Consider the following 57,671-nt stretch of genomic DNA (forward strand, 5'->3'; position numbering starts at 1 on the left):
GGTATGCGTACCGGTCGCACAGTTACTAAGCAGCTAAAAATAGAGACCCGGCAGCACGAAATGTTGGGGCTTGACTTGGGGGAAGGGCCACGGCGTAAAGACCTGTTACTATCCCTTTTCATTATCCCGGCGTGGGTGTTAATCATGTTTCTACTGATAGGGACACCAACTAAGGGAAACATGCTGGCGTATATGCTGCCTCCCGTTCTCTTTCTTAAGTATGGAGTTAGTGAGAGCGAGAAAAATCCCCGGCGGATGAATTTTACTCAGTGGATTTTAGCTATTCGTTATGTTCTGGTGGGGCACCGTCCGATTGTTCGAGCCGGTGCCCGCAGGGCATCAAAAGCCGAGTACATCCCTTGGGTGCAGCGTTCCAACCTTGGCAAGTTGGCAAGTGCGCTACGGCTAAATTTTTTGGTCAAGCGTAATGGGCAACTGGATTGGGTAGAAGTCGCTAAAATTCCTGGGTTTGGGTTCACCGCACGATACGCCCAAGAAGCAAGAACAACAGCCTATAAACAGTCCTCTGGAAAGCTGATTGAAATTGCCCCTACTGCCTACCTGATGGGCACTGATTATCTAGTGTCAGTTGGTCAGCGGATGCAGCAGAAGAAGAGTAAGAAATGAAAATATTTTCAAAGGTCAAAAGTGCTTTTGGGTTCGATGATGCCCGTAGCGCACCGGCGCCGGCTTATCACACTATTGCAGATGGTTTGCTCGTTACTGCTCTTCATGCCGAAGCCTGGTTTGAGCTGGGTATCTCTAACCTTGATACGGCTAGTAATGAGGCATGGGAATCAGAGCTAGATAAGGTTATTCGCGCCTCGTCTAAGGCTTTAGGGCAGTCACCTTGCCACCTAAAAATTATGTGGTCAAAAATCGATGGCAGCCAGTATTACGAGTCAGTACGTGACTTATACGATGCTGATTATGCAGACGGTGATAAGTGGGCACAGGACTACGCAGCGCGTATTGATGCCTTAGGGCTGCCGCAGCGCCATGTGATGCTGGGAGTTCTACTGGAAGAACGCGACACCGCAACAGCTCAGGCGATTAAGCGCGGTGCTAACGCTGCAACCGGTCTACATGCAGACCCTTTGAGCGATGAAGAGCTAACCCACTACATGAGCAGCGCCCGCCGTATTTTGAAGACCTTAGGCGGCTCACCGCTTAAGGCTAAGTTGGCAGATGCTGAAAAAATTGCCTGGATGCTCTCACGGGAAACCGGGCGAACTAAAGCTCCTGTACCGCCTAAGGGCAAGATTACCGGGGCAGGGTTGCAGCATCTTCTTTCATCAAAGGTCATTCCCTATTCAGACCATTTAGAGCTGCTGAATGAGGCAGGGGAGCCGGTGATGTACCAGGCTATCTTGCCCATGATTGATATGCCCGAAGAAGTCACCGCGCCGGGTAATTCAGAGTGGGCAACATTGCTTTCATACATCACCCGTATGGAGCAAGACGATGCCGGGGAGCCGGTACAAGTACCTGTTTATGCTGATGTGTCGATTCGTTTCCAGAACGTGCCTAAAAAGGACGCTATTAAGCAGGTGAACGAGGCGCGGCGTACTGCTAAAGAACAGCGTCAAAGTGCATCTAAAACTTCTGCTGGTGAGACCAGTGAAGAGATTGAGGATGCGGAGCTGGCAAACGAGGCGCTGCTGAAAGATATTCGCCGTGGTGGTACTTACCTTGTAGAGCACAATAGCCGCTTGATTATCTCAGCGCCTACCCGTGAGGAGCTTGAGGACAATATTCAGGCGGTGACTGACTTCTTTATGCAGGAGGAAATCTTGCTCTCGCGCGGTGAAGATGAACAGCGTGATCTCTGGCTTGAGAACATGCCGGGGGATTCGGTGCGAGTTACTGATATGGGGCACGTTCAAACGGATGTTGCCTTTTATGGGTCTTTCTTCTGGGCAGGTTCTAAAGTCGGTGACAGCGCCGGGGGAGCGGTTGGCTACACCTCAGGAACGACTACCGAAGTTTTCCGTTCTGCTATTGCATCATCTGGTGAACGAGGTGATACGACTTCAACAGCTTATGCAGGACGAAGCGGACGCGGTAAGACAACTGCAATGGGCCTTGAGATGGTTTCTCAGGCACTAGAACAGTCTTCTTGGTTCTGTATGCTCGACCCCAAAGGAGACTGCGGCGGTATCTCTCTAGTGGCGGCACATTATGGCGTTCCTTCTGGCGTGATTGAGCTGGACGAGACCCACAGCGGGGCAGCTGATATGTTCCGCGCTTTGGGCAGGGCAGAAGCCCCTATTGCCGTTCAGTCCATTTTGATGATGCAAGCGAAAGACCGCCGACAGGTAGATGTGGCAACCTCAGCATCTTTGCGCTACGCCACCGAAGAATCCGAAGAAGCTGAGGACCCTTCAACCTATGGAGTTATTGAGCGCATGGCTCAGGCTGAGGATAAGGACGTTCGTTCTTTTGCTGAGTACCTCAAAGACCTAGCAAAAACGCCGGTGGGCAAGATTGTCTTGGGCAAGCCGACCGGTGATATAGCTCTGACGGATAAGCCCGGTTTGTGGATTATTCAGGTTCAGAACCTTTCTTTGCCTAATGAAAACCTTGATTTTGCTGACTGGGACGCGCAAAACCGCCTATCAGTGGCACTCATTCAGGGCATTACTAATTTTGCGCTGCATGTTTCCTCAGCAAAGAGCTTGCGAGCTATGCGTAAGTTGGTGGCTGTTCCTGAGGTTCACATTATGATGCGGGCAACCAACGGGGCGGCATTCCTTGACCAAGTGGCGCGTATGGGACGTGCGTTTAACACTGGTCTGGCGTATGACACCCAGGACTGCACATCTATTGCATCTATGCCGGGTTTGGTTGAGCAGCTATCGGGGGTTCGGATTTTTCAGTTCACCTCAGAAGAGCAGCAGGACGCGGCGGCGAAGCTCCTAGGTTTGCCGGTTAATGCTGAGACCCGTGAGCGTATTCGTTCGTTGGCGACTGACCCGGAGAGTGACCAGCTCATTAAGGGGCGGGCGCTGGTGAGGGACTGGCGCGAGCGTGTGGCCGTTGTTCAGTTTGATTTCCCGTCTGGTGAGGTAGCGCGGTTGATGTCTACTGACCCTAAAGATTTTGCAATGAATGTTGATGTAGAGAATGTGGAGGTTGCAGCGTGAAACGTGTAGCAGGAATGGTTGTAGTTGCTGGTTTGGGTTTGGTTTTGACGGGTTGTTCGTCTGCTGAGTCTGAGGCTGTGAAGGTTGCTCAAGCATATGTTGTTGGCACCGAGAAAGAGCGTTGTGAAATGACCTTAGGAAGGTCGGACTGTAACAACCAAACTGACCAAGTTGTTTGGTCAGGGCACCCCACAGAGGTTGAGTCAGTTACTACTTGGAAAGAAGACGGTTACGCCGTAGTTATTCCTGATGAAAAAGGGAATAAAGATGTATTCGGTCTGAGAAAAGTCAATGATGAATGGAAAGTCGAAGAATACGACGTTATTACTGAAGAACACCTTGCAGAAAAAGACCCTGCTTGTTGGGCACTGAGTGAAGATACCGGCGTTGGGTGTTAATCATGAAGACCCTCGACCCAACAACAACAGCCCGCCTCTTAGAGACCAGTAAAAAAGCCTGGCGGTGGGTTCCTCTCGTAGCCCTATACCGGGGCATTAGAGCCATGGATAAGCGCCGCTGGAAAATCTTTCTTACCACCTTTTTTGTCACCTTCTGGCTAGGCACCGCCCTAGCCCAGGCAGCAGACGGCGGTACCGGTATCAGCTCACTTATCCCCCTAGAAGACTGGTCAAACGGTGGAGCTAAAACCCTCGTGGAAGATGTACCTACTAGCGCCTATTCTGTCGAGTCCACCAAAGGCGGTATCACTAACCCGGTTATTGCCACTATGACCGGGCTAGCCTCAACTGTAATGCTCACCGTAGCGGAGATTGGTTACATCATTGTTGCCATTATGAGCTGGCTTCTAGGGTCAGCCATAGCCTTTGAAGATACCTTAGACATTTCACCGTTCTTAAGCGCAGCCGCTACAGAATCCCTTGGCTGGCTCTTTCCCTCCTGCTTGGCATTGGGAGCAATTTTTACCTACTTTGACTACCTCAGAGAAAAAGCGGTGCTAAATGGTCTTCTGACATTGGTCATTACAGCAGTAGCAGCTATTTCACTTGCACTGTTTCCCAATGTCTGGGTTTCTGGTCTTGAGACTGCCCGCGCAGCCGGTAACACGGTAGTAACCGCTATTAGTACAAGTAGTGGCGGGTCAGCGACCGCGCCGTTTGAATATCAGGACGTGAGCTTTAGCGGTAATACCGATTCTCAGGGGTTCGCCCGTCAGGCTACCGATGCTGTGTGGCGGCAAATGGTGGTTACTCCTTGGTGTGTAGCTCAGTTCGGGTCAGTAGAGACATGCAAGACCTACGGCAAAGAGCTTCTAACAAAAGAAACCAGCAAAGATAAAAAAACTTTCTTAGAAGACACCGTTCTTAAAGAGGTAGGGGAGGACTCAGCAGCCGGTCAAATCATCACCGGAGATGCGTGGTCTCACAAACTAGGCTCAACCATCATTGCCTGTCTACTCGTTATTATCATGGGTTTTTTGATTGCTTCCCTCGTCTTTAGCGCGGTGATTGCCTTCTTCCAAGCTCTCTTGCTTCTTCTGCTCGGTGTATTTTTCCTACCGCTCGGCATGATTCCAGGCGTTACCCGCTCGTGGCTTATTACCTGGGCAATGATGCTCGGCGGGGCAGTTATGGCAAACATTATTGCAATGCTGATGCTCTCAGTATCTATCGGTGTTGTTACCCAAATCAGCATGTCAGATATGACGTGGGGGCGGCAGTTCTTTGTTTCTCTAGTTGTTCTGTTGGCAGCTTTTGGACTTAAGCACACCGTGGCAACTATTACCGGCAGTGCTAGCACTAGCGGCGGCGGTTTTGGGCGTTCGCTCTCGCGCATGGTTCAGGCTGTCACGATGCGGAAGATGTTTAACAGTGCTATGAGCTACCGCAGTGCCCGCAGCAACAACAGCACTATGAGTAATACCAACCGCACTCAGGGGGCAGAAGGTAGGACAAACGGGCTAAACCGCAATATGCACCGCCAGGACGCAACAACCCGCCAACTCACCAACCACAACCGTTTACACAGTTCATCACACCCAGTAAATCCACAAACCCACCGACCGAATACCCCAACTATTATTAACCCCCCAATGGGGATGAATAAGACAGGGAAAAATGCCGGTAACTTCCACCAGAGCGCGCCTGCTAGCGGTGTCGTACGTCAGGGAAGTTACTCCCCTAGAACTGGTTATCGAGAAACTGTTAGCCCATCGTCTAACAGGGCACCGAGTACAGCAGGTGCTCCCTCTTTTGCGCCTTCATCGTCAGGGACAAAGCCCGTGCGCGAGAACTATCCGGCATCGGCAGCCGGCCGTCCCGCCAGTAGTAGGGGTAGCATGCACCAACCAGCACATGAAACCCACCCCGCTACAAGCGCAGCATCAAACGGTCAGCGCAACCACCAGCCACGGGCACTGCGACCGGCACCCATCCAAAACGGGCTACGCACAACGCCCCCGCCCTCACGCAGGGCTAACCCCACAGCCCCGCGACAGATGAAGCCCAAAGCAATCAAAGTCCGTCAGGCAGCTATGAGAGCTAGAGGAACAGGAAACTGAGATGAACAACGGCAAAGACGAGCTAGAAATCTTTGACCACCTCGAAGACGAGCAAGAAGCACCCCAACAGTTCCGCCGTATCAACGAAGCACCAGCACCCAGCGGGAAACCTCGAAACGGTAAACGCTTGATTATCGCGGTTATCCTGCTGCTTCTGCTAGCCCTTGGTGTCTGGCGCTTTATCCAATGGAATAACAGCACCAGCCAGACCTCGGAGCAAATAACGGCACCAGTCACCACTAGCCCGAGCTCAGAGGCGAACACCCCCAGCACCTCAGCAAGCTATCTCAACGGTGATAAACCCCAGGCAGTAGAAGGACGTCCGGCAGCTGACCCCAGCGCGGTCACTATTGCCCCAGCGAGTAAACCAGAGGTGGACACCAAAGACGCTGAAAGCGTCATGCGTGGATTTATCACCATCACCAACAGCCGCGACTCAGCAGAACCCAACGACTTTGAGCGAGTCAAAGAGTGGGTAACACCTTATTCAGCCATTGAGGATATGAGCGGTTTTGATGCCTACGGGAACGACACTGCCGATGTACTACCGGCACCGGTGGCAGTAGAAAAGATTGAGGTCAAAGACCCTACCGGCGACCAGCCCCGCGATACCTCAATACGCCGTTCACGGGTACTAGAGACCACCGTTCTAGCTTCAACCGGTCAGAAGCTACGCCTCCAATGGGAAGTAACCACCATGATGGACGAGGGCGAGAACTGGAAAGTAACCGATGCGCAGCTAAAGAACTGGCAGGGTGTCAGTGAATGAGCGCACTAACTGATGTAACAAAAACCGGGCTGAGAATAGCGACCTTTGCCCTGCTCAGGAAGTTTTTTTTGCCCCTGCTTCTTATTATGGCGCTGTTCTTAGGTGCTCTGATTCTTCTGGGCAGCATCACCGGGGGAGTAACAGGCGGTGGGACTACAACTAATGTTTCTGCTTGCCGTCCAACTACCGGGGGCAGCGGCGAAGACTCAAATCTACGAGGTAGTGCCGAGTTCCGCGCTCACCAGATAGAGAACGCAAAACTGATTGATGAAGGCGTGGCAGAACTTGGTTATTCCGGTAAAACAAGCCGCCTTATCATCATTGCAGCCTTTGGAGAATCAACCCTAGAGAACATCGGTTACGGCGATGATATTCACGGGGTAAGAAACCCTGACGGCAGCCTCACCAGCTCTATCGGCGTACTGCAACAACAAGAGTGGTGGGGCACCCGTGAAGAGCGCATGAACCCCAAGATAGCCGCCCAGCTCTTTATCCTTGGTGCTAAACGCCAAGGCGGAGGGCTAGCAGATGTAGCAGGGTGGGAAAATCTGCCAGAGTCTCACGCTATTAACCGGGTACAGAAAAACTCAAACCCTGACCACTACACCTCCAGCATTTCTTATGCTGATGCCATTATTGCCGAGGCAGGGATAGATGTAGAACGAGAAGGTAAAACCAGGTCAGATAACGCCCAGGACGCAGCCGAATCTACACCGGCGAACGCTGATAGCTGCAAGGGCAACCCCGGAGGCAATGCCGATGCCAATAACACCTACCCCTGGGGTGAATACGGAGACGGCGGCGTAGTGACTCCTCCTAACTCTTGGGCACCTGACCCTATGGGATTTTTCTATGGCGAATGTACCTCATACGCCATGTGGAAGGTAAACGAGTACCTAGGCGGGGATATAAACAACCTCAAGTACACCAACGGCTCAGGCTCACGCCTAGGTAACGGCTACCAATGGCGCGAAGGGTGGCAAGCAAGAGGCTGGAAAGTCTCGACCACCCCCACCGCTAACAGCGTGGCGTGGTGGGGGGCTAATGGAGCTTCTGGCATTGGAGAGTACGGGCATGTTGCTTGGATTGACTCAGTAGCCGAAGACGGCAGCTTCATCATTTCCGAATACAACAACAACTACCTAGCCCCACCCGGACACAAGTATTCAAAGCGCGACCCTATCAGCATGGACGACCCCAGCGCACCTAACGCATTTCTTATCCCCCCAGACCCCTCAGACAAATAGAAAGACTAAACCCATGAATACCGCACATATCACCACAAAGACTCTCACCCTAGAACTAGAGGGAACCACCTACACCGAGAACATCACCGATAAAGAGACCGGGCGCAAAAGGCTCTTAGGTCTTATCCAGGAGAAAGCAGCAGCCACAGGCAGCACAGATATAGCTGTTCACGTCCAGGGTGAAGAACCCATTGGGCTACGGTATGCCTCAGGTAAGGTCTCAAAAATTGATGTGCCACAACAGGCAGCACAGCCAGCAGTCAAAGAACCCCAGGCTGAACCGGTGGAGCCTATCGCCCCCATTGATTTAGACGAGATGGACGATGACGCTTTAGATATGCCTGTTCTTGAGGGTAGGACCATGCGCGAAGAGGCAGCAGAGACTAAAGCCAGTGAGCCGGTCAGCCCCGCCCCGGTAGCAGCACCTCAGCCCACAGCAGTTAGCCGCCCGTCCGTGGCCGCCCATGCTGCAACCAACACGAGCAAGCCCACCGCCGAGCAGTTTTACACTGCCAAGCCGACCACAGCAGAAGAACCAGCGCGTCAAGGGTGGCGCGGGATGCTGAACTCTTTTGGTCTATCCCTAGCACCTAGCAATGAAGAATTATCCGAGCGAAAAGCACGCCGTGAAATTCAACGAGGACTTAAATCTCACAAAACAATTATGGTTGCAAACCTCAAAGGCGGAGCAGGTAAAACCACCGTTGCCTATCTTCTATCCTCCGTCTTAGGGCGTGTTAGAGGCGGAACAGTTTTAGCATGGGACAATAATGAAAACAGAGGTACTTTAGCCTACCGTTCACCGGTTGAAGCTAATACAACTAACACCGCTATTGATTTGCTGCACGAAATGAGTTTCTTTGAAAATTCAGGTCAAACAGCAGAACTAATTAACTTTGTGCGTCCCCAGGGTGAAAATAAGTTTGACCTTTTAGCATCACAACACCAGGGCAGCGACAAACCCGTTATTAACGGTGAAGGTTTTATCTCTCTTCATAATTTATTGCGCTCTTTTTATCGCATGATGATTATTGATACTGGTAACGCTTCTAATGCCTCAACCTGGCAGGCAGCAGCAGCCACCGCCGATGAAATGGTTATTGTTTGTTCTAATGCTGAGGACTCAGCGCAGACCGCAGCAGAAACTATTGATGCTCTTATTAAAAAGGGCTATCAGGAAAAGGTAGAAAACTCTGTTGCCGTCATTATTGATTCAGCAAAGAATAAAGACCGGACTAAAGCCAAGGTAGATAAGGAACGCCTAGAGCGCATCCAAAACCACCTAGCCCAGCATGTGCGAGCTGTGCATGTTTTGCCCTGGGAAACCTCACTAGAAAACGGTGGGGCGATCGATTGGGACAAGCTCACCCCTAAGACCCACCGGGCACTGATAGAGGTTTCAGCATCAGTTGTTGCAGGACTCTAGGAACAAGGAGATACACAAGAATGTCACGCGGTAAACCTGTAGAAAATCCTGATCTGCCCTACAGCCCCAACCGGGTACAGCTCACCACGATGGTTAGCCCTAAGGTTCGGGAAATGCTCAAGCGCATCAAGGTCGAAAATGACCTTTCATACGGGCAAGCTATCTGTGAAGCGGTGGAATCCTATTGGGCAGCCTACGCCTCAGAAGGCGATAAAAAACAGGTGTAAAACACCGGCAGCTAGTACCCTCAGGGCCAGCTCTGAGGGTACTGTTTTTAACAACACCACCCGTAAAGAACACCATAAACAAGACCGTAAAGAAATGCTTACCCCCTGCCCCCAGTGCTATCAACGTTCATTCAGCCTCCCTCACCGACACCCCACACCCTCCTCGTCCCTCGTTGTGTGTGGGGTGTCGGTGAGTTCGGCTTTATTCGGTTGGCACTGGGGGCAGGCGGTAAGTAGAGGGACAGGAGGGTTTGTTTATGGTGTTGACCAGGTGGTGTTGGTAGAGAGGTTAAAGGAGTTGAGGCAGTAGATAGTGGTGAGTGATAGAGATCAGTGAAGATTGAAGGTGAAAGGGAAGTGATGGTGAATCAGTGCAGGCTAATGGAGGGTTTGAGTGTGGTTGAAGCAAGAGAGGTCACAGGGATTTTTGAGGTGCGTTTAGTGATGGAAGGTAAGTGCTAATGATGGTTCTTGTGGAGCGAGACCGGCAGATTTTAGAGTTCATGGCTAACTGGGCTTTTGTGGTTTCAGAGCAGGTTCAGGAGTACATGGGTATGTCGGCGCAAATGAGTTGGCGGAGGTTGGCTAGGCTCACGGAGTTGGGGTTAGTGACGTATTCTAAGACCTTGAATTTTCCGCGTAAGTTTTATTTTGTTTCGCGTGAGGGTTTAGAGTATCTAGGTTTTCCTGCTGAGAATAGCCCTAAGGGCGTAAAGCTGGCGCAGCTTGAGCATGATAAAACTTTGGTTGATATTGCGATTGACTTTCACCGGCGGAATCCTGGATATGAGATTTTTGGTGAAACTAAAATGCGGCGGCTTGATATGTCGGCTTTAGCTAATGATGATGCCGCTATTTTTTCATTGAATCGTTTTGTCGGGGGTCGGTCTGTTCAGGTGTTTCCGGATATGGTAGCTAAGAAAGATTCGGCTATGTTTTATATCGAGTATGAGCACAGCCCGAAAGATCGTAAAAGATTACATTCTTTGATGACTGGTTATGCGAACTCGCCGAAGGTTACAGCGGTTAAGTATTATGTTGCCCCGGCTGCTTGGGTTCGTGTTTCTGATGTTTATGATTCTTTGAAAAATGATTTGCCGCTTGTGGGGGGTAAACCAAAAATTCAGGTTGAACTTTATGAAGGTGGGAAATAGAAATGGCACAATCTCCTAGGGTGCGTTTACGCGATACTGAACTAAAGCCTGAAACAAGTACGTTGGTAGCTTACGGGCGCGGTGCAAGGCTTATTCTTGGTGTGCTGAATCCGGTAGTGGCTTTAGCCTCTATTCTTTTTCTTTTTGTTTTGGCGCGGGTCAGGTGGGCTAAGTGGGCGTTGGTTGTCGGGGTGGTGGGCAGTGTTGCCGCTTTTATCGGTGGTGGGTTTAGGTCTTACTTTTTGTGGGTTCGGGATGTGCGGGACTATGTTCAGGGCGCCGGACTCACCGACTTTGGTTCTTTCGCTTCCAGTCACCTGCCGGGGTGGTTGGTTGCTCAACTGTGGTTTGGTCTGCCGGTGGCTGTTGTGGTTGCGGGTCTTATTGCTGTGGTGCGGAGACGGTATCAACCAGAGTGGCGTGAAGAGGTAGCACCTAAGCGCACCGCTAAAGACGTTGCAGCGGCGCAGAAGAAAATGAAGGCATGGGCTAACCCTAAGCCGGTGAAAAATCTTGACCAGCTAGCCGTTCGCCTAGGTGCTACTGAGAGCACCCTGAAACCGTTTGATGTTCCGCTCTCTGCCTTGCGGCTGCATACCGCTATTTTTGGTCCCAGTGGTTACGGTAAGACCACGACCATTCTTGAGATCGTCAAGGGGCTAACCTTGGCACCTGCCGCCAAGCCTTTTAGAATCGGCACGGTGTTTATCACCATGAAGCCGGAGCCAGATATTACCGTAGCCCTAGGAGCTATTGCCGCTGCAACCGGGCGTAAGTTTCACATCATCACCGAAGACGGGCACGGGGCGACGAGCACCTATAGCCCTATTCGGCATGGGTCTGCCACTCACCGGCGAAACATCATGATTCGCGCTGAACAGTATGCCGAGGCGGGCGGGTTTAGCGAGGCGCATTACCAGCGTCCCGGCTCACGGTTTACCCTGCTTGCACTCAGGGCGTTAGAGGCAGCCGTTTACGATGGACTGACCTACACCGAAGCTAGGCAGGTCAAGCCCTGGCGGATGGATATTGAACATGTCGCTAAGATGATGCGCCTGACGGTACTCGCAGCAGTCAAAGACTCCATGAGTAACCGGGACACCGCAGCCAAAATTGAAAATTTCCTCGCTGAGGTAGCCGAAGATAAAGAGGTTGCCACCGCTGCAACCGGTATGCGCTCACGTTTTGCTGTAGTGGCCGAAGGCGCAGCCGGTAACGTCCTGATTGATGAACCGACCGGACTAGACTTGCGGGCAGCTATCGAAGGCGGGGACATCGTTCTCTTCAATATGGACGCAGCCCGTGACCTTGAAGCCTCACAATTTATTGCCAACCTAGCGATTAGTGACTATGTTGCGGCTATGGCTGACCTGGGGGAAAAGAAGTGGCACCTCGATAGCAGCGGGGTACAGAATCGCCTTAATCTGCTGATTGTGGACGAGTTTTCTGCCCTGGGTGGGTCAAACCTGGTCGACGTTGTGGAACGCACCCGCTCACATGGCGGCGCGTCCATGCTCTCGGCTCAGACGCTTACAGCTCTTGAGACCATCGATAACGGGTTTAAAGATCGCCTTATGACCAATACGGCGGTGAAGATTTTTCACCAAATCGACATTAAGGCTGATGAGCTCTCGGACATGCTGGGCACCCGTCAGGCAATGAAAGAGACCCTACAAACCTTTGAAGATAAAGACCTGTTGGGCACTCAGGCGCGGGCAAGTGGTCAGGGCACCGTCCGCGAGGTTGAAGTGTTCACGCTGCATCCTAATGTGTTGCGTAACTTGAACCCTGGCGAAGTCGTAGCAGTGGTGAAAAGCCCGCGTATGGTGGAGAAAGTCAAGGTTCGTAAAACTGATGTGCCTAAGGCTGTACCGGTGAAGCCTGTAGAGCGTATGGCAGCAGCGGGCAGCGTGGTAGCCGAAGAACAACCAGCAGTTTTAGAGCCTGTTGAGGGTGGACCGCAGAAGGAGATACAGTGCAGGGAGCCAGAAAACTTAGAGCCTACGAATCCTTGGGAAGGCTTGTTAGCAGAAGAGTCCGAGCCGGTTGCGATTATTCCATTTGACGATGATGAAGACGATGCAATGAATATGCCGATTCGTTAAATATCTACTTAAGGGGCTTTTGAGGGTCTTGAGCCGCTCAAAAGCCCCAAACAATAGGGATGTTCACTGGTTAGACGAAATTAACAAACCGATGCGCTCAAGGGTATCTATAAAGTCAGTAGAACATGTGGTGGCAGGGGGCTAGCGCCGCCCCCCAACCCCCGGCGCAAGCACCCGCTTGACCAGCTGCCGCACAAACACCGGCAGCCTCTTTGACGCGCAGAGCGCGAGAGAGGCAACAGGGGTTCGCTTGCCTAAGAATCCGTGAGCAGCTCAACCGGGGGTCAAGGAAGGGTTTAGGCCAGGGAAGCAGGCAGCTTGAAGAGATCCAACTATGGCTAAGGCAGAGATGAATGACCATTTAACCGTATATATGGCTAACCGTATAGCCATATATACGGTTATATGGCTATTTGTCTTTACGTAACTGTTCAGAAGAATTTGCGTCAGCTGATTTAAGTCGCGCAATCGTTCGTTTATAAGAGAGAGCTACTTGGATCGCAGATCGGCAATGAACTTGTCAGCTCGCGCCAAATTATGAGCGAGCTTATCCCGCTTAATCACAGCACGCTGAGAATATTCATTCAGCCTAGCTCGTGCTATCTCATCCTCCGGAACCTCTTGAAGCCGATCAATCGCATCTAGCAGCTCTCCCATTTCTTCGAGGGTAAAGCCCAACGGCTTCATCGAACGGATAACCAACATGCGTTGCAAATCGGAGTCGCTATAAAGCCGAAAACCACCCTCACTACGAGTGCTGGCCGGCAGTAATCCAACTTCATCGTAATGCCGGATTGTCCGATGCGACAGGCCCGTCGCATTGACCATGTCACCAATCAGCAAGACCCGCTGATCTGTGCGCTTCACTGCATCATTCACCTGGAAACCCCAATCTCTCAATTTAAACTCTACCCTTACGTTAGGTTAGAGTTTAATTCGGCAGCGCTGAATCAACACATTACAGCGCACCCCTAAGACTTTCACAGCGCAACGACGCGCACCTAAACCACATGAATCCCAGGGATACATCTCTGCCCAACTCGATTGGAGTCATCACCATGAGCACACCCACACTTCAACCCCCAGCACTATCCCCGACAGAACGACAATCCGTCCTTCGCGTCCTCAAATCCCCGCGCCTGCTCAAAACCGAAGTCCTCGCCGGACTGGTCGTCGCGCTGGCCCTCATCCCCGAAGCCATTGCATTTTCCATCATCGCCGGAGTCGACCCCCGCATCGGGCTCTTCGCCTCCTTCACCATGGCGGTGTCCATCGCGTTCCTTGGCGGTCGTCCCGCCATGATCTCGGCCGCCACCGGAGCCATCGCCTTGGTCATCGCGCCTCTGGTCAAAAGCCATGGAGTGGACTACTTCATCGCCGCAGTCATTCTTGCGGGCATTTTCCAAGTAGTTTTGGCGGTGCTTGGCGTAGCCAAACTGATGCGTTTCATCCCGCGCCAGGTCATGGTCGGATTCGTCAATGCTCTTGGCATTTTGATCTTCATGTCCCAAGCGCCTGAACTACTCGGCGTCCCATGGCTGGTTTATCCATTGACAGCACTGGGCTTGCTAATCGTTTTTGGCCTGCCGAAACTCACCACAGTAGTTCCGGCACCACTGGTGGCCATCGTCGTACTGACATTAATTACGGTACTAGCCTCGATTACTGTTCCTACCGTCGGTGACAAGGGTCAGTTGCCAGAAAGCCTTCCAACTCTCTTCTTCCCTGACGTTCCCTTGAACTTTGAAACCCTGCAAATCCTTTTCCCTTATGCTCTGGCTATGGCCTTCGTGGGGCTCTTGGAATCCTTGATGACGGCCAAGCTTGTTGATGATGTCACTGACACCCACTCGAACAAGACCCGCGAATCCTGGGGGCAAGGTGCCGCGAACATCATCACCGGGTTCTTCGGAGGCATGGGCGGCTGCGCCATGATCGGGCAGACCATGATCAATGTCAAAGCCTCCGGTGCCCGCACCCGAATTTCTACGTTCCTGGCGGGAATGTTCTTGCTGATCCTGGTGGTCGCACTCGGTGACGTAGTGGCGTTGATCCCTATGGCTGCCCTGGTCGCAGTCATGATCTTCGTATCCATTGCCACCTTCGACTGGCACAGCATCAAACCATCCACCCTGCGCATGATGCCCAAGAGTGAAACCACCGTCATGCTGATCACCGTGATCTTCACTGTCGCGACCCATAACTTGGCTATCGGCGTCGGTGTCGGCGTGCTGACCGCCATGGTGCTGTTCGCCAACCGCGTGGCACACCTCGTAACCGTGGAACGCAGCATCGAGGAGCACTTTGGGGAGCGAATTGCTAAGTACGTTGTCAACGGTGAACTATTCTTCGCATCTTCCAACGACCTGTACACCCAGTTCCAGTACGTCGAAGACCCTGAGCATGTGGTCATTGACATGTACCAGTCACATACCTGGGATGCCTCAACGATTGCAGCCCTGGATTCAATCACTGAAAAGTACGCCAAGTACGGTAAAACTGTGGAGATTGAAGGGCTGAACCAGGCTAGCCTGAAGATGCGTGAACGCATGGGTGGCAAGCTTGGAGCAGGACATTAGTACTGGATTCCGGATCTCCTAAAATCAGGCGATAGGAATAGCCCGCCGATTTGACGATCGGTGGGCTATTTTGGCAATTTGTCGTCAACGAAACCTGCGAAAACCGCGACAATTAATTTCGCGATTCACAATCACGGTTCGGCATGAAGCTCAACCCCTGTCAAAAACGGTCGTTTATGACACGCTAATCCGCCTGCGTCGACGAGAATCTCCGGCAGTTGAAAAATCAACATAATTCCATGCGAGTTTCGTCGCAAAACTCAGTGCCAGAAACTATGTAGCAAAAATATCTCTGCTTCACGAGTATTGAAGCAACACAGCTTCAAGCGCACCCGAATCTTACCCAGTTCCCGACAAAATCCTCGTTCAGATCAGCACCGGTGAGACTCTCGTCTTCTAGCAATTCGCTCACTATCGTCATAGCGGCTCGGATCGCGATGATGGGGTAAATCGAGATTTGGTACAACGGAACCGCCCGCATACGAGTAATGGCAGGTTTAGCTCTCGGGTGGTTTCGGATTTTTATGAGGAGCGGATTTCGCGAGTTCTTACGGCTTGAGGTTATTTAGGAAAAAATCAAAGATTTTGTCTCAGAAGCTTGACCCGCTCATAGGTCACAACTCAGAATTACTGGTTTCACCAGAAAATGGTTTGGACGATCTATGATCCTATGCTGAGTCGCTTTCCCATTTTTGGAGGTAGCTAACCACAGTAGGTGCACCTTTAACCAAGGTACTTCTCCAGTTCACTTTGCCGGCCTTCTGCAACTGTCCTGTGACAACGATAGGATGAATACCATTTTTGTCGGCAACGCGCGTGACCCAATCATGGCTGATTCGAGCGGGAAGGCTATCCATTTTTTGCTTCTGAATCCAGGAAGAAGCTAATAAGTCAGCTTCTTCCTCTCTAGAATCCGACGGCTCGCCGTCAGCATCATCTACAACTAACCCATTCTCAATATGGCCGAGTACTACATGTGCAGCTTCATGAAGAAGGGTAAATAGTACTTTATCTAGTCTTTGGCCTCGACCCGACAAAGCAATCACTGGTGTGTCGTTCAGAAGGAACGATGCACCGTCAATTTTGCTCCCAGGGAAAGCCTCGACATAAACGAGCCGAACTCCAACATCCGAAAAATCATTGGGCAAGTCAAGAAACCCCTCAGGGCGCTTGACTATCTGGCTCACTCTCGAAGCGAGATCGGTGAAGAATGACTTATTGAATCTACCCACCGTTTTCTGCTCAGCCTGACGATAGGCGCATGCAAGCCACGTGTGCTGGATAGAGGAAACTTCTTCGGTATGGTTACTCCTACGTGCAGCCATGGGAAGACTAGGTTCATCGAACACGCTTTCCATACCAAAGAGTTCGCATAGCTGCTCGGCTTCACCATATGCATCTCGCGCGCTAATAATTCTGCGTTTTCTCAATAAAGCAACAGGTGCGAGTTCGTTGGAACGGGCTCTCAGCTTTACTTCATCTAGCTGTCTCAAAAGGCTAGGGTTTCGCTTTTGCTTCCAAAGATAGTAAGCATCTTGAAGATTGAGCCACATCTCAGGGCTCGTTCCTAATGCTGCGCCTATTTGAGCCGCAGACTCTCGGGTTATTTCCTTTTTGCCGGAAATTATCTCCGAAACGAATTGGGATGGGCGACCTAGAATTTCGGCAAACTCTGCTTGAGTCCAGCCCCGTGCATCAAGTTCATCAGCCAGGTAGCCCCCGGCAGGGAATGCTTCGGCAAGTATGGCAGTCATATCCGGCATCTCCCCTTCATCGATAGTGATTATTTAGTTCTAGAACCACGGCCACTCGATCCCCTCTGGTGACAAAAGAGAGAATGAGCCGAAACTTAATGTTCAATCTGATTGAGCACTGACCATTTCGATCTCCGGAGAGTTGCTCAAGATGCAACGAACGAATTGCTCGAAGGTCTCTTTCATCTACTGCTGCTCTAATAAGCTGGATCTTTTTCCTATAAGCAGTGACTACGTCTGGTCCCCACTTTTTTTGCGCAAAAAAGTGGTCTTCAGCCAGGCGCCGAAGCTCTTCATCTTCATATTCTATACGCAAAACGCCCCCTCGTCATCACCTTAGGGGTGATTGCGCACATACATCATCAGAACACTCTCCTTAAATCCTAGTATGAAAACAGAAGAAATTTAAATGCTAGCCTTCTTCACCCTAAGGGTGATACTATGAAGGCAACCTGACAGGAGATCCACCGTGACCAACCACCAGTCCATTACAGAGCACTTCAAGATCAGTGCGCCCGTCCCCTTTGTTGACGTCAACGCTCATACGGACACAAGACTCTTTGTCGACCCCCGTGCCATACGAATCGAAAAGAACCCGTCCCCTTACAACGCGGACGCCAACCAGTGCACTCGAACCTTTTTCGATACGGTCACGAACTACATAAAGTCGAGTTCCTCAGCGGATAACTACCGTGCCCTCGAACTGCTTCAGCATTTTAGGGAACCGAAACAGACTCGGTTAGGCCTAGCCAAGAGTGGCATTAACGGCCATGGCGGCTCAGAGGAAGTCGGCCAGTGGATCTGGGAGACGTTGTCCACAAATGCCAACGCGTTATTGCGCATAGGGACCTTGAAATGGATCGAAGATATCCCGCTCTTCATTGACGGCGTAGGTAACGACATCACGTCAGACCTCACAACGAGAATTATCTTCAAACCACTGGCTGAGTTCACTTCGGCGATGGTCGCGAAATATCCGGAATTTAGGGCAGCTCCACACAAAATGATCAAGTCTGATCACCAGATCTGGAATCCTCAATCCTGCACATGGGACGAAGGTACGTTCGAGCTACCCTCCGTCAATGGAGTTCCGCTACTGCTGGTACCAAAAAATTGGGTGCGGCCTAACCTACTGATGACAGCAACTAGGTACTACGAAACCCAAATGCTGACTTACGTTCAACGAAAGGACGCTTCTGTGGATACCAAAGGCAAGCTGCTACTGACGTCGAAGGATCGAATCATTGAAAGCGGAAAATACCCGCGAGGTCGCAAAACCATAACCGACGTCACGACAGATGCAGTAATAAACCACGGGGCCGATCCCCTAGCCGATTTCCGATATTTCGTAGACAGCCGCTACGAACCCCGTGGATAGCAAACCGGTCCATCGCAAACATCACCTGATACTTGATCTACCCATCAGACGGTGCTAACAGCACTAGTATCAACGACCGCTGGCATCCCGCGGTCGATCCAAGAAATACTAATAGCCAAGGAGGCCGACATGTCAGTTCAGTGGGTCAATTACGATCTCAACAAGACCGGACAAAATTACGAAGCTCTGATCGCCTACCTGAAATCTCATAACGGGTGGGCCAAGCCACTCAAAAGCAGCTTCTTTGTTAATACTTCTCTAAGCGCAGCCGAATTGCGCACAGAAATCAAAAAATACATTGACACTAATGACGACGTAGTAGTTGTCAATGTCGACGGTCAGAGCTGGGCAACTTACGGCTTGTCCGAGAAACTCAACACCTGGCTCAAGAACAATATCTAATACGGGCGCTCCTCTAATAACTCAGATGACCAGCTCGCGGTTGGTGTTCCAACTCCAAGAATGCACATCCACAAATATAGTGTTGAAGCCCCCCCTCCGCGTGCGTCTTGCAACCCATAGGTTGCAAGACGTCTCATCGCACGCCGATCCCCTGGCGAAAAATCCGCAGAATCTCAACGCCCCCAAATTCTCGCAACTATGTGTCGCAACCAATGATGTAAAATCGGGTCTATACCCTTAGTTGCGAGACACTTTTTGAAGGACCGATGACCAAACTGATCGGATACGCCCGCGTGTCCACCAAAGCCCAAGACGCCGACCGGCAAATCCAAGACCTCCTCGCTGCCGGCGTCCGGCGCGATGACCTCTACACCGACCATGGTCTCTCCGGGGCCCTGGCCAAACGACCCGGCTTGGATAGAGCACTGACCGCGCTGCATCCGGGTGACACGCTCGTGATCACCACTTTGGACCGGCTCGGGCGCTCCACCCAGAAAATGCTCGAACTCGCCGAGGAACTACGCGAACGAAATATCGGATTGCGGGTGTTGAATCTCGGCGGCGGAGATGTGGACACGAAAACGCCGATGGGTGCCATGGTCTTCACCGTCATGGCAGCCCTGGCCCAAATGGAACTCGAGATCAAGCGCGAACGCATCACCGACTCCGTCACCAAACGCCGCACCACCGGTGGCGATCTCGGTGGCCGACGCCCCACCTTCACCGAATCACAGATCCGTACTGCCGCCAAACTGATCCAGTCCGGCGAGCCAGCGACCCAAGTCGCCAAAGACATAGGAATGTCTCGTGCGACGCTCTATCGACGGATCAAAGAACTTCCCTAATCAAACATCGCTCAGTAAGGGTTACAGCTCTCCCTGCCCTTGCTGACCGTTCTACAGCGTGGGCAACTCGTCGGAGCAATAGACTACTAACAAGAAAATGCGCCATCTCATTCTGGACAAGAAGGTTGCAGATTCCATTGGCTGGTCTGCCAAAGCCCGGTGGTCTCCATCGGAATATGGAAAATACTTAGAACTCATCAACGATGCCATGGAACACCTACCCGAAGCAGAACGCTCCGACTGCCTTGAAATGCGCCTGTTCAATCCATAGTACATATCAAGGATTCTTCCCGAAAACGCTATGATCCCAGTTCCGGACCACAAGCTTTCGGTACGAAGTCACGGAGATCGGAAACTGTGAAAGGTCGTCTCACCGAGTGCAGCTTGCTGGATAAGAATCAAAGAATACACCTGGATTTTGGAAGTAGCGGGAGCTGTTCCGCATCCTCACACCTCTAAAAGCTGATAAACATGGTCAAAAACAGGTAAAACCGGCTAATCTAGTTTCAAGAGCTATTGACGCACCAAGGAGTAACAGTGAATGAGTCCTGGCTATCTGCTGAAGAAATAAGTGCCCATCTAGGAGTCACCAAAGACACTGTCTACGGCTGGATCGCCAATCGTGGAATGCCCGCTCACAAAATCGGAAGATTGTGGAAATTCCAGACTGCCGAAGTCGACAAGTGGGTTAGAGAAGGTGGAGCCACCACCACACCAAAGACCCCCTAAACATAACCTGTCATTCATACTGTCGGACATCACCGATATCCTGGCCTATTGCTCGAATCCTGAAAGGTAACCGGTATGCACGGTAGCGAACTGAATCTCACCAGCTTGCGCGCTGGACAACGCATTCGGGGGCTTTTGCCTTCAGGGGACGTCAGTTTGGTGGCAGTCGAATCAATCGACCCAGACCTAGCGGAAGTATATTTCCGAGACGACAACGGTGGCAGCTATTCACGTTCAATCACAGATTCTGAAGTCGCACGCCTTCATATCATCCAAGAAATCGACGCGGGACCAGCTTTCGACGCGGATCCTGATGAATTCCGTCTTGCAGCCGAAGCTCTTCGGATCAAGTATGCAGGCCTCTACGACCCGATGGTGGCCGTAAATAGCTCCGACGTTGACCCGCTGCCCCACCAGATCCGAGCAGTCTACGAAGAGCTCCTTCCACGAGTTCCACTGAGATTCCTCTTGGCCGATGACCCCGGCGCAGGTAAGACAATCATGGCTGGGCTCTATCTCAAAGAGCTCATCCTACGTTCAGACTGTGAGCGCGCCATTATTGTGGCTCCAGGCGGGCTGGTAGAACAATGGCGGGAAGAGCTTGCCCAAAAGTTCAATCTTAATTTTGAAATTTTCAGCCGTCAGATGGCGGATGAGAGCCAAGGTCAAAACGTCTTTACTGAGCATCCTTTCCTCATTGCAAGAATGGACCAGCTATCACGCAATGAAGACCTTCTCGAGCAGCTCAATGAAACCACGTGGGATGTGGCAATCGTCGATGAAGCGCACAGGATGTCAGCTCACTATTCCTCATGGGCCGGAGAAATCGATGAGACCAAACGCTTTAAACTTGGGCGCCTGCTATCAGAGACATCCCATAATTTCCTGCTCATGACGGCAACACCGCATGCCGGCAAAGAAGAAGACTTCCAGCTATTCATGTCCCTCTTGGACAAGGATCGGTTCGAAGGCCAGTATCGGAAGGGAGTTCACCGCACAGATACTCAGGGCCTGATGCGTCGAATGGTGAAGGAAAATCTCCTAACTTTCGAAGGCAAACCGCTGTTCCCTGAACGGCGCGCATATACCGTCGAATACGATCTAAGCCCGGCGGAACGCGAGCTATACGAGCTTGTCACGGACTATGTCCGCACAGAAATGGGACGAGCTGAACGGATCTCCCAGAGCGGCGACAAGAAACGCGGCAACAATGTTGGTTTCGCACTGACAGTTCTGCAACGTCGACTCGCCTCAAGTCCTGAAGCGATCCTCCGTTCTCTGGAACGGCGTCAAGGACGTCTCAATGCACGTCTACACGAAATGCAGCAGACCACCACCAGTGCGCGAAGCTTCGGGAACGACTTCTCAGTTCCCTCCCCTGACTCCTCGCTACCCTCGTTCTCCATCAGCGGATACGACGACTTTGATGAAGAAACAACCACTGAGGAACGTGCAGCCCTCGAAGCACAGGCAGATCAAGTTGTAGATTTAGCCACTGCGGCTCAGACAATCCCTGAGCTCAAAGCAGAAATCGCGATTCTCGAGGGTTTAGTTGCAGCAGCACGAAAAGTTCGTTTGCAAGATGACGACAAAAAATGGGTGCAGCTCAGGACGATCCTCGATGAGCAGCTCTTGAGCCACAAGGATTCACAAGATCCACGGAAAATCATCATCTTCACCGAACATCGAGATACCCTGAACTACCTGGAAAATAGGATCACTGCTCAGTTCGGACGATCAGACTCCGTAATCACAATCCATGGCGGAACACGACGCGAAGATCGGAAGATCGCACGGGAAAATTTCACGCATAATCCAGCCACCGTTGTTCTCCTTGCAACAGACGCAGCTGGAGAGGGACTCAATCTTCAACGTGCCCACCTAATGGTCAACTACGATTTGCCATGGAACCCGAACCGGATCGAACAACGCTTCGGACGCATTCACCGAATTGGCCAGCGAGAAGTCTGCCATTTGTGGAACATGGTCGCTAAAGATACACGTGAAGGCGAAGTTTTCGCGCGCTTACTGTCAAAAATTGAACAAATGGATATTGCCTACAACGGCAATCTATTTAACGTCCTTGGCGATACAGATGCCTTCCAGGAACGCTCACTACGTGACTTGCTCATTGAAGCTATACGTTACGGTGACCAGCCCCAGGTCAAAGCTAAACTCGACGACATTATTGATGCCGGGGTCTCACACGGGCTAGAAGACATGTTGGCTGAGCGTGCGCTGCATCCAGAAATGTTCAGCGCCATAGATCTCAACGCTGTTCGAGTTCGAATGGAAACAGCCCGTGCACGACGCCTCCAACCTGGTTACATCGCCGCGTTTTTCATTCCCGCGTTCGAGCGTTTAGGAGGACGAATTCGCAAACGAGAAAAGGGACGCTACGAGATCACACGCGTACCGCGGAAAATTAGGGATATGGCTCGGCGGATGAACCGTTGGGCTCCTGTTTCCGAGCAGTACGAACGCGTGACGTTCGAAATATCGGGAATTAGGTCCAGTGGTCTGCCTGACGCGTCTCTGCTCGCGCCCGGCCATCCGCTCTTGCAGTCGGTGATTGAGTTATCTATCCAGGACCTTGGCCATACTCTCAAACAAGGCACAATTTTCGTCGACCGAAGAAGCACTCAGTCTGCTTCTGCCATGCTGATGTTCAATGTCGAACAGCGGATCGAGAATTTAGAGAGCGACACCGTGTCGCATCATTTTGACTACCCTCTTTTAACTCCAGAAGGATCGGTGAGCATTTCTGCTATCCCTGCCTATCTCGATTTTGACCGTCCAGAATCTCATGAAGTTCAGATGATCTCAACAATCGCTGATGAAGCATGGACAAAACAGAATCATGAGAAAACCATCCGTTCCTGGTCCTACCGTGAAGGGCTGACACCCAGGATGAACGAGATGAAAGAACGTCTTGAGGCAGAAACTGAACGTACCCGCATACAAGTCACGGAACGCTTGCTGGCGGAGATCAATCATTGGGACCGTGAACATAACCGGCTCAACGCGCTGGAAAGATCAGGAACTGTCGGCAGAATCCGAGCCGAAACAGCTCTAAACCGGGCTCGCGAACTTGATACCCGGCTAATGCGCAGGCTCGAACAACTCGACCACGCTAAAGCTTTGGTTGCTGTTCCAGCAGTGATTCGAGGGACAGCGCTAGTTATCCCAAGCCAGCTACTACAAAATACAGAGCCTACCAAGCAATCGACATACGCTCGTCAAACAGAGGAAGTCGAACGCCGCGCAGTCGAAGCTGTACTCGCAGCTGAGCGGTCCCTCGGACGGAAACCTGTCGAGATGCCGCGCAACAATCCTGGGTACGACATCCAATCTACTGACCATCGAGGGGCTACATATTACATTGAAGTCAAGGGACGTATATCCGGTTCAGATACTTTTACAATCACAACTAACGAAATTACGTTCGCGCAGACACAAGGTAATCGCCATAGATTAGCTCTAGTCGCGGTATCTCCCAATGGACCAGCTGATGATCAACTCCGATATATTCAAGATGCCTTTGCACATTTTTCACCGTCGATTACGACACGGTCTTCCAACGAATTATGGGGGGAATACTGGACCCGCGGAAACACCCCCCACTAGCCATCCCAACGTAGATACATATTGCACTCACGAAAGTTGCCCTCATGACATCAATAACTAAAAAGAAACTCATCGAAACCTCTCTCCCTTTGGAAGCCATTAATGCCCAAGCTTCCAGGGAAAAGTCGATTCGGCATGGCCACCCTTCGACCATGCACCTTTACTGGGCTCGTCGCCCACTCGCAGCAGCCCGTGCAGTGCTCTTCGCCCAGCTAGTGGATGATCCTGCTTCACGTCCAGAAGAATTCCCTACCGTTGAGCTTCAAGATACCGAACGTGCTCGTCTTCACGCGCTGATGGAAAAGCTTGTTATCTGGGAAAACAGCAACGACGAGACACTTCTGGAGGCAGCCCGTTCCGAAATCCGCAAAAGCAACAACGGGAAGTTACCCGCTGTTCTAGACCCGTTCGCTGGCGGCGGGGCAATCCCCTTGGAAGCTCAACGTTTGGGTTTGGAGGCTCATGCCAGTGACCTCAACCCGCTTGCTGTACTTCTGAATAAATCTCTCATCGAGATTCCCCCAAAGTTCTCGGGTAAGAAGCCTGTTTTCCCTTCAAGCGAAGGTGAACAGATGAGCTGGAAACGAGCAGAAGGGCTGGCCGCCGATGTCCGTTCTTACGGGCAGTGGATGCGTGACGAAGCCCAACAACGAATCGGTAATCTTTACCCGCAAGTCACCGTGCCGGGCGGTACTAAGCATACGGTGATCGCGTGGATCTGGGCGCGCACTGTCAAAAGCCCTAACCCTGCGAACCCCATCGAGGTACCTCTGGTGCGTTCCTGGTGGCTCAGCAAGAAAAAAGGCAAAGAAGCCTGGATCAAGGCTTCCGTTGTCAACGGTGAAGTGCAATACGAAGTGCGTCATGATTCGGAAGGTCCTAAAGGCGAAGAGGACGGAACAGTCGGTCGTAAAGGTGCCTACGCCATTGGGGATGGAACCCCCATGCCATTGAATTACATCCGGTCTGAAGGTCGTGCCGGCCGAATGGGTGCCCACCTTATCGCTGTGGTCGCAGAGGGGGAAAGGAGTCGTCTCTACGTATCGCCATCCCAAATACATATTGAGGCTTCCTTGGTGGATCGTCCTGACTATGTTCCCGAAGGGAATTTGCCCAAGAATCCTCGTGACTTTAAGACACCCAATTATGGTCTTACTACGTGGGCCGATTTGTTTACGAATCGTCAACTAGTTGCGCTCACATCTTTGAGCGATTTGGTGGGTGAAGCGCGTGAGCGGGTTCTTGAAGATGCGCTTGCTAGTGGTATGGAACCTGGTGAACGGCTTGAAAACGGTGGTACCGGAGCCGAGGCCTATGCTGATGCGGTCGCCACCTATCTCGCGCTTGCGGTTGGCAGGCAGACCGATAGACTCTCGTCTCTCGCAAGCTGGCAATCCGTCGGCGAAAAAGTAAGAAACGTATTCGGCCGGCAGGCTATTCCCATGGTCTGGGATTACGCAGAAGTAAATCTATTCTCTGATTCCTCTGGAGGATTTTTAGGAAACCTCGAATGGGTCAGAAAAGCTCTGGAACATACTCCTGCGGTATCTAGCGGCGAGGCTGTGCAAGTGAATGCAGCAACCCGTGACTATCAAGACCTAGTAATTTCAACAGATCCACCATATTACGACAACATTGGATATTCGGATCTTAGCGACTATTTCTATGTATGGTTGCGACGCTCACTTTCGTCCATTCACAGCAAAACGGTAGGCACTATGCTTACCCCAAAATCTGAAGAACTCGTAGCGAACCCATATCGTCACGGAGGCAAAGATGCTGCGGAAAAATTCTTTATTGCCGGATTCAACAGCGTCTTTAAGAGGATCCGCGAAACAGCTAACACTGAAGTGCCCTTGACCGTTTACTACGCTTACAAACAGCAAGAAACCAAATCCGGTGGAACCAGTTCCACAGGCTGGCACACATTACTTGACGGTCTTATTGAATCTGGATGGGAAATAACTGCGACTTGGCCTATGCGGAGCGAACGGGGCGGAAGGCTCATTAGCGTCGGTTCTAATGCTCTAGCTTCGTCCATCGTTTTGGCCTGCCGGCCACGCCCGGACAATGCTACCTCGACGACCCGCCGTGCTTTTGTCGCGACTCTTCGTTCAGAGTTGCCTGATGCCTTAAGGACTTTGATGCAAGGTGCCATCGCACCAGTCGATCTGGCCCAGGCGGCTATCGGTCCTGGCATCTCCGTTTTCTCACGCTATGCACGCGTTCGGGAGTCCGACGGGTCAGACATGGGCGTGAAGGATGCCTTATTGCTTATCAACAGCACGCTTGATGAGGTGCTCGGTGAGCAAGAGTCAGATTTCGATTCTGATACGCGTTTTGCGGTGAAATGGTACCGGACCTATGGATGGGACCAAGCGAACTCAGGATCAGCAGATCAGCTGGCCCGTTCTTCAGACACCTCTATTGGCGCATTGGAACGTGGAGGAATTTTTGAAGCACGCGGTGGTAAAGCGCGCCTGCTCTCTCCTGAACAGCTGGATGCTGAATGGGATGTCCAGGCTGATACGAGAATCAGCGTGTGGGAGTCCACAGTGCGGCTCTCCGCGTTGATGGCGAAGGAAGGCGCGGAGAAGGTCGCAGAAGTTTTGGCCAATCTGCAATCGCGTGTCGATCTGGACGCAGTAAAAGAGCTTGGGTTCTTGCTCTTCCATGAAGCCGAAAAGAAAAAGAACACCCAGGACGCAATCCTATTCAACGGTTTGGTCAGTGCGTGGGGTGACGTAAATGAAGCAGCACGTCAGTACTCGTCCACACCAAAACCAGTTCAACAAGCGTTTGACTTCGAAGAAGAAGAGGACTGATATTCGATGGCAATAAATAATAGGGATCGAGTCGGCAAAGCTTTCGATCTACTCTCAGAGGGCTTGTTGGACGTTGTAGATGAAGTCATGACAGGCGTGTACGGCACTTCTGAATGGACCGCTAAATGGGCAGAAGAAGACGTGCAACGCCGTGGCGTTCCGCTGCGCACGCTCACGAAACATGATGTCCAGGTTCAGCTGCGCGCTATCACCGAGCAAGGCTACCGGTTCAAAGACGTACTCTCCCGTGCACAGCAGGGTTTCGCTTCCGAGCTGAGGGAAACTCGCAACCTTTGGGCTCATAACGAACCTTTCAGCTCCGATGATGCTTCGCGTGCGCTAGACACCATTGAACGATTGCTGCAGGCAGTGGGAGCGGTAGACTCCGCCGATGATGTTCGCAAGTTGCGCAATGATTTGCAGCGCACAGTCTTCGAGGATCAAACGCGTAAAAAGATTAAACGTGCCAAAGTATCTCTTGAACCAGGCACGGGGTTGCGACCATGGCGGGAAGTCATTCAACCACACGATGATGTAGCCCGTGGTGCGTTCACTGCCTCAGAATTCGCAGCAGATTTGCATCTAGTCCATACCGGCCAGGCCACGAGCCCCGAGTATGGTGACCCTGTCGAGTTCTTCACAAGGACCTACCTGACCGAGGGGCTGCGTGACCTGCTCTCCCGTGCGCTGCGACGCTTAAACGGCGAAGCAGGAGCAAGTCCTGTAGTGAATCTGCAGACCAACTTTGGTGGCGGAAAAACGCATTCCATGCTGGCCCTTTACCACCTGTTTAGCGGAACCGCGGCAACAGCCTATCCCCAAGAACTCCAAGAACTGATTGCCGCGAACGGTAACCCTGACCTATCCACATTGGGGGTACGCCGTGTCGCCTTGGTGGGCACCTATCTGAAGGCTGGCTCTCCTCTCGTCAAAGACGATGGGACTGAAGTCCATACGCTCTGGGGGGAGCTGGCATGGCAGCTCGGTGGGCGCGAAGCGTACGATATGATTGCCGAAGATGATCGGGCAGGCACAAATCCTGGTGAAACTCTGAGGACTCTCATCCAGCGGTACGCTCCTTCGTTGATTTTGATCGATGAGTGGGTAGCATATGCCAGGCAGCTGGTCACCGATAAGGATCTTCCCTCGGGGTCCTTCGAAACTCAATTCACTTTTGCTCAGTCGCTGACGGAGATAGTCCGTTCTGTCCCTGGGGTCATGCTGGTCGTTTCCATCCCTGCATCTGATACTGGCAGTGAGTCAAGCGGCAGCGATATCGAAATCGGTGGAGCCAATGGGCAGCTGGCACTTGAACGACTGCAGAACGTGATCCGACGGGTCGCTGATCAGTGGCGTTCTTCAAGCAAGGATGAATCCTTCGAAATAGTCCGCCGCCGTTTGTTCCAGGCTCCCAATGCCGAAAGCCTGACCACAATCAGTGCAGTGGCGAGAAGCTTCGCCAATTTATACCGGAACAATACTTCGTTATTCCCCAGGGATGCCGCTTCCCCCAATGATGACTACGAAAAACGCATCCGAGCGTCCTATCCTCTGCACCCAGAATTGCTCGACAGGCTCTACGAGGACTGGTCAACCCTTGAGCGTTTCCAGCGTACCCGTGGCGTCTTGAAGCTCGTGTCCTCAATCGTGCACGAACTGTGGGCGTCCAACGACACTTCTGCGCTGATTCTGCCTGGGAACGTACCTTTGGATGCAACAACGGTCAATACGGACTTGACTCAATATCTTGAAGACCAATGGAAACCAATCATTGATTCCGACATCGACGGCACAGGCTCAACCGCACAGCAGATCGATCTCGATCGGCCGAATCTCGGCCAGCGTTTCGTGGCTCAACGGGTAGCCCGAACGATTTTTATCGGTGCCGCTCCGCGCATCAAGAGCAGTCGTAAAGGACTAGATAAGCAGTACCTCTGGTTGGGCACTGCAGTGCCAGGGGATGTGCTTGGTAATTTTGGCAGCGCTGTCGAGCTGCTGGCGCAGCGCTCGACCTACTTCTACGAAGAACAAGGACATTATTGGTTCGATACTCAGCCCTCGGTTTCTAAAACTGCAAATGACTACGCTGAACGACTTCGCGAAGACGTTGAAACCGTGTGGAACGAAATCAGCCAGCGATTGAAGACCGAAGAACGACATCGTGGCGTGTTCGATCGAGTGCATATCGCACCCAGTTCATCCGCTGACATCCCGGATCTTGAAAATACCCGCTTAGTGATCCTCCATCCCCGTTTGTCCAGAAGGAAGCAAGATGGGAATGAAGCTCCAGCACATCGCTGGGTCCGAGAGGTCATTGAACGCAAAGGGTCCACTCAGCGAACGCACCGCAACTCACTGGTCTTCCTCATGGCTGACAGAAACGAGTTGGAAGGGCTAGAAGCTGTCACTCGCAGCTACCTCGGGTGGAAAAATGTGCAAATTACCAGCGACAGCCTTAACCTCTCCACCCAACAACGTCTTCAAACCGATAATTGGGTGAGCAAACTCGACAGCACGGTTACCGATCGAATTCGTGATGCGTTCGTGTGGGCTGTCTATCCTGAACAATTTGATCCTGCTAAGCCATTCGATCTGGTGACTGAGAAAGTTCCCGATTCGGGTAGTCGCTCTCTGGCGGAGCGGGTGGGGGCAAGGCTCTTACGAGAAGACCAGCTGGTCACCACTTTGGGTGCTGAGATTCTGGGATCTATTTTGCACAATGAACTCAGCGCGGTGTGGAAAGATCGAGGTGACATCACGCTCGGCGAATTGTGGGCTTACTTCACTGGATATGTCTACATGCCCCGACTAGTGAATCGAGAGGTACTCGATTCCGCAGTGGTCAAGTCGCTCTCGACTGTGATGATGCCAAGTGAGTCCTTTGCTGTAGCCAGCGGTAAAGACGATCGCACCGGGCGCTATCGCGAATTACTCTTTGAGTCAGGATTCAGCGGAGAAATTCAAATTACTGATAGTACGTTGCTGGTCGAAAGCACTCGCGCCCAAGAACAAATCGAATCCGACCAACAGCAAACAGAGGGTATCGAAACTCCGGGAAATAGTGGTTCCGTTACCCCATCTGAAGCGGGAACAGACCATCCAAACTCACCATTAGAACCAGTCCCAGGAGATGGCGCTCCGGCGCAGCTACTCACCCGATTCTTCGGTTCAGTAAAAATCGATTCCGACAGGTACGCCCGCGACATCGGGAATGTACTTCGAGAAGTTGTTGATCGCCTGGCAGGGACCGGAGCCAAGCTTGAAATCACCTTGGATATCCAAGCCCGTAAAGATGAAGGATTCACCGAGTCCGAAGTTCGCACCATTCAGGAGAACGCGAACGTCCTGAAATTCGATCCTAGCTCGACATTTGAAGAACGCTAGAATCGGAATTCGTGACAAGCTGACGGTTGATTATCGATAGCAAGGCGGTAAGCACTGCATGGAAACGGTCCTCCCTTTGTTGGAGAGCTTTTCCATGCAGTGCACGCTAAGCAAGCAAAGTTCTGTTTAGCACGGTGCTCCAACTCCTTAGCGTGTGCACGCTCTCGGCTCCCTGCGCAGTTGCTTCAGTCCATCAAGCGGTCCATTCAGAAGTGCCGGACAAGCAGCAGGTGCAAAACTTTTGGTTTGCAGATACACACTGGAGCCTTAGGCGGGTATCAAGACCTATTCACGGAGCTTTCGCAGACGCTTAAAGCACTCAAGCCATAAACCCATATATCCGCAAATCTGGTTATATGGATAACCATATATACTGCTATCCATACGACAATATATACAGCTATATGTTAAGGAGATTTGCCTAATCATGAACAATTTAGCGAAGAAAAATAACTGGCTCATTAATCGGCTGCGGTCGGTGGTGGAGCGTGTCGTCGCTCAGATCAAGATTTGGCAGGTGTTGCATACTGGGTTCAGGCGTGCGCTGGGCTTGTATGGTCAGGTGTTTTTTGTGGTGGGTGGGTTGGTGTTTTTTGTGGTGGGTGGGACCTTATGAATAAGCCTCTTAGATAGGGGTTGGCTTGTATCAAAACCTGGCTGTAATCAAAACTGCCTAAAATCGTTTTTGATACAACCATGGTCACCATATAGTACACATATTCTATGTCCGATAGAACACATGTACTATCATGTGACTATGCACGCTCACCTCATCGCCAAACTCGATAACACCTCGCTGGTGCTCAAAGCCCCAGAAACCCGCTTGCCCGCAGGCTTCCCCTCACCAGCTCAAGACTACTCAGCCGTCGATATAGATTTGAACGACATCCTCTTCCACGACCGCGCGGCCACCTACATCTTCCGCGTCACTGGCTCATCCATGATTGACGCCGGAATAGCCGATGGAGACGAAATCATCGTGGACCGCTCGATCACTCCGAAAGAAGGTTCGGTAGTAGTCGCTGCAATCGATGGCGAATTCACCATCAAGCGCTTCCGTATCGACCGCAACGGCCAAGGCTGGCTGTTACCCGAAAATAATGCTTACCCACCTATTCCTATCCCCAAAGAATCAGATTTCACGATTTTCGGGGTAGTCACCCGATGCCTACACCGTGTCTAACCTGATATTCCACATTGACATTAACAGCTGCTACGTTGCCTGTGAGCGGATTCTTGACCCTTCCCTAGAGGGTAAGCCGGTAGTGGTGCTTTCTAATAATGACGGTTGCGTTATTGCTTTATCCTCTGAGGCTAAAGCCCTGGGCTATAGGATGGGCGACCCCTGGTTCAAGGTTGAGCTACGCGCGGCCGCACAAGGGGTTATTGCCCGTTCATCTAACTATGAGCTCTATGGGGACATTTCAAACCGGGTCATGAAACCGTCGACTGTTGTGCGAAATGCAACTCGCAATCATTCTTTGACTCGGCAATAAGCGATCATTCTCATTTGCGAGGGCAGTTTTACCCAGTGTAGTTCAAGTCTTCTCGGTCGGCTATTGACCGTTGATGCATGCGCCCTTACATTGTTGTATGTGGTGCAACATTCAGATGATTTAATGCGGACTCTTCGCGCCGTGTCGGACTCGTCCAATGTGGCGTTTGTGACGCCGGAAGCGACGGTGTTTGAGGCCATGCTTGGTGGTTGGGAAAGCCAACAGCGCAGTCGGGGGCTGCGTTCCACGACTATTGCGACTCGGCGGCGTCTGATCCTGCGGTTGCAGGAGTTTTCTGGGAGGATGCCGTGGGAGTGGAATGCTCAAGATGTCGAAGAGTTTATTTCGGGGCCAGATCAACGGCTCAAGTCGCTTTCAACTATGCGGCACAATCACAATGCTATTAAGACGTTCTGTGCGTATTTGATTGATCCGAATTATGACTGGGTGGAGATTTGTGAAAACCAGTTTGGTAGCCACCCGGTACAGGTTTGTCTGCCCTGGAATACGGTGGCACATAAGGCTCAATATGAGGGGTCTGGAAAACGTCGTCCTCTGTCCTTCGACGAGGTTGAAACCCTATTTGACACGGCCGATGCCAAAGTCGAAGAACTCGCTGCGTCAGGGAAGAAGGGCGCGCTGGCCGCGCTTCGAGACTCTCAGATATTCAAAACAGCTTATGCTTTTGGGCTACGACGAAATGAGTTAGCCCAGTTGGATCTTGCGGATCTGCACTACAATCCCGAAGCTAAACAGTGGGGACGTTATGCGGCTTTGCATGTGCGATGGGGCAAGGCCGCCGGCGGCGGTGCACCTCGACGTCGTACTGTTTTGCTCGTGCCAGAATTCGATTGGTGGGTACCGGGTATGCGGCAGTGGGTTGAACAAGGCCGTGATCGGTTTGATCCAGGAGAACTCGATGCTATTTGGGTTACCGAGCGACGGACTCGCATCTCTGGGGGTTATCTTGATCGCCGATTTGCCGAGCTTCGTGCCGAAGCTGGGTTGCCGGAAGAGCTGACGTTGCACAGTCTGAGGCATTCGTATGTCACGCATTTGATTGAACATGGGTATGCTGACCGCTTCGTGCAGGAACAAGTGGGGCACCAGCACTCGTCTACCACCTCGATTTATACCTCCGTGAGTGGAGATTTCAAGAATAGAATTTTGGCCCAGGCGCTGCGAAAAATTACCGAGGAGGAGGGGTAGGAATGATTGAGCTGCATACTACGTGGAACCTTCGAGCCATTATGGCTTCGAAAGGGCTATTCCAAACGACTGATCTTCGCCCTTTATTGGCCGAGCGAGGCGTTGAGCTGTCGCGGGAGCAAGTGTATCGGTTGGTCACAACGCCACCTCGCCGCATTAGTCTGGAGGTGTTGTCTGCGCTGTGTGATGCGCTGGAGTGTTCTAAGGATGAGTTGATCGTGACGGAGCGGCGTGAAGTCGAAGCGCCGAAGACTGCTGTGGCTGAAGGTAGTAAAGCGCCTATTGGTGATCTGCGTCCGGTGCGGGCCAGGATCAGACGGCCTAAGTACTAACGAAAGCTCCTTATGGATACAGTGACACAAGACATTGTCTTGATTCTGGAGCCTTATGTCCCAGAAATTGCGCCGAGTGTTCTGGCCGCCATGATCGATTCTATTGCGCCGGTCCATCGGACGCGTCGGAGGCTGTTCATCGCGATCAGTAAACGGCCCGGGATTCTGACTGGTGAGGACCCGAACGTGCCCGTGACGGTTCAAGCCTTGACCGCTGCTCTCAGGGAGGCTGGGGCCGTGGCGATTGTGGTGCCGGGATGTGAGAGTTGTGGCCGAAAGATGCAGTTGCCGCATCGAGCTCCTCAAGGAGGTCGCCACTGTTCTCGATGCGAGAAAAATTATCGAGCGAGACCATGTGTTGGCTGCGGGCAACGGCGACCCATCCATAAAAACCTTGATGGACAGTACTTTTGCAGACCGTGTTGGAGGCTCGATCCACGCTCCTTTGGCGTATGCCATCGCTGTCAGGAGACAACCTCTGTTAAGAATGCTTTAGACGGAACGTTGGTCTGCAATCGCTGCTATGAGCGTCCCAAGGCTGATTGTTTCGGCTGTCAACGTCTTCAACCCATAGCCCTACACCTGCAAGGGAAGACGATCTGTCCCAATTGCTACTACGGGATGCGTTATCCTCGGCCTTGCCCAGGCTGTGGTGAACAGAAATTCCTCACCCACATTGTAAACGACCAACTGTGCTGTGCTTCGTGCGCAGGTCAACCCGAAGTTTTAGCATGTCCGGGATGCGGTTCAGTGAAGAACGTGCGCAAGTTCCACCTGTGCATCGAATGCCACCGCCCTGAAACAATCCGAACGATGCTGGCAGATGCCGACGGGGCTGTGCGGCCTGAGCTTCGACCGTTAGAAAAGTATTTATTGGAAGGGCCTGCGCGAGCTGACTCCCTCATGGGGTGGCAATACACCAACCGTGTCAGTGCTGCGGTGCTGCGAGAATTAGCCACCGGGCAGTTGCCCCTAGAATTCGAGGCAATCTTTACCCGATGCGGAGGAAAACAAGGGGCAACGTTCTTACTGAGCCTGCTCGTGACCTCCGGCGTGCTCCCAGACATCGATGTCAATGAGGAACGATACTACCTCTGGTTGACCTCGTGGCTCTCGGAACAGACCAACTCGACTCATCGGTTGTTGCTGCGCCGATACGCGCAATGGGGGCTCTCGACCAAACCCTGGGCAGGGTACGCGATACGACCTACCGATCCCAATAACCGGTTTCACCGGCTCCGATCTCGACTACAGACCTGTGCTGAATACCTTCAATTCGTCGAGGAGCAGGGATATACGACCTTGACCTTGCCCCAACGCGTGCTCGACGCCTACGTTGCTGGCTCAGCGAACCGGCATGATCACATAAGCCACTTCACGCGATGGCTTAAAGACAATGGACTTGCTACAGCTGTCTCATCATATCGTCCAAAAAGAGAACCCGTAAGTTCGATGCCTCCGGATGAACGCTGGGATCTAGCGCGCTGGTTGCTCCGAGATCAAACCCTAGAACCGCAAGACCGTGTCGCAGGACTATTTGTGTTGTTATACGGACAACCACTGACTCGTATTGTCGCCATTCCACGTACTGCGGTGCATTTCAGCAAGCAAGGCGTTTCCGTCACCCTCGCCGATGATCCTATTGAGCTGCCTGAACAACTCGGGCATGCTGTCACGCTGTTGTACCAGAACCCACCCAGAACTCACCGGGATATAAATGACACATGGATATTCCCCGGAAGGTGGCCAGGTAGACACCTCACCGCAGGGGCCTTAGGAAGCCGGTTGAATCGATTGGGTATTCCGGTCAATCGTTCTCGTTCGGCCGCACTCCTGGAACTTGCCGCTGAAATACCTGTGCCACTCTTATCGGATCTGCTCGGTATCTCCACCGTCTCAGCTGCAGCCTGGGCAACAGCAGCAAACCGCGACTGGTCAACATATCCTGCACTACGCACGAAGGCTTGCCCGGCAAGATATCCGCCACGGAACTGATACAATCCAGGGTATGGCAGGTTCCTCTGCGGCTGCAGCCGCCGTGACGAAGATGCTCCGCTAGCGGCGGAGCACGTAGTCCTTTAATCTTTAGATGCTTCGCCGCTCTACGGCCAGTCCGGAGCGGCGCTTAGTGCTGCCCGGAGTTCTTCTGAACGATGGAGCACGACTTGGTTCCCACTAATCTTTCTTCTCAATCTAAAACCACGGCGGTGCGGGCTTGGGTGACGCTCGCCTGTCTTTCCATGTTGCAATTCTTGATCGCGGTAGATGTGACCGTAGTGAACGTTGCCCTTCCGTCCATCGGTGCCGAGTTCGGTGCCAATGCTAGACAACTGACATGGGTTGTCGTCGGGTACACGATCACCGGTGGCGGTCTATTAATGCTTGGCGGCCGGCTCGGGGACCTACTCGGGCAGCGCCGGTTGTTAATGATCGGCACAACTGTGTTCGGCCTCGCTTCACTGCTGGCGGGACTTGCCCCTACGTATCCTATTCTTGTAACCGCGAGGCTGCTTCAAGGGGCAGGCGAAGCAATGGCTTTGCCAGCCGCAATGGCTGTGATTGTTCTCTTGTTCCCCGAAGGTCGTGGACGATCACGCGCGCTGAGCGTGTGGGCGGCAGTTGCTAGCTGCGGGCTTGTGCTTGGCTTCATTCTCTCCGGAGTCATCACTGAGTTTTTAGGGTGGCGCTGGATCTTCCTTGTATCGGTACCCTTTATCGTGTTCGTCCTCATCGCTTCGGGCATTCTCATCCCGGCAGACCAGCCAAGAAGGCGTATGAAACTCGACCTTCCTGGTTCGGTCCTGTTGACAGCTGCGCCACTTCTGTTGGTATTCGGGATCGTCGAAGCAGGAGAGACTGACGGAATCCCCCGTTGGGCGGCCGTGGTCGTGCTAGTTGCAGCTGTGATAGCCGCCTATATGTTTGTTGTCGTTGAACGACGGGCCACGAATCCGCTGATACCCCTGGAGTTCTTCCGCAACCGAACGCGAGTGGGGGCCAATCTTGCGACTGCTCTGCTCAGCGGTGCTTTGTCCACATCGTTTTTGCTGTTCACTTTCTACCTACAGAACCGGCTGGGGCTCAGTCCGTTGACCACAGGACTGACGCTGGTGCCACTAGCGATCTCGCTTGTTGCTGCCGCAACCTTGGTACCTCGATTCCTCGGACGATGGGGCGCGCGATTTTGCGCCGTGACCGGCATCGGGTTTACGGCTCTCGGGATGGTGGCTATCGCCATCGTCACCTACGTAGAGGCTGCGGCTATTGCGATGATTCCAGCTATGGTTCTTATCGCCGTAGGGATGGGTTTTGGGCTAGTCGGACTTCAGTACGCGGCTGTTACTGGAGTGACCGAATCGGATGCCGGTACAGCTTCTGGAGTCCAGCGGGCGGCAGATCAGCTCGGCGGGTCAGCAGGCATCACCCTCTACATCGGTCTCGGCTTTTCTGGAGCTTCTTTCGGAATAGACCCATTTCTGCTCAGTAGTGCGTTTGCCATCATCGGGTTAATCGGGGCAGGACTGATAGCCATGCGGATATCCATGCCGCGTCATGGTGCTGAGGAATACGCCTAGCAACGAAACCATCCGAGTCAGCCCCGTGAAAAATGCTGGGCGCATCGTGAAACCGTCTTCTCCGTCTTGGCACAGCGCAGTGATAGGCCCACGACGCGCCCAGCAGGGTATATCCTGCTGGGCGCAATCAGCACAAGCCAATAGTGAACAAATCGATATTCGCCATTACCAGTAGTGTGCTGCAAGAACAGGCAGCCGATTTTGAACAATACTCCATTGACGAGGCATTCTTAACCGCCCCGGTATCAATTACCGAAGCCAAGGTCCTAGCCCGCAACCTCAAGAATCAGCTGGCCCGCAGGGTAGGAGTTCCGGTTTGTGTTGGAGTTGCCACCTCTAAGACCCTGGCCAAGCTAGCTAATAAGACGGCTAAAAAAGTACCTGCACTAGGTGGGGTCTGTGTTTGGGATGCTTTGCCGAAGGAGCGCCGGGAAGCTCTTTTTGCTACCCTGCCTGCCGCCGAAACTTGGGGAGTCGGAGCGCGTACTACCTTTAAGTTAGAGAAAATGGGCATCAGAACCATAGGGGACTTGGCAGCAGCGCCCCCACATATCATTCGCAAGAAATTCAGTGTGGTTCTCATGCGAACCGTGCTAGAACTCAACGGGGTGAGTGCTATTCCCTTGGAGCAGGAGCGTGTTTTCAAAGAGCAGCTGATTTACTCGCGGGCGTTCTCAATGCCCGTTGAGACCCGGCAGCAGATGCAGCAGGTTCTTAGTATCTATGCCCAAAGAGCAGCGGGGCGACTGAGTAGGGGTGAGCAGTTAGCAGGACTGCTGACTGCTTTTTGTGGCACCAGTCCTTTTTCTTCGGGGCAGTCCCATTATCCTGCGGTTCACATCAAGCTGCCGGGTAAGACCGCAGATCCGATGATTCTGACCCGTGCTGCTGTGCAGCTTCTGGAGAAGGTTGATTTTGGGTCTGTGTCTTATGTGCGGGCTGGGGTGATGCTCTCTGATTTGGTGCCTGCCGGGGTGCATATTCCTCTGGAGGGTCTGGGGTATGTGCATGAGCGACGAGATATTGCGGGGTTATTGAGCCAGGTTCAGGAGAAGTGTGGGGCTGGTTCTTTGGGGTTGGGGTTAGCTGGGTTTGCGGCTCCGGCTGATTGGGAGATGCGCCGGGATATGCTCTCTTTGCGGGGGACTACTCATTGGAATGAGTTAGTGCGAGTCAAGATCAATTAGCCTTCTTTGAGAAAGTGCTACCACAAATATAATAAGCACACATACTATAGATGGGTCGGCTTCGTGATAGAGAGGGTGCAGGCACCATCACTATCTGACATCCTCTAGGGATGATGCACCCCTATTGATAAGCAGACTTCTCATTCACCAGAGAGGTCTAGTCGCACCTAATTGTGGCAGAGGGGTGTGAAGCTCTCGTCTCGTCTCTGCATTAGCTCGGTGCAGTTGAGTGAGGGTTGAACGCAAACCCTAAGAGAGGGTGCCAAGACAGCTGTCTTGGCACCCTTTTTCTTACTGTTGACGAGTTAGCTGCTGATAATTTTTGAAGAGAATCTCTAGACGCTGAGCCTCTGTGTTGAGCCTACGTGGAGCGCCGAAGGCTTGGTCCACCACCTTATCTAGCGCAGCGTGTGCTTTGAGAAGTTCCGGTGACATAGCCAGTGGGTGGTAATGATCAGCAAGTGACCGGTCCGGGTGAAGCGCGCGTGCTTCTAGTACTTTCTTACCGGCAGCGATGACAGCTTTTTGCTGCTTCTCATCAAGCTCTGGGACAGGGAAGTTATTCCAGACAATCGTGTTTGAAAAACTTAGGCGAGATTCAAGCCGCCCGCCCACTGTTTTCTGCCAAGCAATAAACATACTGGAACTAATCAAGGCAAAAAGTAAACCATCAGTGTCAATTGCGGTATATACCTTGTCTCCGGCGACCACGTCCACCCCTAGATGAGCCACTGTGTAATAAGAGCGAGCTTCCGACACAACACGGGGAATACCTACATAATCCACCAAAGGACGTTCTTTATTAGGACGCATCAGATGTGGAGTATCTTTGAGTTTATAAGCATCACCAGTAGGTTTTTGGGCTGTTCGCCACTCGCGGTTAGCTTCTACACGCTGACGTAAGAACGGGCTTTTAGAAATATCAGAAGGATCTGCGTCCTCCAACCATAAACACCACCGGTCAAGACCACGCACAAGTTCCTTGCCCATACGGAAAGGGGAAGACCTGGAGGAAAACCGGCGGGGCTGGCTTGTGGGTGGTGTTAGGCGATCAGCGCCTCCTTCGCGGCATCGGTGGCGGATACCTCTTCCACGTTGCCCTCCTTGAGGGTGGGGCGCAGCAGGAGCATCGCAATCGCGATGACGATAAGGACGCTGGCTTCGTGGACGAGCATGCCAATCGACATCGTCACCCCGCCAAGCAGCACACCGGCCAGCAGGACCGCCACGGTGGCCAGGGCGATGGCGATGTTGACCCGCATGGTGCGCACCGTGCGCTGGGCCAGACCCAGGGCATAGGGCAGACGCGGCAGCTTGTCGGCCATCAGAGCGATATCGGCGGTCTCGATGGCGGCGGGTGAGCCAGCGGCCCCCATGGCCACGCCGATGTCGGCCTGAGCAAGTGCGGGGGTGTCGTTGACGCCGTCGCCGATCATGGCCACGGTGCGGCCCTGGGCCTGGAGTTCACGCACGATCTCGAGCTTGTCCTCAGGCATGAGTTCGGCCCGGACCTCGTCGACCCCGAGTTCGGCGGCGATGTTGCGGGCCACCCGCTGCGCGTCACCGGTGGCCATGATCACGCGCACGCCCTTGTCATGCAGCGACCGGATAGCGGCCGGGGCGTCGTCACGGATGGTGTCCGCGACGGCGATGATGCCGATGGCTCGTCCGTTGACGCCGACGTACATGGCGGTCTTGCCCTGATCATTGAGTTCGAGGATGCGGGTGGTATCCGGGGTGTGGTCGAGCAGGTCGCCGGCACCGACAGCGACGGTGTGGTCGTCGACGTGGGCGATGATGCCCTTGCCGGTGACCGGTTTGGCTTTCTCGACCATGTCGATGGTCAGTCCCTTGTTCTCCGCGCCGCGGATGATGGCCTCGGCCAGGGGGTGCTCGGAGGCGGTTTCGGCACGGGCGGCCAGGGTGAGCACCTCATCGTCCGAGTAGGCGGGGTCGAGGACGTCGACGTTGGTCAGCTCGGGGCGGCCGTTGGTCAGGGTGCCGGTCTTGTCGACGACTACGGTGTCGACCTTTGCGGAGGTCTCCAGGTATTCGCCACCCTTGATGAGCACCCCGTCCTTGGCGGAGCGTCCGATACCGGCGACGATCGAGACCGGGATCGAGATGACCAGGGCACCCGGGCAGGCGATGACCAGCAGGGTCAGGGCCAGTTCAACGTTCAGGGTGATCAGGCCGACGGCCAGGGCGGCGATCATGACGCCGGGGGTGTAGTACTTCGAGAATTTCTCCAGGAACGTCTGGGTTTTTGCCTTGTCGTCCTGGGCGTCTTCGACGCGGTGGATGATCTTGGCCAGTGTGGAGTCCGAGCCGATGCCGATCGCCTCGATGCGCAGCACCCCGGAGCGCAGCCAAGTACCGGCGAAGACCTCCGAGGCTTGGGCCTTCTCGGCGGGCACGGATTCCCCGGTGATGGTGGCCTCGTCGACCCCGCCGTGACCGGAGAGCACGCGTCCATCGACGGGGATCTGCTCGCCGTTTTTCACGAGCACGACGTCACCGGGGGTCAGTTCCCAGATCTCAACGGTTTCGGGCTCACCGTCGCGCAGCACGGTGGCGGTCTCGGGGGCAGCGTCCACCAGGTCCGACAGTGCCTTGCGGGTGTGGTTCATCGTGGCCTTCTCCAGGGCCTTGCCCAGGGCGAAGAGGAAGGTGACGGCGGCGGATTCCCAGTAGTTGTTGATGAACAGCGCGCCGATGGCGGCGACGATGACCAGCAGGTCAATCGAGATCATCTTAATTCGCAGGGCCTGGACGGCGGAGACGGCGATCTGCCAGCCGGCGACCACCGCGGCGGCGATCATGAATCCGTCTGACAGCCACCCAGCGGGGGTGAGCCAGGACAGGATAATCAGCAGGCCTGAGACGGCGACCACGCCCCAGGTTTTCCAGGTCTTCATGATGGGTGTCCTTTACTTTTTGAGGGTCTTTTTCTTGTGACACTCATTAAGTTAGGACAATTCCGGAGAAACTTCCTTGACCTGGATCAAGTAGGCCGAGGGTTTGGCGGTACAGCCGGCGTCCATGAGAGGGCCGGTGTGAGTGCTCAGCCATTCCCGGATCGGGTGGCGGCCGTGTGGGTCGGGCGCCGCAAGGGAGGGGAACAGGGCGAGGTCGTCATCTACGCGTCGCTGGTAGGCGTCACGGGTCTCCTTGAGATGTCCTAGGTGATAGTGTCGGCCTGGCCCGCAGGACGGCTCACGCGGTACAACGCCGCCACACTGTGATAGGCGGGAGTAACCGTTGCGTATGGCACCCTGGATGTCGCCTGTATTCAGGGCTCGAGTTCTTGCGAGAAGATTCGGTCCCTGTCGTTCACGGGTCGGTGTGGGCATGAGGACAGCGCGGCTCCCACTTCGGAAAGATGGTCCAGTCGCTAATGATCGTGGGCGTTGACAATGGCGTTGACCTTGGCATCCACAGCCTCCAGTGTGCTCAAGTCCAGGCGGGCAGTGTCGGTGTCCACGCCGTGCCCCTTCAGCAGGAAGTCCAGCTTCGGGTGCAGCTGGGCGAGGGTATCGTTCGCCATGCGGGAGGGGTCACCGCCGTGGGCGGCGCATAACGCGTTCGCCTTGGCGTGCAGTGAGGAGACGGATTCGAGGTCCAGATCCGACTCGTCGAAGTTCTCGACCCCGTGGTCCTTGAGCAGGAATTTCATCTTCTCGTGGAGACTGGCAAAGGTCACTTCGGCCATGGTGGTGTCCTTTCATGATGAAGATCAGGTGTTTTCTGTGGCACTCATTAAGTTATGAACAATCCGGAGAAAGTACCTTGATCCGCATCAAGTACCCGCAAAGTGAGATCTGGATTGCAAAAAGACTGTGGTGCTCGTAGCCCGGGGGCACAAATGGCCCGCCGGCACTTTCTGGTGCGGGCGGGCTTGTGGGGTCGGAAGTGCGTCAGATCGCCGACGGCTTGGCGGTGTAACCGACCTCGGCTACCGCGGTAACCAGGTCACGTACGGAGACCTTCTGTGGGTCGTGGGTGACCAGGATGCGTCCGGAGGAGAACTTCACCTCCGCATTCTCCACGCCGTCCAAACCATTCAGCTTGTTTTCGATCTTGGCGACACAGCTCGGACAGGTGAACTCATCAGAGCGCAAGGTGGTGTTCTTCAGCGTGGCCGTGGCGGTCATCATAACCAGGTCCTTTCATCTTTTATCATCATGTTCCTGTGCTTGCACCTTTAAAGATACGGTCCTTTCCGGGTCAATTCCTTGACCTGGATCAAACAACGACAAATCTCTCCTACCAGGAAATTGTCCTGGAAAAGAGAGAGGGATGTGGGCGTTTTAGAGGGCGGCGACCAGGTCGGCCAGGGCCTGGTGGTTGGTAATGGCGATCCATTCGCGGCCGGAGTCGATGACACCGGTTTTCTTCATCCGCGCCATTGCCCGGGAGGCGGACTCGACGGTGGTGCCGGCCATGCCGGCCACGTCGTCGCGGCGCAGGCGGACCTGCAGCAGGCTGGATCCGTCTTGTCGGACTTGCCCGAGCTTGGCGTCCAGGTGTTGGAGAGCGGCGGCCACGCGCTGCTCGACAGTCGAGGTGGTCTGTGCGGTCTCGCGTTCCCGGGACCGAACCAATTGGTCCTGCTGCATCCGAATGATCGCCAACGCCAGTTGCGGGTAGGCGTCCACGACCTCGGCCAGGGCCTCGGCGGGCAGGTAGAGCGCGCAGGTGGTCTCGATCGCCCAGGCCGAGTCGGTGGCTGGGGAGCTATGGGTGTGCAGTGGGCCGATGACATCCCCGGGGGCGGCGATGTCGACGGTGATTTCGCGGCCACCGATGGTGTCCCGTGTGATCCGAGCCCGACCGGAGGCGACCATATAGCTGCCCTGAGCCTGCTCGCCGGCTAGAAGGATGGGATCACCCGCGGCCCAGGCCCAGGAGGTCAGATGCTGGTCAAGCTCCCTGTGCTGTAGTGGGTTCAGCTCCTTGGTCAGCGGAGAACGGGCCAGGACCTGCATGCGCACGTCCAGGGAGCACTGATGCGGCTGAGCACAGGTGTGACGGACGGGATTGCGGGCCATAAGCCCCATGCTATCAGGCCCGGAGAGCAATGACCGCGGAAGCGGAGGAACAAAAGCCTCCGACACAACCGACAGCCGCGCGCCCTCACCACTCGCTGCCTGAGGAGTGGGCAGTGGAGGTGATGTCGGTGACGACCTTGATGAGCTCGTCCACAGACACCTGTTGTAGGTCATGGGACACCACGAGATGGCCGGGCGGTACTACCACTTCGACGGAGGCCACCGCGTCCAGGTCATTGAGTGCGGTCTGGGCGGTGGCCAGGCAGCTCGGGCAGAAAAACCCCGACGTGGACACGGTGGTGTGCTTGAGGATGGGAGTGGTCATGATGAACTGCTCCCCAGAAGTTGGAGTAGTTCGAATGTCGGTGGGGTCCTTCGTGCTCACTTCTTTCACTCTTTGATCCACGTCATGGTCTCGCGGTGATTATCTTCCTACCGTGACAGGCAAGGCCGCGAACGGCCGTGACCACAGGAAAGAAATTCACGAGGAGAGGAAGCACACGATGTCGAAGGTATAAGTGTTCAACGAGTACGGCGGCCCGGACAACCAGGAACTGATCACCCGCAACACCCCCCCCAGCCGGCCCCGGGAGAACTCGGGGTCAAGGTCTACGCGGCCGGGGTCAACCCGCTTGATTGGAAGGTCCGTTCCGGGGTTGCCGGAACCCCGCGTCTCCGCCCTGGTGCTGGTTGCAGGGCTGGCCTTCGGAGCTGCGGCACTGCTGTTCACCGCCGTCGCCGAGCTACTGGTCGAGGCCTACGAAATCAAGGAGAGCACCGGCACCATCGCCATGGCCGCCGTCGGTTTCCTGGTCTTCCTCCTGCTCATGATGCTCATGTGAGAGGCAGCCGAATTCTGAACCGAGATGGGCCGGGCACCCCGGGGGTGCCCGGCCTCAACCGGTCTTCCACCGATCGGCCAGCGATCCGAACAGTCGTTATCCGGAGTGGTCGGAGTGCAGATCAGCGGAGATCACACGGAAGCCGCCCGCCCGGGCCAGTGCGGCGTCGATAATGGCCGGATCCGGATCAATGGAGGCCAGGTGTTTGATGATCAGGTCGGCGTGCTCGTCATGGATAGTGGGAGTGTTGTATTCAGTGTAAGGTCTAAGCGCCTCTTGAGTTAGAGCAAAGCAATAACTGGGGCTAATGGTCGACTGTTGAAAAAAATTTTGAACCATATCGCCATATTGAAAGGTGAACCATGATTGTCACTATTGCCACCACCAAAGGCGGAGCAGCAAAGACCACAACTGCAATGCTTTTAGCTGAAGCTGCCGGACGGGCAGGACATAGCACCCTTGTTATTGACGCCGACCCCCAGGGATCTGCGACCCAGTGGAAGGAAGTAGCTGAAGAAAACGGTGAGCCCATTCGCCGTTATACCGTTACGCCTGTTAATCGCGTGATGCTTTCACGAGTTATTTCTAAAGCAACTGAAGAATGGGTGTTCATTGATACCCCACCGGGTGATCCTGCTGTTATCAATGAGGCTATTGAGCTTGCAGATTTTGTTATTGTTCCTTCCCCCGTTGCCCCCGAAGACTTCAACCGCGCGGTACGAACCTTAGGAACGACCGGAGATACCCCCCGCAGCCTTATTGTTGTGCCATTGGGATAAGCGGGCAACCAAGACCTGCGAAGCAATCCAAGAGGCTATCGAAGACCAGGGCTTACCGGTTTTTGATTCAGAGGTGCCCAACAAGCAACAGGTGCAAAACTTTTGGTTTGCAGATACCCGCACCGGAGACTTAGGTGGGTATCAAGACCTATTCACAGAGCTTTCGCAGACGCTTAAAGCACTCAATCCATAAACCCATATATCCGTAGATATGGTTATATGTATAACCAGATATGCGGCTATCCATACGACAATATGCGGCTTATTCAAAAGTACCCTCAGTAGAAGATTGTTGAGCAATCAACTGATTCTGGCTCATACCAGCAAAGGTATTAGTCGTGGCCCACATTCTGATTCACCGAATTGTACGAGAGGTTCACCGCATCAGTTGACGTCAAGTTACCATCAGCATCATAAGCCCAATTATCACTGGTCATTTGGTTCTGAGCGTTGAAGGTATCAGCCTCACTGATAATCTGCCCGTCACCGGTGCTCTGCACGGTCTTGATTTTATTACCACGAGCATCATAGGTGTACTCATACTTACCCTCTGGGCTACCCGGGGTATTGACAGTGAGCAAATGCCCCGCAGCATCATAGGCATACGAGGTGACAAAACCAGTGCCGGTGGCCATATTAGCCGTGTACAAGGCCTGAATCTTATCCACCGTGTTAGTAGCATTGACCGGACAAGAACGAGGGTCCACGCCCGGGACGTAGCAGTACTTCTTCTCAGTCAGAGTCCCTACGCCCTTAGGGTTGGTAGAGGTAACCGGTGCGCTTTTGGCTTTTTGCACCTTCTCACCAATGAGATTACCCGGACGGCCAAAGTCTGAATGTTTCCAGACTTCCCAGTTATCAGCGCTAGTATTCGCATCAGCCCCATACCAGGTATCTGCACCCAGCACGCTGGTGCCGTCGGTAACCAGGACGCGCTGCCCGGCGTAGCGGCTAATCTCGGGATGCTCTACTTCACGCAACCAGACATCGAGTTCTGAGTTGAGGCAGATATCCCCGCCCTTGTAGTCCACAATCTTCGCTTTGACGTCGGGGGAGAGGCTGACGTCCACGGTGTCTAGGTGGGTGCAGAAGCCAATGGCTGGGGCTGTAGCGCCAGCAGCCAAGTTGCTGGGTAGTTTTGCGGTGAGCACGCAGGTATCACTGAGGCGTACATCAGAGGCGCCGGCTTCGAGAAGCTCCTTCTCTAATAGGCGAGCCAGCTCCCACTGTCCCTGGCTGGTGGGCACGGTGCTTACGCTGACATCACTTTGCGACGATATAGCGGTATAGCGTAGGAAACGGGTGGCAAGGGCATCTTGAAGGGTAGCTGAAGAAGTCATGACACCAGTGTAATTCACGTCTCCCTAGCCCATGACTTGGCAGCCGGGGCAACGGTAACTGATCCGGTCGACGTCCTCGGTGCGCTGAGTCAGGTGCCCGGGAGTGTAGCGGGCGGCGCCGATTCCGGCATCCGACATGTCCTCGCGCACAATTGAGGCCCCGCACCGGTAGCAGGGGCGGCCGGCCCTGCCATAACACCAGAGTGGGTCGGCACTGGTATGGGTGACGCGGTGGGGCCGTTGGCGGTTGGCCTCTAAAATCAGGCGGGCAATGGTGAGGACGCCGGGTAGATCGGGGACCTGCCCCACCGGGGTTCGAGGGTCCACGCCTGCGAGAAAGAGGGTTTCTGCGCGGTAGATAGTGCCGATGCCGGCCAGGTTCTTTTGGTCTAAGAGGGCAACACCGATAGTGCGTTCGGGACGCCGCAGTAGGTTGGTGGTGGCACGCTCTAAGGACCAGTCAGGGCCCAGTAGATCAGGGCCGAGATAGGCTAGGCGGTCTGCTTCTTGTTCGGTGGGGTAGACCTCAAGGAGACCCAACGCGAATCCTACGGCAGCAACCGGTGTGCTGCCTTCCAGCACCTGCCCCGAGGCGTCCAGGCGGGCATTAGCTTCGATGAGGGCGCGCACCTGCTCAGCCGGCCGCCGCCACTTCTCCTTGCTACCATCCGGGTTAGTGCCGTAGAGGTGCCAAATCCCCTCCATTTTGAGATGGGAATGAAGGGTGATTTCACCGATGCGGAGCAGGATGTGCTTACCCCTCGCCAGAGCTCCATGGATGGGTTGCCCAGCTCCATCAATCTCGGCAAGATCTGGGAAACGCAAATCAGTTTTGTGGGCTATTCTGCCGGAAAGTCCCCGGTGTAGAGCTTGTGCCTGACGCCATACGGTATCGCCCTCTGGCATGGTTTCTCCTCTGCAGGTAACAGCCTGGTATGCACCAAGGGGTTAGGGTCTTGGGTGGTCTAAAAAAGTAAATTTCAGTAAGAACATACTAGTCCGCACGGTAATGCGTGTATAGTATCAATCATGCTACACGCCCATCCTGGCGGCGGGTAGCCTACCTACCACACCCCCGGAATCTCGGTTGACCCCGGCGCATCTCCCCCCACGAGCGTCATACATCACCTGGAGATTTCGCTCCCGGGCCGTCCCCCACATTGCGGTCCTTCCCCTACTTGGAGGTCACTGATGGTTCTATTAAGAGTCTTGATGGTTATTGTGCTGATGATGTCGGTTGGCGCGCTCTGCGTTCACCTGCATCGTAGTGTACGCGAATTCTGTGCGGGTTACGCAGAAGCAGCAGACTACGTGAGCACCTGGAACAAATGTTCATCGAATCTTCCTGACCGCGGGGTGCAACGCCGGGCCCACTGCTTAATAGAGCCGGCTCGGCACTTTCTTCGCCTTTAGGCCGATCCGGGTGCGCTAAGTGAGGTCACGACGCCTGAAAACTAGCAGTCCTAGAACTATCACCGCTCCCACTAGCAGAGCTAAGTAAAGAGCACCGGCCCCGTCCAAGCCGTGGGTGAGGGGTGAATTCCCGAACGCCCAGTGGTAGGGGGAGAAACGGTGCATCCACTCCCAGTCTGGGTTTTGATGGCCCAGGGCATTGAGCACATAGCCGGTGACGGCCAGGGCGGCACCCGCGCCGGTGGCTGCTTTGCGTGAGCCCGTCATGGCGCCCACCGAGAGGGACGCGGCTCCGGCAGAAAGCCCCAGCAGCCAGTAAGCGAGCACCATAGGCGCTATATTTTCTAGGTCGATGTTCAGATCACCGGGTACATTCCAGGCCCAGGTGGCAAGCCCGGCGGTGGCTGCCATGGCTGCGGTGCGTATGAGCAGGGCAAGAAGCATATTGAGGTAGTAGCCGCTGCGTGAAACGCTGTGGGCAAGAGTGAGTTCTAGCCGCCCATTTTCTTCTGCTCCGGCCACCGCGCTAGAACCCCAGCTGATGCTGGCGATGGTGATGAGCACAAAACCTAAGAGACCGTAAAGGGTGCTCTGCGCGTAGCCGGCACCGGTGGCGATAGCGTCGAAGCCAACCGTTTTGGTCAGGGCTTCGGGCATCTGGCTGACCATGGAGTTGGGGCCGCTGACGAGCCCAGCAATAGACCCGTAGAGGCCCAGGTAGAGGCTGGCGGCTGCCAGCACCCCCAGGCACCAGAGAAACAGCGCCCGCGAGGTGCTGCTCACTTCATTTCTCAGAATTTCAAAGCGCATGGCTACCCCTTTTGTGAGCGGTGACTGAACCAGCAGGTGTGTCTGTGCTGGTGCCGTCCTGGTAGTAGTGCAGGATGCTTTCTTCGAGATCAGGCTTTTCAAGGTTGAGTTCTTGCACGGTGTAGGTGCCCAGCAGGGAAAGGAGGGCCGCCACCGGATCACGCAGGGTGCCACGAACCAGGGTGCGGTTGCCCTCCTCTCTAGCCGTCAGGGTGGACGCCGGGAGTTGCCGGGCTAGCTGGCTTCGCAATTGATGTGCCACTAGCCCCTCTAGGCTGGCGTGCATTTGCTGACCAGCGGCGTCCCTCAGCTCTGCCACGCTGGCAAGAGCGAGCAGGCTACCGTCTTTGACCACGCCCACCCGATGGGCGGCATGCTGTATTTCGCTGAGAATGTGGGAGGAGAGAAAGACAGTCTGCCCGCGACCACCCGCTTCGAGGAGTAGCTCCAAAAAGACCTGCTGGACCAGGGGGTCTAGGCCGCTGGTAGGTTCGTCCAAAATGAGCAGGTCAGGTTGGTGCATAAAGGCCTGAATTAAACCGATTTTTTGCTTGTTGCCCTTTGAAAGTTTTGAAATGGGGCGGTTCAGCTCGGCACCTAACCGGCGGATGAGCGAATCATGGTAGGCGGAATCAGCCACGGGGTTCAGCGCAGCAAAGTGCTTGAGCAGCCCCTTGCCGGTGAGGGAGGGGACCGTGAGGAACTCCCCGGGCAGGTAGCCGATGTGCCGGCGCAGGGCGGTATTATCGCGCGGATTTTGGCCCAGCACCCGAATGCTGCCGCTCGTAGGGCGCAGGGCGTCGACGAGCATGCGCATGGTGGTCGACTTGCCAGCACCATTGGGGCCGACCAGGCCAAAAATTTCACCTCGGTCAACGCTAACATTCAGCTGGTTGACAGCTGTTTTTGCCCCAAAACGCTTGGTGAGGTCCCGGATGCGCAGGGCGGTATCGGTAGTCTTCACAGCTACACCTTTCCTCTCTTAGGGTGCGCCTCAACGCACCATCGTGCTCCCTAGTCTCGGCGCATGCGAAGCCCTCGGGGGGTGGGATAAAAACCGGCGGCAAGCAGGGCGGTGCGCAGGGTAATCACCGGGTGCTCGACCAGCTCTCCCTGTGGGGCTTCAGCCCCGGGCAGGGAAGCCGGGGAGTCCAGAATATCCATGCCACCGGCGGTCTCAAGAGCAATTTTGTCGGCGGCTCCTGCCCGCACCAGCTCACCGAGCAGAGGCGCTGCGGCAGCAATGATGGCGGGGGAATCGGTGAAGGGCAGCACCGTTTTAGCGCCGCGTTCTAGGTAGAGAGCCAGCTGACCGTCCACCAGCACCACGCAAGCACCTGCCTTACGACCCGGCCGGTGTTTGACCGGTGTGCGCTCGGAGTCCCAGGGGGTAGCTGCCGGCCAATCCAGGGTGGAGCCGTAAGGGTTAGCAGGGTCAGTGGCGGCCAGTAGGACGGTGCGACGTTTGGTACGCCGCACCGGGGTGTAGACCGGTGAAGCTGAGTTCTCAGCCTGATCAGTATCGGTGGTTACCTCGCCATCCCTGTCATATTCGCGTAGACGGTCCACGGTGCTGGCGCTTGCGAACTGGGCTGCCCCCAGCTGTTCGATGAAGTAACCGCGCCGTGCCAGTCCCTTTTCTTCAGCCACAGAAAGCACCCGGTAAATCCCGGCAAAACCGCCCGGCACATCCTCTACTGCTACCGCTCCACGGGTCAGTACCCCGTAACGGTCCATGAGAAGTTCAGCGCGGGCATGAGCGGCGACGGTGGAGTCAAGGTCCTCGGTCTCAAGCCGGGACCAGCGGCCAGCGTCCACCGGGGCAGTGGCCGGTGCCGCGGTAGGCCGAGTGCCGGTAGCAACCCCAAACCGGGCACCAGAGAGGCGAGAAGCGCCGCGGCGCATTCCCACGCTGCGAGCGCGCGGAGCAGGCTTGCTCAGCTTATGAGCGGAAGAGCCGCCGGCGAGCATGGCACGCACCGGGGCAAAGGTGTCGTTGGTAGCAAGACCTGCCCAGACCAGGTTCCATAGGGCGGCGGAGATCTCCTTGTCAGGCGGTGGCGTTTCCCCGCTGGCCGTCGCCAGGGCAGTTAGCTGCGCCTGAATCTGGTGGAAGAAGAGCCCCCCAGAGAGCAGAGCGTAGACGGTCTGCTCCAGCGGGTCGAGGGCGGCGAGCGCTTCGGCACGCTCGGCCTCGGTGGGTAGGGTGAGTGCAGCAGTTTCGCCTAGGTGCAGGCTGATCCAACCGTCGTCGCCCGCTAGGGCACCGTCCCCACTCCAGATGATGTCCCCGGCGCTCATGGCTTTATCGAGCAGCGCGGGGGTGTAGTCGCTGATGCGGGCACGCAACACGAGAGCTTCAAGGGCTGAGGCCGGCAGGCGAACCCCAGCCAGTTGGTCCACGACGGTCAGCAGACCATCGTAGCCGCTCAACATCGCCTTTTCATCGCGACGCACGCGCGCCCCACTGGTGGCACCAAAAGTGCCGGGTGCAGCGGTGGTTTCGGTGATTTCCCATTCACCCACGTGCTGCCAGGCGGGCAGGAATCGGGCATAAATATCCCCGGTCACCGGTTCCACATCGGCGCGTAAGGCCGCCAGAGAGCGGGCTCGCAGGGTGCGCAGCACCCCTGAATCTACCCACTCATTACCAGAAGTTTCGGCGGTGCCGGTACGGGCAGAGGCTAGCTCGCCGCGTAGTTCATCGGGTAAGAACTCACCGGAGATGACGCGGCGGTCAGCGGCCAGCGCTCGCAGGGCGCTATCCACAACAGAGACCCCCAGCCCCAGGGTGTGAGCCACCTGGGTGGCGGTGAAGGGGGCATGGGTGCGCGCATATCGAGCTACCAGGTCGGTCAGCGGGTTCTCGACCTGCTCTAAGAAGGCAAGGGGCACCCCAATGGGCAGGGGCACACCCAGAGCGTCGCGCAGGCGGGCGGCGTCTTCAACGGCGGCATATACCTCGCGTTCGCGCAGCCGGAAGCGGAAGGCGCGGTTGGCTGCCACGAGATCTTCTAGGAAGCCGCGGGCGGTTTCGAGGGTGACGGTGCTTTCGGCAGATGCGTCATCTGATGCTGTCTCCGACGCTGGGGTCGGGGAGCTGGCCGCCTCTGGCTGGCGTAGACGGGCGGCGGCATCCTCAGCGCTGAGCGGCCCTAGGAGTCTCAGCAGATCAGCGGTGCCTTCCACTCCGCGCAGGCGGTAACCGGCAGCGGTACGTTGCAGACGTTCTTCGGTGGAGCGGATAACATCCACATCCAGTAGCTCGCGCAGCTCGTCTTTGCCCAGGAGTTCTGCTAGCAAAGCCGGGTCTAGTGCCAAGGCAGCGGCGCGGCGTTCGGCCAGCGGGGAATCGCCATCGTAGAGGAACTGAGCGACGTAGCCAAAGAGCAGGGTACGGGCAAAGGGGGTGGGGTTCTCGGTCTCAATTTCAGAAACCTTGACCTTCTTGCTCTCGATAGACCGGTGCAGGTCTAGAAGGGCAGGCAGGTCATAGACGTCCTGCAGACACTCGCGGGCCGTTTCAAGGAGCAGGGGGAAGCTGGGGTATTTACGGGCAACATCTAATAGTTGGGCACTGCGCTGGCGCTGCTGCCAGAGCGGAGTGCGCCGGCCCGGGTCCTTGCGGGGTAGCAACAGGGCGCGGGCGGCGTTTTCCCTGAAACGGGAGGCAAAAAGAGCTGAGTTGCCCACGCGCTCGGTGACGAGGTCTTCAAGTTCTTGGGGGTCAAAGAGAAAAAGATCAGCGCCGGGTGGTTCGGCTTCCATTGCGGGAATACGCAGTACGATGCCGTCATCGGCGGCCATAGCTGATGCATTGACTCCGTAGCGTTCTTCGGCGCGGACGCCCACCGCCAGTGCCCAGGGAGAGTGCACGGGCATACCCAGGGGTGAGTGGAGCACCACACGCCAGTCGCCCAGCTCATCGCGGAAGCGCTCTAGTACCAGGTGCTGTTCACTGGGGACGTCCCCGGCAGCTTCAACCTGTTCACGGATGTAAGCCATGAGGTTATCAGCTGCCCAGGCATCCAGCCCGGTTTCGCGGAGGCGAGTGCTGGCAGCATCCGGGGCAGTTTTGATTTCGGCGGCTAGCTCGCGGGTGAAGGTGCCCAGGGCCCGGCCCAGGTCCACGGGGCGGCCGGGCGAATCCCCGTGCCAGAAGGGTAGGCGGCCGGGGACGCCGGGGGCAGGTGTCACGGTCACTCGGTCGTGGCTAATATCTTCGATGCGCCAGGATGAGGCACCCAGGGCGATGACGTCCCCGGCGCGGGATTCATAGACCATCTCCTCATCTAACTCACCCACGCGCTTGGGTGCTTTAGAGTCTTCCGCGCCAGCAATGAAGACCGGGAAGAGGCCACGGTCAGGGATGGTGCCGCCGCTGGTGACAGCAAGCCGCTGGGCGCCGGGGCGGCCCTCGATGGTACCGGCATCCCGGTCCCACACCACGCGGGGGCGCAGCTCTGCGAACTCATCCGAGGGGTACTTTCCTGCTAGCAAATCGAGGGTCGCCTCAAAGGCAGCTCTGGGCAAGGAAGCGAAGGGCGCGGTGGCGCGTAGTGCCTCAAACCAGGCCTCAACGCTGATGGGGCCCAGGGCGCAGGCTGCTACCGTCTGCTGGGCAAGAATATCCAGGGGGTTGGTGGGAATCGAGAGGGGTTCAATGTGCCCGCCCAACATACGCTGCACGGTGACGGTGGCATTCAGCAAATCGCCACGGTGTTTGGGGTAGAGGTAGCCGCGGGATGTTTCACCTACGCTGTGCCCGGCTCTACCTACTCGCTGTAGACCCGATGCCATCGAGTGGGGGGATTCCACCTGAACCACCAGGTCAACCTTGCCCATATCAATGCCCAGTTCTAGGGAACTGGTGGCGACCACACAGCGCAGCTGCCCTGACTTTAGAGCCTCTTCAATCAGGGTGCGCTGGTCCTTGGAAACAGAACCGTGGTGGGCACGAGCCAGCACAGGCGGCGCCCCGGTAGCGGTGCCCGAAGCCCCCGCCATCTGCGCTGGTGGGCGCTGAACTGAGGGCGACGCTCCAGCCAGGCGGGAGTCATTGGTTTCTAATCGGGCGGGAGCGCCTTGAGCCAGTGCACGGGCAAGAATGGCAGAGACTGATTCAGGCTGACCCTGAGCGTTTGTCTGCTCAGAGCCAGACCCCGAATCGGCGCCGCTGACGGTCGTATAGTTTAGTGCCCCGGTGCGGGCATTGCCGGTGACTTCCCCTAGCTGCCCCCGAGCTTCCAACCGTCCGATGTAAATTTCGTTCAGGCGGGCGGTGAGCTTTTCTGCCAGTCCGCGGGAGTTAGCGAAGACGATGGTTGAGCGGTTAGCTTCCACCAGGTCTACGATGCGCTCTTCAACATGGGGCCAGATGGATGCCTGGTAGCCAGAATTATCCCGCGGCTGCTCAGCCGGTGGGGAAGACTCCACCTCTTCGATATTAAAACCGGCAGGTAGGGTACCCGAGGCTGGCTGGGTGAAATCAGAGTCGGTGAGCTTGGGCCCAGCAGAATGAACATCGGTGTCTAGTTCTTCTTCGCCGGGGAAGACTCCCACCGCGTCGAAGAGTGCCCGCTCGGCATCATGAGAGGAGCTGGCTGCTGTGCGAGGGGGCTGGGGGAAGTCATCAAAGAAGCCGTCACCGGCACCCGGTTCTGCTGGGCTGCTACCTGCGCCCTTGCCCACTGCTGGCCCCGTCACAGGCCTGATGCCCAGGGCGTCAGCCAGGGTGATGCCCTGGGGCAGGCTTTCCGCTAGACCCGCACCGGTGGCAGGGTCTGACTCTTGCGCCAGAGAGTCGGTGTGTACAGCCCCGTCATCATAGGTAGGAATAGCGGCTTCATAGTCCCTGACCCTTTTCTGGGTACGTTGGTTGAGCTGGTCTACAAAGCTGGGTTTGGTCGGCGTGTCTGTACCTGCCGCCCCAGCGGTGTTCGAGGCTGAAGAGTTGTTGATGAAGCCGCCGGCGTTAGGGCCGCCTAGCGCGGTCATATCGGGCACCGGCACCGAGACAGTTAGCTCCCACTTCTTTTCAGAGGGTGGGCGCACCGCTTCAACGGGTGCGCTACCGCCCAAGAAACGAGCGACGGTTTCTACCGGTTCTACGGTGGCAGAGAGCCCAATGCGTTGGGCGGGGGCGGGGAGAATCTGATTAAGTCTCTCCAAAGTCACCGCCAGGTGCGCGCCACGCTTGGTGCCAGCCACGGCGTGCACCTCATCAATAATGACGGTGTGTACCCCGGTGAGGGTAGAGCGTGCCTTGGAGGTCAGCATCAAAAAGAGGGACTCGGGGGTTGTAATGAGAATGTCCGGCGGGGAGGAAATAAGGGCGCGGCGCTCCTTAGGCGGGGTGTCTCCGCTGCGCACTCCCACCCGCACCTCAGGCGGTTGAACCCCTAAGCTTTTTGCTGTTTGAGCAATACCAATCAGCGGGGCACGCAGGTTCCGTTCTACGTCCACACCCAGGGCTTTGAGCGGAGAGATGTAGAGAACCCTGGTGCCGCCCACCGGTGCAGATGCCGCGCCCCCGCTGCCCTGGCCAGCAGAGCCGGTCTCGGCACGGGCGTCGTTTTCAAAGTGCAACCTATCGAGCGCCCAAAGAAAGGCTGAGAGCGTTTTACCTGAACCCGTGGGGGCAACAATCAGGGCATGCTGACCTGCACTAATAGCCTTCCATGCACCGGCCTGAGCTGCTGTAGGCGCTGAAAACGCCCCGGCAAACCAGGTGCGTGTGGGGGCAGAGAAGTGGGCGAGGGCTTCGTGCGGTTGATCAGCGGTCATTGTCCCATTATCCCGCAGCCCGGTCAGAAAGTACCCTTTGTATGCCAGGTGGCGAGCAACCGGTTCGAAGCGATGGGACGGGTGTAAAATCAAAACCGTAAATATTTTCTTGGTAAAGGAATGTTATGGCGCCATCTGCCTCAGCCCGCGAAGAACTCTTCATCACCCCACGCACCGTCTCTCACTTCACCAATCAAGAAGTCACCGATGAGATGCTGCGAGAGATTTACAACCTCACCAAAATGGGCCCCACCGCTTTCAACTCCTAGCCCTTGCGCATCACCTGGGTGCGTTCAGCAGAAGCCCGCCAGCGCCTGGCTGCCCACATGGTCGATTCTAACCAGGCAAAAACCATCGCCGCGCCCGTGACCGCTATCCTCGGTTTTGACCGCAGCTGGTTCCAGCGCTTTGGAGAGTTCAATCCCCGTTCAGCGCCGAATATGCAGCCCATATTTGAAGGTAACCCCGAGGCAGCTGACGGCACCGGGGCGCTTTCAGCCCATCTGCAGGCAGGCTACTTTATTACCGCCGTCCGCGCCCTGGGCCTGGACGCTGGCCCCATGACCGGTAGCGACCTAGCAGCTATCACCACGGAGTTCCTTGCCGACAAAAACCAGCAGGCCTTCCTCATCGTCAATCTTGGATACGGCATTGAGCCCAGCTACCCCCGCAACTTGCGTTTTGAATTTGAGGACGTCACCGAAACCATCTAGCTTTCCGGGTTAAAGAGCTAAGGGCGGTAAAGCACGAGTGCTTTACCGCCCTTTCGCTAAGACTCATGGTGGCAGGCTTGAGTCTAGGGGTTTGCCCCTACCGCACCCACCGATAGCTGTGAAATCTGGCTGTTAGAGCAGGCTTCTGCGGGGAAGTTCAGCACCAGAGCCTGTGAAGCCCCGGGTGCCTGTACTGAGTACCCTGCCGAAGGCTGGGCTTGGCAACTTTCACCGAAGAGCTGCGCTCGGGTTTCGCGCAGGGTAGCGCTAACGCTCTGGTTAGTGCCCAAGACGGTGCCTGAGGCTGACCATTCAGTAGCTTGAGCTGCACTGGCGCCAATCTGGTGGTTTGAGGCGTCCACATAGTGCACCGATGGGTAGCCACTCATGGTGCAGTCAGACTCGCCAGTATTGGTGAAGGTGAGCGTGATGTAGCGAGAACCGGCAGCTCCAACTCCTTCGGCTACAGCCGCTGATATGTAGAGCTGGTCGTAGTCGCAGACGGCCACTCCTGCCGCAGAACTCGGTGCCTGGCGCGGAGCTTCACTAGCCTCTTGTGGTGGCTCACCGGTGGAGGCTGGGGTGGGTTCCACGGTGGTCACGGTGCCGGTGGGCACCGGTTGAGATGTAACCGCTGACCCCGGCGCAGGCGTTTTTTCAATAACCTGAGGAGAAGGAGCCGTTGCAGTGGGGCTGGGCTGGGCGCTGGGCGTAACCGTAGCAGTTGGTGTGCTGCTGGGAGCGCTGGTTGAGGACGCTGGGCTACTGGGGCTTACTACTTGTTCCTGGGAGTTAGACTGGGACGCACCGCAGGCACTCAGGAACAAAAGTGCAACCAGACTGCCGAGGGCTGCAATTTTGGGGGATCTGATCATAGGCTGTCTACATCCCGGGTTGCAGGGTGATGTGAGCGCCGTCCATGCCCTCGGAATACTGGGTTTGGCAGCTGAGACGCGAGCATTCGTTGGCGACGTCGTCAATCATATCGAGTAGGTCTTCTTCCGCTTCTTCGCGGGGGAGGGACGCCTCAATGTGGTCGGGGTCAATAAAGGCGTGGCAGGTGGCGCAGGAGGCGTTGCCGCCGCAGGTTGCCAGCACGGGGAAACCGCCAGCGATTACTGCCTCAAGCATGGTCTGGTCTGATTCCCAGGTGAGCTCTTTGGTCTCACCGTTTTCGTCGGTGACAGTGATGTTTACGGTCATCGGTTTACTCCTCGTTTTTAGCGGCGGTCACCGGGCAGGTGGCCGTGTGTCTTCCCTCATTTTATGGGGGGCCAGGGGGCTGGCCCCTATTTTGTGGTGAATGCTACGTTCATGTGTCTCTTTGTATACCGTACATAGAATAATGGGGCACGAAAAAACCGGCCTCCCGAAGGAGACCGGCTTGTGATGTGCGCCCGAAGGGATTCGAACCCCCAACCTTCTGATCCGTAGTCAGATGCTCTATCCGTTGAGCTACAGGCGCATTTTGCATTAGCTGGTTTCATCAACCTGCCTCAGCAACAGGTAATACTTTACGCAGGTTCTTAAAGGTGCGCAAATTGAAATCCCGTGACGGTTGTCTCAGCTGGCTCCTTCGGGATGTAAATTCCTTGAGATTGCAAGGTTTTTGGTGTGAAAATTATTTTTAGAGGGGACTGGACCAGCAGTTTTCTGTTGCCTGCACCACGTGCTTGAGCGTTAGGCGTCGAAATATTTTGTCAGATGCAGAAAAAAACAATCAATCTGGGTACGCTGGTTACACACGATGAAGTGATGTGTGCACCGCTTGCACGACGCGTTCATTCATATCCATGGGTGGCGCGTTTTCTATTTTTGCCTGTTTGACTACGGCCTTAGGCGAAGAGGAGAAGCAGGTGCACGTCGTTCGGCACAGTGGAGTGCCGGTTGAACAAACCTAAAGGGGAAGCGTCAGATGACCGACTTTTCAATTGAAAACGTATCCGCCCAGGCACCCACCACGCATGCAGAGTTGCTGCAGTGGGTTGCTGATATTGCACAGATGACTCAGCCTGACCGCATC

General features: G+C 54.9%; 48 protein-coding genes, 1 tRNA gene and 1 pseudogene (1 of these 50 cut by a window edge). 32 read left to right on the top strand and 18 right to left on the bottom strand.

Annotated elements, in window-relative coordinates; genetic code table 11:
- Positions 1 to 3 precede the first annotated feature (3 nt).
- The 10 genes from ABD982_RS09095 to ABD982_RS09140 all read left to right on the top strand — a co-directional run bounded on the left by ABD982_RS09095 (position 4) and on the right by ABD982_RS09140 (position 12,592).
- Positions 4 to 627, top strand: a complete 624-nt coding sequence (locus ABD982_RS09095; RefSeq protein ID WP_345446672.1) for a hypothetical protein — start codon at positions 4 to 6, stop codon at positions 625 to 627.
- On the top strand, positions 624 to 3,146 hold the full coding sequence (locus tag ABD982_RS09100; protein WP_345446674.1) for an ATP-binding protein: 2,523 nt from the start codon (positions 624 to 626) through the stop codon (positions 3,144 to 3,146). Before ABD982_RS09095 ends, ABD982_RS09100 begins: the two co-directional genes overlap by 4 nt.
- Positions 3,143 to 3,544, top strand: coding sequence for a hypothetical protein (locus tag ABD982_RS09105; protein WP_345446677.1), 402 nt, complete (start codon positions 3,143 to 3,145; stop codon positions 3,542 to 3,544). Before ABD982_RS09100 ends, ABD982_RS09105 begins: the two co-directional genes overlap by 4 nt.
- Positions 3,545 to 3,546: 2 nt before the next feature.
- The gene (locus tag ABD982_RS09110) at positions 3,547 to 5,664 is read left to right on the top strand and encodes a hypothetical protein (RefSeq protein ID WP_345446680.1); all 2,118 of its coding nucleotides are present in this window, start codon (positions 3,547 to 3,549) and stop codon (positions 5,662 to 5,664) included.
- Between the two features lies 1 nt (position 5,665).
- Positions 5,666 to 6,433, top strand: coding sequence for a hypothetical protein (locus ABD982_RS09115; RefSeq protein ID WP_345446683.1), 768 nt, complete (start codon positions 5,666 to 5,668; stop codon positions 6,431 to 6,433).
- Positions 6,430 to 7,680 (top strand): CHAP domain-containing protein, encoded by a 1,251-nt coding sequence (locus ABD982_RS09120; protein WP_345446686.1) that lies wholly within the window; start codon positions 6,430 to 6,432, stop codon positions 7,678 to 7,680. The genes ABD982_RS09115 and ABD982_RS09120 overlap by 4 nt, the downstream gene beginning before the upstream one ends.
- 13 nt (positions 7,681 to 7,693) lie before the next feature.
- Positions 7,694 to 9,106 (top strand): MinD/ParA family ATP-binding protein, encoded by a 1,413-nt coding sequence (locus ABD982_RS09125; protein WP_345446689.1) that lies wholly within the window; start codon positions 7,694 to 7,696, stop codon positions 9,104 to 9,106.
- Positions 9,107 to 9,126: 20 nt separating this feature from the next.
- Positions 9,127 to 9,333, top strand: coding sequence for a hypothetical protein (locus ABD982_RS09130; RefSeq protein WP_345446692.1), 207 nt, complete (start codon positions 9,127 to 9,129; stop codon positions 9,331 to 9,333).
- A gap of 461 nt (positions 9,334 to 9,794) precedes the next feature.
- Positions 9,795 to 10,487, top strand: a complete 693-nt coding sequence (locus tag ABD982_RS09135) for a phenylalanine--tRNA ligase subunit alpha (RefSeq protein WP_345446695.1) — start codon at positions 9,795 to 9,797, stop codon at positions 10,485 to 10,487.
- A 2-nt stretch (positions 10,488 to 10,489) separates the two neighbouring features.
- Entirely contained in the window at positions 10,490 to 12,592 is a 2,103-nt protein-coding gene (locus ABD982_RS09140; RefSeq protein ID WP_345446698.1) for a type IV secretory system conjugative DNA transfer family protein, read from the top strand.
- A gap of 489 nt (positions 12,593 to 13,081) precedes the next feature.
- Here the strand turns inward: ABD982_RS09140 and ABD982_RS09145 are convergent, their stop codons facing one another.
- A complete protein-coding gene (locus tag ABD982_RS09145; RefSeq protein ID WP_345446701.1) occupies positions 13,082 to 13,471 on the bottom strand; it encodes a MerR family transcriptional regulator in 390 nt (129 codons plus the stop codon).
- Positions 13,472 to 13,650: 179 nt separating this feature from the next.
- Between ABD982_RS09145 and ABD982_RS09150 the strand changes: the two genes are divergently transcribed.
- Positions 13,651 to 15,171, top strand: coding sequence for a SulP family inorganic anion transporter (locus tag ABD982_RS09150; RefSeq protein WP_345446704.1), 1,521 nt, complete (start codon positions 13,651 to 13,653; stop codon positions 15,169 to 15,171).
- 668 nt (positions 15,172 to 15,839) lie between these two features.
- On the opposite strand, the gene ABD982_RS09155 is transcribed toward ABD982_RS09150, so the two are convergent.
- Both ABD982_RS09155 and ABD982_RS11330 read right to left on the bottom strand, forming a co-directional pair.
- Positions 15,840 to 16,925 carry a HigA family addiction module antitoxin gene (locus ABD982_RS09155; protein ID WP_345446706.1) on the bottom strand — a complete coding sequence of 362 codons (1,086 nt, stop codon included), beginning with the start codon at positions 16,923 to 16,925 and terminating at the stop codon, positions 15,840 to 15,842.
- Positions 16,926 to 16,941: 16 nt separating this feature from the next.
- Positions 16,942 to 17,241, bottom strand: coding sequence for a type II toxin-antitoxin system RelE/ParE family toxin (locus ABD982_RS11330; RefSeq protein WP_425570041.1), 300 nt, complete (start codon positions 17,239 to 17,241; stop codon positions 16,942 to 16,944).
- A gap of 153 nt (positions 17,242 to 17,394) precedes the next feature.
- On the opposite strand from ABD982_RS11330, the gene ABD982_RS09160 reads away from it, so the two are divergent.
- The 16 genes and pseudogenes from ABD982_RS09160 to ABD982_RS09235 all read left to right on the top strand — a co-directional run bounded on the left by ABD982_RS09160 (position 17,395) and on the right by ABD982_RS09235 (position 37,914).
- Positions 17,395 to 18,303: a hypothetical protein gene (locus ABD982_RS09160; protein WP_345446708.1), complete on the top strand. Its 909-nt coding sequence runs from the start codon at positions 17,395 to 17,397 to the stop codon at positions 18,301 to 18,303.
- 129 nt (positions 18,304 to 18,432) lie between these two features.
- Positions 18,433 to 18,705 (top strand): hypothetical protein, encoded by a 273-nt coding sequence (locus ABD982_RS09165; protein ID WP_345446710.1) that lies wholly within the window; start codon positions 18,433 to 18,435, stop codon positions 18,703 to 18,705.
- A 266-nt stretch (positions 18,706 to 18,971) separates the two neighbouring features.
- Positions 18,972 to 19,550 (top strand): recombinase family protein, encoded by a 579-nt coding sequence (locus ABD982_RS09170; RefSeq protein ID WP_345446712.1) that lies wholly within the window; start codon positions 18,972 to 18,974, stop codon positions 19,548 to 19,550.
- Positions 19,551 to 19,647: 97 nt separating this feature from the next.
- Positions 19,648 to 19,821: an 8-oxoguanine DNA glycosylase OGG fold protein gene (locus ABD982_RS09175; RefSeq protein WP_345446715.1), complete on the top strand. Its 174-nt coding sequence runs from the start codon at positions 19,648 to 19,650 to the stop codon at positions 19,819 to 19,821.
- Positions 19,822 to 20,087: 266 nt separating this feature from the next.
- Positions 20,088 to 20,279 (top strand): helix-turn-helix domain-containing protein, encoded by a 192-nt coding sequence (locus ABD982_RS09180; RefSeq protein ID WP_345446718.1) that lies wholly within the window; start codon positions 20,088 to 20,090, stop codon positions 20,277 to 20,279.
- Between the two features lie 75 nt (positions 20,280 to 20,354).
- A complete protein-coding gene (locus ABD982_RS09185) occupies positions 20,355 to 23,906 on the top strand; it encodes a helicase-related protein (protein WP_345446721.1) in 3,552 nt (1,183 codons plus the stop codon).
- 44 nt (positions 23,907 to 23,950) lie between these two features.
- Complete coding sequence (locus ABD982_RS09190; RefSeq protein ID WP_345446724.1) at positions 23,951 to 26,731, top strand: DUF1156 domain-containing protein; 2,781 nt, start codon at positions 23,951 to 23,953, stop codon at positions 26,729 to 26,731.
- An 87-nt stretch (positions 26,732 to 26,818) separates the two neighbouring features.
- Positions 26,819 to 30,115 (top strand): DUF499 family protein, encoded by a 3,297-nt coding sequence (locus ABD982_RS09195; protein WP_425570042.1) that lies wholly within the window; start codon positions 26,819 to 26,821, stop codon positions 30,113 to 30,115.
- A 427-nt stretch (positions 30,116 to 30,542) separates the two neighbouring features.
- Positions 30,543 to 30,731 carry a hypothetical protein gene (locus tag ABD982_RS09200; RefSeq protein WP_345446730.1) on the top strand — a complete coding sequence of 63 codons (189 nt, stop codon included), beginning with the start codon at positions 30,543 to 30,545 and terminating at the stop codon, positions 30,729 to 30,731.
- Positions 30,732 to 30,872: 141 nt separating this feature from the next.
- On the top strand, positions 30,873 to 31,298 hold the full coding sequence (locus ABD982_RS09205) for a LexA family protein (RefSeq protein ID WP_345446839.1): 426 nt from the start codon (positions 30,873 to 30,875) through the stop codon (positions 31,296 to 31,298).
- Positions 31,291 to 31,557 (top strand): annotated as a pseudogene (locus ABD982_RS09210) (Y-family DNA polymerase); the annotation flags it as partial. The gene ABD982_RS09205 and the pseudogene ABD982_RS09210, both read left to right, overlap by 8 nt.
- A gap of 117 nt (positions 31,558 to 31,674) precedes the next feature.
- Positions 31,675 to 32,820, top strand: a complete 1,146-nt coding sequence (locus ABD982_RS09215) for a tyrosine-type recombinase/integrase (protein WP_239464103.1) — start codon at positions 31,675 to 31,677, stop codon at positions 32,818 to 32,820.
- Positions 32,821 to 32,822: 2 nt separating this feature from the next.
- Positions 32,823 to 33,152 carry a helix-turn-helix domain-containing protein gene (locus ABD982_RS09220; RefSeq protein ID WP_047118356.1) on the top strand — a complete coding sequence of 110 codons (330 nt, stop codon included), beginning with the start codon at positions 32,823 to 32,825 and terminating at the stop codon, positions 33,150 to 33,152.
- An 873-nt stretch (positions 33,153 to 34,025) separates the two neighbouring features.
- Positions 34,026 to 35,147 carry a hypothetical protein gene (locus tag ABD982_RS09225; RefSeq protein ID WP_345446645.1) on the top strand — a complete coding sequence of 374 codons (1,122 nt, stop codon included), beginning with the start codon at positions 34,026 to 34,028 and terminating at the stop codon, positions 35,145 to 35,147.
- Between the two features lie 245 nt (positions 35,148 to 35,392).
- Positions 35,393 to 36,727, top strand: a complete 1,335-nt coding sequence (locus ABD982_RS09230; RefSeq protein WP_345446837.1) for an MFS transporter — start codon at positions 35,393 to 35,395, stop codon at positions 36,725 to 36,727.
- A 143-nt stretch (positions 36,728 to 36,870) separates the two neighbouring features.
- Positions 36,871 to 37,914: a DinB/UmuC family translesion DNA polymerase gene (locus ABD982_RS09235; RefSeq protein ID WP_345446733.1), complete on the top strand. Its 1,044-nt coding sequence runs from the start codon at positions 36,871 to 36,873 to the stop codon at positions 37,912 to 37,914.
- Between the two features lie 291 nt (positions 37,915 to 38,205).
- Here ABD982_RS09235 and ABD982_RS09240 read toward each other — a convergent pair whose 3' ends face one another.
- From ABD982_RS09240 to ABD982_RS09265, 6 genes are all read right to left on the bottom strand, one after another.
- A complete protein-coding gene (locus tag ABD982_RS09240) occupies positions 38,206 to 38,904 on the bottom strand; it encodes a type IIL restriction-modification enzyme MmeI (protein WP_345446736.1) in 699 nt (232 codons plus the stop codon).
- Between the two features lie 53 nt (positions 38,905 to 38,957).
- Positions 38,958 to 40,832 (bottom strand): heavy metal translocating P-type ATPase, encoded by a 1,875-nt coding sequence (locus tag ABD982_RS09245; protein WP_345446739.1) that lies wholly within the window; start codon positions 40,830 to 40,832, stop codon positions 38,958 to 38,960.
- 476 nt (positions 40,833 to 41,308) lie between these two features.
- A complete protein-coding gene (locus ABD982_RS09250; RefSeq protein ID WP_345446742.1) occupies positions 41,309 to 41,626 on the bottom strand; it encodes a hypothetical protein in 318 nt (105 codons plus the stop codon).
- A gap of 205 nt (positions 41,627 to 41,831) precedes the next feature.
- Positions 41,832 to 42,071: a heavy-metal-associated domain-containing protein gene (locus tag ABD982_RS09255; RefSeq protein WP_425570043.1), complete on the bottom strand. Its 240-nt coding sequence runs from the start codon at positions 42,069 to 42,071 to the stop codon at positions 41,832 to 41,834.
- 153 nt (positions 42,072 to 42,224) lie between these two features.
- A complete protein-coding gene (locus ABD982_RS09260) occupies positions 42,225 to 42,965 on the bottom strand; it encodes a Crp/Fnr family transcriptional regulator (protein ID WP_345446745.1) in 741 nt (246 codons plus the stop codon).
- 85 nt (positions 42,966 to 43,050) lie between these two features.
- Positions 43,051 to 43,350 carry a heavy-metal-associated domain-containing protein gene (locus tag ABD982_RS09265; protein ID WP_345446748.1) on the bottom strand — a complete coding sequence of 100 codons (300 nt, stop codon included), beginning with the start codon at positions 43,348 to 43,350 and terminating at the stop codon, positions 43,051 to 43,053.
- Positions 43,351 to 43,621: 271 nt separating this feature from the next.
- Between ABD982_RS09265 and ABD982_RS09270 the strand changes: the two genes are divergently transcribed.
- Positions 43,622 to 43,807 (top strand): hypothetical protein, encoded by a 186-nt coding sequence (locus tag ABD982_RS09270; protein WP_345446751.1) that lies wholly within the window; start codon positions 43,622 to 43,624, stop codon positions 43,805 to 43,807.
- 96 nt (positions 43,808 to 43,903) lie between these two features.
- Here ABD982_RS09270 and ABD982_RS09275 read toward each other — a convergent pair whose 3' ends face one another.
- Positions 43,904 to 44,146 carry a hypothetical protein gene (locus ABD982_RS09275; protein ID WP_345446754.1) on the bottom strand — a complete coding sequence of 81 codons (243 nt, stop codon included), beginning with the start codon at positions 44,144 to 44,146 and terminating at the stop codon, positions 43,904 to 43,906.
- Between the two features lie 23 nt (positions 44,147 to 44,169).
- Between ABD982_RS09275 and ABD982_RS09280 the strand changes: the two genes are divergently transcribed.
- Positions 44,170 to 44,586 (top strand): ParA family protein, encoded by a 417-nt coding sequence (locus ABD982_RS09280; protein ID WP_345446757.1) that lies wholly within the window; start codon positions 44,170 to 44,172, stop codon positions 44,584 to 44,586.
- A 332-nt stretch (positions 44,587 to 44,918) separates the two neighbouring features.
- Here the strand turns inward: ABD982_RS09280 and ABD982_RS09285 are convergent, their stop codons facing one another.
- The 5 genes from ABD982_RS09285 to ABD982_RS09305 form a co-directional block, all read right to left on the bottom strand.
- A complete protein-coding gene (locus ABD982_RS09285; protein ID WP_345446760.1) occupies positions 44,919 to 45,926 on the bottom strand; it encodes a zinc-binding metallopeptidase family protein in 1,008 nt (335 codons plus the stop codon).
- Positions 45,927 to 45,950: 24 nt separating this feature from the next.
- Complete coding sequence (locus tag ABD982_RS09290) at positions 45,951 to 46,832, bottom strand: DNA-formamidopyrimidine glycosylase family protein (protein WP_345446763.1); 882 nt, start codon at positions 46,830 to 46,832, stop codon at positions 45,951 to 45,953.
- A gap of 522 nt (positions 46,833 to 47,354) precedes the next feature.
- Positions 47,355 to 48,149: an ABC transporter permease subunit gene (locus ABD982_RS09295; RefSeq protein ID WP_345446764.1), complete on the bottom strand. Its 795-nt coding sequence runs from the start codon at positions 48,147 to 48,149 to the stop codon at positions 47,355 to 47,357.
- A complete protein-coding gene (locus ABD982_RS09300) occupies positions 48,139 to 49,113 on the bottom strand; it encodes an ABC transporter ATP-binding protein (protein ID WP_345446767.1) in 975 nt (324 codons plus the stop codon). Before ABD982_RS09300 ends, ABD982_RS09295 begins: the two co-directional genes overlap by 11 nt.
- Before the next feature lie 50 nt (positions 49,114 to 49,163).
- Complete coding sequence (locus tag ABD982_RS09305; RefSeq protein WP_345446770.1) at positions 49,164 to 54,935, bottom strand: Lhr family helicase; 5,772 nt, start codon at positions 54,933 to 54,935, stop codon at positions 49,164 to 49,166.
- Between the two features lie 125 nt (positions 54,936 to 55,060).
- Here ABD982_RS09305 and ABD982_RS09310 point away from each other — a divergent pair, with 125 nt between their 5' ends.
- Both ABD982_RS09310 and ABD982_RS09315 read left to right on the top strand, forming a co-directional pair.
- Entirely contained in the window at positions 55,061 to 55,204 is a 144-nt protein-coding gene (locus ABD982_RS09310; RefSeq protein ID WP_345446772.1) for a nitroreductase family protein, read from the top strand.
- Positions 55,205 to 55,207: 3 nt separating this feature from the next.
- Positions 55,208 to 55,648, top strand: a complete 441-nt coding sequence (locus ABD982_RS09315) for a nitroreductase family protein (RefSeq protein WP_345446774.1) — start codon at positions 55,208 to 55,210, stop codon at positions 55,646 to 55,648.
- Between the two features lie 83 nt (positions 55,649 to 55,731).
- Here ABD982_RS09315 and ABD982_RS09320 read toward each other — a convergent pair whose 3' ends face one another.
- The 3 genes from ABD982_RS09320 to ABD982_RS09330 all read right to left on the bottom strand — a co-directional run bounded on the left by ABD982_RS09320 (position 55,732) and on the right by ABD982_RS09330 (position 57,113).
- Positions 55,732 to 56,523 carry a DUF4232 domain-containing protein gene (locus ABD982_RS09320; RefSeq protein WP_345446777.1) on the bottom strand — a complete coding sequence of 264 codons (792 nt, stop codon included), beginning with the start codon at positions 56,521 to 56,523 and terminating at the stop codon, positions 55,732 to 55,734.
- Positions 56,524 to 56,530: 7 nt separating this feature from the next.
- Positions 56,531 to 56,851, bottom strand: a complete 321-nt coding sequence (locus ABD982_RS09325) for a 2Fe-2S iron-sulfur cluster-binding protein (protein ID WP_251380205.1) — start codon at positions 56,849 to 56,851, stop codon at positions 56,531 to 56,533.
- 189 nt (positions 56,852 to 57,040) lie between these two features.
- Positions 57,041 to 57,113: transfer RNA gene (locus ABD982_RS09330), tRNA-Arg, on the bottom strand.
- Positions 57,114 to 57,563: 450 nt separating this feature from the next.
- On the opposite strand from ABD982_RS09330, the gene ABD982_RS09335 reads away from it, so the two are divergent.
- Positions 57,564 to 57,671 carry the 5' end (the start) of a phosphoenolpyruvate carboxykinase (GTP) gene (locus ABD982_RS09335; RefSeq protein ID WP_345446781.1) on the top strand. The gene runs 1,719 nt beyond the window's last position, so 108 of the gene's 1,827 nt are visible here — the first part of the coding sequence; its start codon is at positions 57,564 to 57,566; its stop codon lies off the right edge, out of view.

The sequence above is a fragment of the Rothia endophytica genome (genome assembly GCF_039543885.1).
Classification (GTDB): Bacteria; Actinomycetota; Actinomycetes; order Actinomycetales; family Micrococcaceae; genus Rothia; species Rothia endophytica.

Bases quoted from the DNA above. Each gene is read 5' to 3' on its own strand.
- ABD982_RS09095 (WP_345446672.1), top strand. From the start codon at position 4: ATGCGTACCGGTCGCACAGTTACTAAGCAGCTAAAAATAGAGACCCGG.
- ABD982_RS09100 (WP_345446674.1), top strand. From the start codon at position 624: ATGAAAATATTTTCAAAGGTCAAAAGTGCTTTTGGGTTCGATGATGCC.
- ABD982_RS09110 (WP_345446680.1), top strand. From the start codon at position 3,547: ATGAAGACCCTCGACCCAACAACAACAGCCCGCCTCTTAGAGACCAGT.
- ABD982_RS09115 (WP_345446683.1), top strand. From the start codon at position 5,666: ATGAACAACGGCAAAGACGAGCTAGAAATCTTTGACCACCTCGAAGAC.
- ABD982_RS09120 (WP_345446686.1), top strand. From the start codon at position 6,430: ATGAGCGCACTAACTGATGTAACAAAAACCGGGCTGAGAATAGCGACC.
- ABD982_RS09125 (WP_345446689.1), top strand. From the start codon at position 7,694: ATGAATACCGCACATATCACCACAAAGACTCTCACCCTAGAACTAGAG.
- ABD982_RS09130 (WP_345446692.1), top strand. From the start codon at position 9,127: ATGTCACGCGGTAAACCTGTAGAAAATCCTGATCTGCCCTACAGCCCC.
- ABD982_RS09135 (WP_345446695.1), top strand. From the start codon at position 9,795: ATGATGGTTCTTGTGGAGCGAGACCGGCAGATTTTAGAGTTCATGGCT.
- ABD982_RS09140 (WP_345446698.1), top strand. From the start codon at position 10,490: ATGGCACAATCTCCTAGGGTGCGTTTACGCGATACTGAACTAAAGCCT.
- ABD982_RS09150 (WP_345446704.1), top strand. From the start codon at position 13,651: ATGAGCACACCCACACTTCAACCCCCAGCACTATCCCCGACAGAACGA.
- ABD982_RS09155 (WP_345446706.1), bottom strand. From the start codon at position 16,925: ATGACTGCCATACTTGCCGAAGCATTCCCTGCCGGGGGCTACCTGGCT.
- ABD982_RS09165 (WP_345446710.1), top strand. From the start codon at position 18,433: ATGTCAGTTCAGTGGGTCAATTACGATCTCAACAAGACCGGACAAAAT.
- ABD982_RS09170 (WP_345446712.1), top strand. From the start codon at position 18,972: ATGACCAAACTGATCGGATACGCCCGCGTGTCCACCAAAGCCCAAGAC.
- ABD982_RS09175 (WP_345446715.1), top strand. From the start codon at position 19,648: ATGCGCCATCTCATTCTGGACAAGAAGGTTGCAGATTCCATTGGCTGG.
- ABD982_RS09185 (WP_345446721.1), top strand. From the start codon at position 20,355: ATGCACGGTAGCGAACTGAATCTCACCAGCTTGCGCGCTGGACAACGC.
- ABD982_RS09190 (WP_345446724.1), top strand. From the start codon at position 23,951: ATGACATCAATAACTAAAAAGAAACTCATCGAAACCTCTCTCCCTTTG.
- ABD982_RS09195 (WP_425570042.1), top strand. From the start codon at position 26,819: ATGACAGGCGTGTACGGCACTTCTGAATGGACCGCTAAATGGGCAGAA.
- ABD982_RS09200 (WP_345446730.1), top strand. From the start codon at position 30,543: ATGAACAATTTAGCGAAGAAAAATAACTGGCTCATTAATCGGCTGCGG.
- ABD982_RS09205 (WP_345446839.1), top strand. From the start codon at position 30,873: ATGCACGCTCACCTCATCGCCAAACTCGATAACACCTCGCTGGTGCTC.
- ABD982_RS09220 (WP_047118356.1), top strand. From the start codon at position 32,823: ATGATTGAGCTGCATACTACGTGGAACCTTCGAGCCATTATGGCTTCG.
- ABD982_RS09230 (WP_345446837.1), top strand. From the start codon at position 35,393: ATGTTGCAATTCTTGATCGCGGTAGATGTGACCGTAGTGAACGTTGCC.
- ABD982_RS09240 (WP_345446736.1), bottom strand. From the start codon at position 38,904: ATGGGCAAGGAACTTGTGCGTGGTCTTGACCGGTGGTGTTTATGGTTG.
- ABD982_RS09245 (WP_345446739.1), bottom strand. From the start codon at position 40,832: ATGAAGACCTGGAAAACCTGGGGCGTGGTCGCCGTCTCAGGCCTGCTG.
- ABD982_RS09250 (WP_345446742.1), bottom strand. From the start codon at position 41,626: ATGGCCGAAGTGACCTTTGCCAGTCTCCACGAGAAGATGAAATTCCTG.
- ABD982_RS09255 (WP_425570043.1), bottom strand. From the start codon at position 42,071: ATGATGACCGCCACGGCCACGCTGAAGAACACCACCTTGCGCTCTGAT.
- ABD982_RS09260 (WP_345446745.1), bottom strand. From the start codon at position 42,965: ATGGCCCGCAATCCCGTCCGTCACACCTGTGCTCAGCCGCATCAGTGC.
- ABD982_RS09275 (WP_345446754.1), bottom strand. From the start codon at position 44,146: ATGGTTCAAAATTTTTTTCAACAGTCGACCATTAGCCCCAGTTATTGC.
- ABD982_RS09280 (WP_345446757.1), top strand. From the start codon at position 44,170: ATGATTGTCACTATTGCCACCACCAAAGGCGGAGCAGCAAAGACCACA.
- ABD982_RS09285 (WP_345446760.1), bottom strand. From the start codon at position 45,926: ATGACTTCTTCAGCTACCCTTCAAGATGCCCTTGCCACCCGTTTCCTA.
- ABD982_RS09290 (WP_345446763.1), bottom strand. From the start codon at position 46,832: ATGCCAGAGGGCGATACCGTATGGCGTCAGGCACAAGCTCTACACCGG.
- ABD982_RS09295 (WP_345446764.1), bottom strand. From the start codon at position 48,149: ATGCGCTTTGAAATTCTGAGAAATGAAGTGAGCAGCACCTCGCGGGCG.
- ABD982_RS09305 (WP_345446770.1), bottom strand. From the start codon at position 54,935: ATGACCGCTGATCAACCGCACGAAGCCCTCGCCCACTTCTCTGCCCCC.
- ABD982_RS09310 (WP_345446772.1), top strand. From the start codon at position 55,061: ATGGCGCCATCTGCCTCAGCCCGCGAAGAACTCTTCATCACCCCACGC.
- ABD982_RS09320 (WP_345446777.1), bottom strand. From the start codon at position 56,523: ATGATCAGATCCCCCAAAATTGCAGCCCTCGGCAGTCTGGTTGCACTT.
- ABD982_RS09325 (WP_251380205.1), bottom strand. From the start codon at position 56,851: ATGACCGTAAACATCACTGTCACCGACGAAAACGGTGAGACCAAAGAG.